Raw genomic sequence first — 57,312 nt, 5'->3', positions numbered from 1 at the left:
TGGTAGGTTCAGGCTCGGTGGTCACCAAAGATATTCCGGCCAACTGCGTTGTGGCGGGTAACCCGGCCCGTATTATTAAGATGCTGTAAGGCGGCCAGATCTGTTAACTGTTATGGTTATTTTTGGCTTATCTGTTACTTTTTTGCCTGGCCCGTGGTTCTTAAAATAGTCTGGTCATGCGTACAACCGAAACAGAGAACTTAGAAGGCACACCATGTCAGAAATTCAGCGCCTGCTCACCAATACCATCGAACATCTGAATGAAACTGAAAAGCGCGATAACCGCCCGCGCTTCAGTATCAGTTTTATCCGCAAGCATCCCGGATTGTTTATCGGCATGTATATTGGCTGGTTTGCCACAATGTGGGTAATGCTGGAATCAGAAACCCTGGCGGGCTCAGTATGGCTGCTGGTCGTGCTGTTCGCGCTGATGAACGCGTTTTTCTTCTTTGACGTCAACCCTCGCTACCGCTACAGCGATATTGACGTCCTCGACCTGCGCGTTTGCTATAACGGCGAATGGTACAACACCCGCAACGTACCTGGGGCGCTGATCGATGAAATTCTTAACTCCCCGGGCGTGGATGAAGAGCAAAAATCCTTGTTGCACAAAATGCTCAGCCGCAAAGGGGAACTGTCGTTTTATGACGTCTTCTCACTCACCCGCCAACAGCCTGCGGGTGAGCGATGACCGCTAGCGACGTTTCTTCCGTCCCTGCACCGCTTTAAAACGCGGATTAGATTTGCAAATCACATACAGCCGCCCCTTACGCTTCACAATCTGGCAATCGGGGTGGCGCTGTTTTGCACTGCGAAGTGAATTCAATACCTGCATTTCTTAAGACTCCTTCCCGCCAAAGAACTTGCCAAAACGCTGCTGGAAGCGCGCCGGGCCACCTTCATTGACGAAGACTTTCTGTTTGCCGGTGTAATGAGGATGCGAAGCAGAAGAGACTTCGATCGTCACATAGGGATAAGTCACCCCATCCAGCTCAATCTCGCGGTCGGTCTTGATCGTCGAGCCCACTTTAAAATATTCATTTACGCTGGTGTCGTGAAACACCACGGTCCGGTAAAACGGATGGATATCGCGCTGCATAAAAATCATTCCGATACGTTATAACGTAACAATAAAATAAAAGATGATTGGGCAAATTGCAAGCGGGGTTTCAACGGGAAGGTAGGCCAAAAAGAAGCGGGCACCACCTGGGTGCCCGCTGTGATTAGAGTTTAAATCCGGCGACTACACGCTCAAGCTGGGTGGATTGTTCCGCCATCGAATGCGAGGCGGAAGAGACTTCCTGAACCAGCGCGGCGTTCTGCTGCGTGGTGCTATCCAGCTGATTAATCGCCAGATTCACCTGCTCAATGCCGGTGCTCTGCTCGCGGCTGGAAGACATAATTTCAGCCATCAGCGTCGTCACGTTACGCACGCCCTGAGTCAGCTCTTCCATGGTGCTGCCAGCCTGATTAACCAGCTCAGTCCCCAGATTCACATTGCTCACCGAATTTTCGATCAGCGCTTTAATTTCCCGCGCCGATTGCGCAGAGCGCTGAGCCAGGCTGCGAACCTCAGAAGCCACAACCGCAAAACCTCTGCCCTGCTCACCGGCTCGGGCTGCCTCAACAGCGGCGTTGAGCGCCAGGATATTGGTCTGGAAAGCGATGCTGTCGATCACGCTGATAATATCCACTACTTTGCCGGAAGAAGTCTGAATAGCATTCATCGTGCTGACGACCTGCTTCACTACTTCTCCCCCTTTCACCGCCACGCTGGACGCTTCGCGCGCCAGCTCGTTGGCGTGGGCGGCGTTGTCGGCATTCTGGCGAACGGTGCTGGTCAGCTCCTCCATCGAGGCCGCCGTTTGCTCAATCGAACTGGCCTGATCTTCGGTGCGGGCGGACAGATCCTGGTTGCCTGTCGCAATCTGATGAGAGGCCGAAGAAATGGCCCGGGCGCTATCCCCCACCTGCCGCAGCATGGTTTGCAGGTAACTAATCACGCCGTTAAAACTGTCGATAATGGCGTTAAACTCCGGGCTACTGGTGGGCTCAAGGCGCTGCGTGAGGTCAGCACCACCGGCGGAAAGCCGGCTGATATTACGGTTAAGATCGCCCAGGCGACGCATCATATTGCGCACAAACAGCACCAGGATCCCGAGCAAAACGATCGCCATCGGGATCTGAACCATGCCAAGGCGCAGCAGAATTGCGTCCGTTTGTTTGGTCAGCAGCGCAGTTGGCAGGTCAACCGCCAGAATCCACGGGCTGCCTTTTACCGTCTGTAAAATAACGGTGTGCGAAGTGCCGTCGTTATCGTATTCATTCTCACCGCTCTGGCTGGCATTGAAACCGGGCAGCATTGCCTGAACCGCTTTCGCCATTGGCAGCGAGCCGCTCAGCTCAGAAAGATTTTTTAAGCCCGCCGTTTTGCCAATCTGATCCGCGTTGCCGACGACTTTCCCGTCGGCTTCGATGATCAGCACCTGGCCTTTCACCGCTTCGCTCATCTGTTTGGCCAGCTGATTAAAGAAGCCCAGCGTCACGTCGATGGTTGCCACGCCCCACGGCTGGCCCTCTTTGGTAATCGCCATGGCGCAGTTAGTCCGCGGCTGCGGGCTGGCATCATCCTGGTAAGCGTTTGCCCAGGCACATTGCCCTGCCGGAGAAGCCAGCCCGGCTTTGTACCACACCTGCTCGTAGTAGTTAGGCGCGGCATCTGAGTTCCAATAGGTATTTTCTTCAAGTTTATTGCTGCCGTTGCGGGCAAAGAAAGTGCTGAACTTATTGCGCCCCGCCTCGCGTTTTTCCGGCAGAGGCCAGATGCCGCCGCCAAACACGTTCACATCCTGGTACTGATCCACCAGCGTCGGCAATAACTTATTAATATCATCGCTTTGCATCGCAGACACGGACTGGGTAATGCTGCGCATCTGCGCCTGTACCCGGTTCATCTGCTCGGTAATATTGACCGCCACGTTATCCACTTCGAAGCGAATCAGCTGGGTTTCATTGCGCTTCAGCTGCGGCGTCACAAAAAAGTGAATCACCAGCGAAGTAACCGCAATTAACAACATGAAAAACAAACATAAAGAGGTAATAAATCGGGATTGTGTAGTTTTTAGCATGATGAAGATACCTGGGGGTAGAAAGCGAAACGCTTAGCAACCTCTTCGGCATAAAACCCATAAACTTAACTGCCGCCATAACTTAACTGCTCGTTAACTATTTCTAAATGTAATTAAGCCTCAGTGAAATCCATAAGTTACCCCTATTCATTGAAATATTTTGCAATGATTAGACTTTTCTCGTTTCCGCAAATGCTTAGAACCCCACCGGGTCATACCTTAGAAGATAACAATATTGGGCGAGGTTTTTTGATTGCGGCAAGGTAAGCGCTAACGCTACCCGACCGTATCCAGAAGGACATTGCCATGATGCTGTGCCGCTGTTGTGCCGAACTCAACCCGACCGCCTTTTCTAAGACTTTATTGACCGGAGTAAACTATGAGCACCAATCCAGGCCTGGCACTGCCGATTCTTGACCTGTCCCAGCTTAACGGCAGCGAAACTGACCGTGCAGCCTTCCTCAGCCAGCTGCGCTACGCCGCGCGAGAAATTGGCTTTTTCTACCTGATCAACCACGGCATTAGCCCTGACCTGCAGCAGGCGGTCCAGGACCAGGCCCGCAGCTTCTTTGCCCTCCCCGACGATGAAAAACAGCAGGTGGCGATGATCCATTCGCCGCATTTCCGTGGCTACAACCGCGCGGCCAGCGAACTTACCCGCGGCCAGCCCGACTGGCGCGAACAGTTTGACCTCGGTGCAGAACGCCAGGCACTGCCGCCGGATGAATACGCCCCGGCGTGGCGTCGCCTGCAGGGGCCAAACCTCTGGCCGACCGCCAGGCCAGAACTCAAACCCACGCTTTTACAGTGGCAAAGCGAAATGACCGCCGTGGCGTTAAAACTGTTGCGCACCTTTGCCGAAGCCCTGAGCCTGCCGACCGATGCCTTTGACGACCTGTACGGCAACCTGCCCAACGAACACATTAAGCTGATTCGCTATCCGGGGCAGTCTGCCACGCAGAGTAGCCAGGGCGTTGGCGCTCACAAGGACTCCGGCTTCCTGAGTTTCCTGCTGCAGGACGAGAAAAAAGGCCTGCAGGTCGAAGTCTCGCCGGATAACTGGGTCGATGCCCAGCCGCTGCCGGGCAGCTTTGTGGTCAATATTGGCGAACTGCTGGAGCTGGCCACCAACGGCTATCTGCGGGCTACCGTCCACCGCGTAGTTTCTCCTCCTCAGGATGAAGAACGCCTGTCCATCGCCTTCTTCCTGGGCGCACAGCTCAACGCCGTGGTGCCGGTTTATCAGCTCCCGGAAGCGCTGGCTCGCGAAGCCCAGGGGCCAGAAAGCGACCCGCAGAACCCGCTGCTGCGCGACGTGGGCTGGAACTATCTGAAAGGCCGCCTGCGCTCACACCCTGACGTGGCGGAACGCTATTACCCGGATGTCCTTCGTAACAGCAGTGAACTGATCGCTTAATAACACACTAAAATAACAGGAAAATAATGATGAAAAAGACCGCTTTTACATTAGCTGGCGTTGCGCTGTCACTGTCTCTGGCTTTCGCGGCACAGGCCGCAGATGCGCTGCGCGTCGCGGCAGATCCGGTCCCGCATGCGGAAATCCTCGCCTTTGTGCAAAAACTCGATCCCAGCCTCAAGCTGAAGGTCGTCGAACTGAGTAACGGGGTTAACGCCAACGAACTGCTGGCGAACGGCGACGTCGATGCCAACTATTTCCAGCATGTGCCTTATTTGCGTGACCAGGAAAAAGCGCTCGGCAAGAAATTTGTCGTTGCCGCCACGGTACATATCGAACCGCTGGGCATCTACTCTCACAAATACAAAGATCTGAAATCCGTTCCGGAAGGCGCAACCATCGCGGTGCCGAACAACGTCACCAACCTCAGCCGCGCCCTTTACCTGCTCCAGGACAAAGGCCTGATCGCCCTCAAACCGGAATTTAAAGACGCCGCCACCAATCAGGCGACGCCCAAAGACATCGCCAGCAACCCGAAGAAGCTGAAAATCCTGGAAGTTGAATCCCCGCAGATTCCCCGCTCGCTGGATGACGTAGGCCTGGGCGTGATCAACGGCAACTACGCACTGGAAGCTGGACTCAGCCCGGCCAAAGACTCTCTTGGCCTTGAAAGCGCGACCCATAACCCCTACGCCAATATTCTGGTCACCAACCCGAATCTGGAAAACGATCCGCGTATCAAACAGCTGGCAAAAGACCTCGAATCCCCTCAGGTGGCCGAGTTCATTCGCAAACAGTACAACGGCTCGGTTATTCCGGTAGAGACTAAGTCATGATCGCCCTTGAGCGGCTGAGCAAAGTGTATGCCGGAGAAGGCCGACCGGCGCTGGATGACATTAACCTTGTGGTTCCGGATGGCGCGATTTACGGCATTCTGGGCCGCAGCGGCGCCGGAAAAAGTACGCTTATTCGCTGTCTCAATCTGCTGGAGCGGCCCACCTCGGGCCGCATTATCATGAATGACCGGGACATCACTACTTTTAACCAGCGCGAGCTTCGCCAGCATCGCCAGCGCACAGGCATGGTGTTCCAGCATTTCAATCTGATTCACGCCCGCAGCGTGGAAGACAACGTCGCCGTGCCTCTGGAAATCTCCGGCACGCCGCGTGAGGCTCGCCAAAAGCGTGTCGCCGAGTTGCTGAATCTTGTGGGCCTGAGCGACAAAGCCAAAGCCTTTCCGTCCCAGCTTTCCGGCGGGCAAAAACAGCGCGTTGGCATTGCCCGGGCGCTAGCCGCCCATCCGGAAATCCTGCTCTGCGATGAGGCCACCAGCGCGCTGGATCCTGACACAACCGCCTCAATTCTGGCCCTGCTGGCGGACATCAACCGCCAGCTTGGGCTGACTGTCGTGCTGATCACCCATCAGCTGGAAGTCGTCAAAGCCATCTGCGATCACGCGGCGCTGCTGGAGCACGGCCAATTAATCGAAAGCGGCCCGCTGTCTGAACGATTAGTCGACCCGTTCTCCAGGTTACGCACTTCACTGCTGCACGACGCAGAGGCCGAACGCGAGTTCTTACGCCGCCACGGCGTGGAAGGGAGAGTCTTATGCGAAGTAGCATGAGTTGGGAAGATTTGTGGCCGCTGCTGCTGGACGGCACCCTCGACACGCTTTACATGGTGGGCCTGGCCGGGCTGTTTACCGTACTGATTGGGCTGCCGCTTGGCGTCCTGCTGTTCCTGACCCGCCGGGATGCGGTATTACCTGCGCCCCGCCTGAATCAGGTACTCGGCAGCATCATTAACGTGGGGCGCTCGTTGCCGTTTATTGTCCTGCTTATTGCGCTGATCCCGCTGACCCGCATTATCGTCGGCACCACGCTCGGCAGCACCGCGGCGGTGGTGCCCATCACCATCGGCGCCTTTCCCTTCTTCGCCCGCGTGGTCGAAAGCGCGCTGGATGAGGTAGATAAAGGCCGCATTGAAGCCATTCTGTCGATGGGCGGCAACGCCTGGCACGTGGTGAGCAAAGTGCTGCTGCCCGAGGCGCTACCTGCCATTCTGGCGGGCATCACGCTCACGATAGTCATGCTGATAGGCTTTTCGTCAATGGCCGGCGTGATCGGCGGTGGCGGTCTGGGCGACCTGGCCATTCGCTACGGCTACCAGCGCTTTAACAATCAGGTCATGGTCGGGACGGTCATCATCCTGATTGTAATGGTGCATCTGGTGCAAAGCCTCGGCGACCATTTAGTTCGCCGCCTGGCGCACCGCCGCTGATCTCCCCTGATGAACGCCCGGTGCCCTGCATCGGGCTTCTCTCTGTTTCCCCCTCTCGCTGATGATCCAATCTGGATCACAAAATCACATTGTTAACGTTAACTATTGCGATTAACATCACATTTATGAACTTCACTCCCTTCTCCCGCTTAAAAGTTAACGTTAACAATACGGTCATTCAAGCACTCAGAGACTGCACACATGGCACTGACCAAACGCAATAAACACCACTATCTGATCCTGAGCGGGCTGCTGTTTACCTTTTTCTGGACCTGGTCATCGGCATTTTCACTGATAGCCCTTTGGCTAAACCAGAAAATCGGCCTGAAAGGGGCGGAAACCGGACTGATCTTCTCCATCATCGCCTTCACTGCGCTGTGTGCCCAACCGCTGTACGGCTTTATTCAGGACAAACTGGGGCTTCGTAAATCGCTGCTGTGGGCGATAGGCGTCCTGCTTCTGATAAGCGGGCCCTGGTTTATCTTCGTCTGCACGCCCTTGCTCCAGATAAATATCGTCGCAGGTGCTATCAGCGTCGGGCTTTATGTCGGGGCAACTTTCTTCGCCGGGATTGGTGCGCTGGAATCCTACACCGAGCGCGTCAGCCGCATCGTTGGCTTTGAATACGGCAAGTCACGCATGTGGGGCTCTTTAGGTTGGGCTGGCGCCACATTTTTTGCCGGGCTGCTCTTTAATCTCAATCCACAGCTGAATTTTTGGATGGGTAGCGCCTCGGCCTGCCTGTTTCTGCTGCTGCTGTGGCGCATGCGCGATATGCAGCCCAATGCCCTCAGCGAGCTGGAATACGGCAAAGCCAGCGCCCTTACGCTGGGCGATGCCTTCGGACTGCTAAAGCTTTCTCGCTTCTGGGCGCTGGTTCTTTTCGTTTGCGGCGTCAGCGTCTACAACGTTTACGATCAGCAGTTTCCGGTGTACTTCGCCTCGCTGTTTAACGACGTACAGCGCGGCAACGAAATGTTTGGTTTTCTCAACTCCTTCCAGGTCTTTCTGGAAGCGGGCGGAATGTTTCTCGCCCCAATGCTCGTCAACCGCATCGGGGCCAAACGCGGGCTGCTGCTCAGCGGTCTGATCATGGCCATACGTATTTTTGGCTCCGGCATGGCAAGCGATCCGTTGACCATCTCCTGCATGAAGCTACTGCACGCCGTTGAGCTTCCTATCCTGCTTATTTCAATGTTTAAGTACATCACCACGCAGTTCGATCAGCGGCTCTCGGCCACGCTGTATCTGGTGGGCTTCCAGTTTATAACGTCGATTTGCGCCACCGTACTTTCTCCACTGGTGGGGCGCGGCTACGACCAGCTAGGCTTCGCGGACACCTACATGATTCTGGCCGGGCTGGTTCTGGCGCTCACGCTGATTTCCGCTTTGCTGCTCAAAGACTCAGCCCCCGGTAACCAACACCCTTCTTTAAATCTGACCACCAGGTAATGCTATGACTACCCCACTGAACAAGGCGCAAGTCGCCTTAGAAATACTGCAGACAACTCGCGGCAGCGCATTTTATCCGCTGTATCATCTGGCGCCGCCCGCGGGCTGGATGAACGATCCTAACGGCCTGATTTATCACCACGGGCTTTACCACGCCTTCTATCAGCACCATCCGTTCGATGAAAACTGGGGGCCAATGCATTGGGGGCATGCCACCAGCCAGGATATGGTTCACTGGGAACATCAGCCCATTGCGCTGGCACCAGGAGATGCATGGGATCGCGATGGCTGTTTCTCCGGCAGCGCGGTGGACGATAACGGCGTGCTTTCGCTGATTTACACCGGACATATCTGGCTGGAAGGTGCGGGCAATGACAGCGCTATACGCCAGGTGCAATGTCTCGCCACCAGCGAAGATGGGGTTCACTTTAAGAAACAGGGCGTCATTCTCACCCCGCCGCCCGGCATCATGCATTTCCGCGATCCGAAAGTATGGCAACAGGATGGCAGCTGGTGGATGGTCATTGGCGCGCGGGACGAGCACGATCGAGGCAAGATATTGCTTTATCGGGGCAATTCACTTCGTGACTGGCAGCTGGATCGTATTCTCGCAGAAGCTAACGCGGATATGGGTTATATGTGGGAATGCCCGGACTTCTTCCCGCTTGGAAACAGCCAGATCATGATGTTTTCCCCGCAGGGCATCAAGGCTAAAGGCCTGGCATATCAAAACCTGTTCCAGAGCGGCTATCTGCGAGGGCGATGGCAACCGGGGGAAGATTTCACCGTTTATCAGCCGTTTGAAGAGATGGATCACGGCCACGATTTTTACGCCCCGCAGTCCTTTGTTGCCGAAGATGGCCGCCGCATCGTGCTGGGATGGATGGACATGTGGGAATCGCCCATGCCTTCCAAACGCGAAGGCTGGGCGGGTTGCCTTACCGTGCCGCGCGAGCTGTGCATTATGCCAAACGGCAAACTTTACCAGAATCCGGTTCACGAACTGGCCACGCTCCGCGCCGGGGAGCAATTAGTGTTGCCCTGCGTGCTGGACACACAAAAGCAGATGCTGCACCCGAATGCAGAAGCCGTGGAGTTAGAGATAGCCTGGGAGGCCGGGCAAAGTACGGCTGAACGCTACGGCATTCGCCTGGGACAGGGCTGTGAGCTGTTTGTCGATGCGCTGACGCGGCGTCTGGTGCTGTCACGCTGCTATCAGGCCCCGCAGTTGGACGGCAATCGCAGCGTGCCGTTATCGGAAAACGGCGATCTGCATCTGCGGATTTTTATCGATCGCTCTTCCATTGAAGTTTTTGTTAACCAGGGCGAATACTGTCTCAGCAGCCGGCTCTACCCTCAGCCAGGGGAACGTCAACTGGAGCTTTTTGCCAGCCACGGGAAAGCGTTATGCCGGGGCGGCACCCTGTGGCAATTGAACGCTTTATAGCGAAACACGCTTGACCAGCGGACATGGCAGCCGCTGGATGCCGCCGCTGGCCAACCCGTCAATTAAATGCAGTGCCGCCTGGCGACCAATCGCGTCATGCGGCAGCTGCACCGTCGTCAGAGGCGGCAGGAACAAATCCCCGAGCCCTACCTGATTATCAAATCCAAGCACAGCCACCTGCTCAGGAATTGCCACGCCCTGGGCCAACAGCGTCTGCCAGGCCACAAAAGCGATACGGTCATTACCACACACCAGCACATCGAAATCCGCTTTGCCTTGCTGGCAATGTGCCAGAACAAGTCCGGCAAGTTCAGGATAATGGCTATCGCCCCACTGCATGTGATACTGCATCACAACCTCAACGTCGAGCCCGGCTTCACGCCAGGCCTGCTCGAACCCATGCCGGCGAGCACCGCTGGCAAGCGCTTCTTCGGGCAGCCACAGACAAAGCGGACGGCGGTATCCCCGCTCAATCAGATAGCGAGTCGCCTGATACTGCCCGTTAAAATCATCCGGAATGTAACTCGGTAAATCAGCCTCGTCGCTAATACAGTTAGCCAGCACTACCCGGTGGGTATTTAATACCGCAGGGAGCTCAACGTGCCGCAGCCCCATCGTGGTAAAAATGATGCCGTCCGGCCGCTGGGCCAGGAGCTGATTCACTGCCCGCCCGGCGTCATCAGCAGAAAGGATATTGATCAGAAAACTGTTCCAGCCTCGCTCACGCGCCGTCTGCTCAATGGCCAACAGTATTTCTACAGAATAGGGTGTGGTGGCGGTGTCCAGCGCCAGAATACCGATTGTCGATGCTTTAACGCCTTTGCTTCGAATCTTCCGGGCGGAATAGTCCGGCACATACTTCAGCTCATCAATGGCCCGCTGTACCCGCTCCCGGGTCACCGGGCTAACGTGTTCAGCCTGATTAATGACCCTGGAAACGGTCATCAGCGACACGCCCGCCAGGGTTGCTACATCTTTCAGAGAAGCCATATCCAATCATTCGCGCGAGAGAAAAATCGATAGTAGCGGTTTTTACACGCTTTTTCTCGACGAGAATGCGTTTGTCTCTTTCTCACGCACCAGCACGGTGGTCAGCGCGAAAGAAAGTCCCAGCGCCAGCGCCACCCCCAGAAGGGCAAAGATAAAGTACGGGCCGATATAAGCCGGCAAGCTAAAGATACTCGACAGGATATAGCCGTACAGCCGCACGCCGAAAAATGCGATGAAGGCCGACGCAATCGAACTGGCAACCGTGGCGGCAATAAACGCTTTCTTGTAGCGGGTTAATACGCCAAACAGCGCCGGTTCGGTAATCCCCAGCAGCGCGGAGATCCCGGCAGACAGCACCACCGAGCGATCGGCTTTCGACTTGCTCTGCCGCCAGATGGCAAACGTCGCCCCGGCGATAGCCATATTGGCCATAAACATCATCGGCATCAGCATGTCATAGCCGCGATCGGTGAAATTCTGCAGCGCAATCGGCGTCATGGCATGGTGCATCCCGGTCAGAATCGCTATCGGGCGAATGGCGCCCACCACCAGCCCGGCGAAGCTCGCGGAGATCCCGAACAGCCCTTCGATAAACCAGGCCAGCCCTTTCCCCAGATAAATCCCCAGCGGGCCAATCACCACCAGCGCCACCAGCGCGGAGATGAACAGCGTCAGCGTCGGGGTGAACACCGTTTTCAGCACGTCAGGCATGATGCTGTCCACCCAGCGGTGGATATAGCTCAGCGCCAGTACCGAGAAAATAACCGGGATCACGCTGGAGGCGTAGTTAAACACCGAAACCGGGATCGCATTCAGAAAATAGAACGCATCCACCGCGCCCGCCTGATGCGCGGCCAGCGCTTTCGCCGCTTCAATCAGCGACGGGTACATGAAGCAGGCCGCCACCGCCGCCGCGAGGTATTCGTTCGTTTTGAACATTCTGGCCGCGGAGATCGCGAGGAAAAACGGCAGAAAATAAAACACGCCGCTGGCGATGAGATCGATAACGATCACCGTATCGCTTTTGGCCGAGATCAGCTTGAGCGCCACCAGCCCGGCCAGCAGGCCTTTGATCATCCCCGCCCCGGCTATCGCCGGGACAATCGGGCCAAAAACGCCGGAAACCGTGTCCATAAACAGCGACACCAGGCTCTTACGCTCTTTCTTGCCAGTAGAGCCGGCAGGTGCCTCTTTTGCGCCGCCAAGCAGCGCAGTCAGTTGCTCATACCAGCTGTTCACCTGCGGGCCGATGATTATCTGAAACTGATCGCTTTGTGTCTGCGCGCCCAGCACGCCGGGCAGTTTTTTGATCTCCGCCTGATTCACTTTATTATCATCAATTAAATCGAAACGCAGACGCGTCATGCAGTGCCAGACTTTATGAATATTATCCGTCCCGCCGACCAGACGAATAATAGAAGCAATGACGTCACGACTCCCCATGAATAACTCCCCGGTGTTGGTTTATTGCTATGTGTTGCTGCGCCGATGGTAGAGAATCGAAAAATCAAAAACAAACCAATGAAACATGACAATCGTCACAAATAGCCAAAACAAAAGAACAACAACAGCAATTGGTACGGTTTTACCGCCTTTAAAAGTCAAATAACTGACCAATAAAAAAGAGTCAAAAAAGCGTTTACCGCCGGGGAAAAATAGGGTGATAGTAATAGCCGAACTTAATTCATTGCGCTTATATCAGCCTGACGGTGGAGCTTTCTCGTGCTACCCACAATTATCGAAAATATTGAATGTTTTATTACTAAACCGGACCGGCACAACCTGGTCACGGTGCGAGTCACCACCAACAAAGCGGTAACCGGTCTTGGCTGCGCCACCTTCCAGCAGCGGCCGCTGGCGGTAAAAACCCTGGTCGATGAATACCTCAAGCCGCTGTTAATTGGCCGGGACGCCAACCACATCGAAGACCTGTGGCAGATGATGACCGTCAACGCCTACTGGCGAAACGGCCCGATCATGAACAACGCCATCGCCGGCGTGGATATGGCGCTGTGGGACATCAAAGGCCAGCTGGCGAATATGCCGCTTTACCAGCTTTTAGGCGGCAAATCGAAGGATGCCATCGCGGTCTATAGCCACGCCGCCAGTGAAACGCTTGACGGGCTTTATCAGGAAGTGGATATGCTGCTGGCGCAAGGATACCGCTACATTCGCTGCCAGCTGGGGTTCTATGGCGGCACGCCTCAGCGTATGCACCAGACCAAAGATCCCACGCCCGGCGCGTATTACGACCAGGACGAATACATGGCTAACACGGTGGAAATGTTCCGCGCATTGCGTGAGAAATACGGCCACCGCTTCCACATCCTGCACGACGTTCACGAACGGTTATTCCCCCAGCAGGCCATTCAACTGGCGAAAGCGCTGGAGCCTTACCAGCCGTGGTTTATCGAAGATATTCTGCCGCCGCAGCAAAGCGCTTGGCTGGAGCAGGTGCGCCAGCACTCCTCCGTGCCGCTGGCGATGGGCGAACTGTTCAACAACCCGGCGGAATGGCATGACCTGATCGTGAACCGCCGCATTGATTTTATTCGCTGCCACGTTTCGCAGATCGGCGGGATCACCCCGGCGCTAAAACTGGCGGTGCTCTGCCAGGCCTTTGGCGTGCGCCTCGCCTGGCACGGGCCACCGGACATGACGCCGATTGCGGTGGCGGTGAATACGCACCTGAACATTCACCTGCATAACGCGGCGATTCAGGAGTTTATTCCCGTCAAAGAGAACACCGCCGCCGTGTTTCCTGGCGCCCCGGCGGCGGAAAAAGGCTATATGTATCCGCTGGAAAAACCGGGCATTGGCGTGGGCTTTGACCCGCGACAGGCGGAACGCTTCCCGGTGGAATATCGCCCGCACGAATGGACGCAAAGCCGCCTGCCCAACGGCGCGATCCACACGCCTTAAGACGTTTTACGGCGGGCGAGATTAGCGTGGTTGAAGGGGATAACGTAGGTGCAGGAATAGTTGATATCGACGATATCGCTGATCTCAAACACCCGTCCCCCTTCCAGAATGCCGCGATTACTGATTTGCATCGCGGGCTGGCCCTTCTTGCATTCGAGCAGCTGGGCCTGTTCTTTATTGACCGCAACGGCCTGGTAGCGGGTCAGTAAATGCGAAATACGAAACCCCTTGCTCAGGACATATTGCTGTAAAGAGCTTTCTATCGCCTTCTGGTTGAGGTCGGGGAAATCTTTAGCCGGCAGGCGCGACGTTTCAATCTGTACTTTCTGGCCATCCACCAGGCGCAGGCGGCAAAACTGCCAGATAAACTCCCTGGCGCCGAGGCCAAAAACCTGCTGTTCGTCGCGGTCGGGCAGCTTTTTATGCAGGCTAATCAGCCGAAACGTAATGCGGTCGAAAGACTTTTCGGTAATCGAGTTATACACCAGCGGACTGCTGCGGGCCTGCTCGTTAATCCAGATCCCGGATCCTTGAATAATGGAAACCACGCCAATGCTGACCAGTTTTTCCAGCGCCTGTCGGATGGTAAAGCGTGAAACCCCATATTCTTCGGCCAGCTGCCGCTCAGGCGGCAATTTGCGCGGGCCAGGTTCGCTGTGCTGATAAATTTTGCTCAGTAAATCCTGGGTCACAAAGTCTTTCTTTTTCATCGCGGGCTCCTAACCTTTGCGCTGAAACATAACATTCCTGCGCCCTGTGAACTATGCTGGCAGGTAAATTATCCCTGACATTTACCCCCTTACGCCGGAACCCACTTATGACAAGCCAAAAAAGGGTCACCCTCGTCAATGGCGTACTGATCGTGGCAGTGCTGCTGCCCATCTTGCTTAGCATTTATCTGGCCCACAACAAAGCCGAGAAAAACTTCCACAACGAGCTTGAAAATTACGCCGATCGTGGGATGGTCCGCAGCGACAAAGTTATTAGCCAGGCCAACATGGCGCTCAGGCAAATCAACGCTTTTCGCGGCCAGCACTGCTCTGCCAGCCACCTGGATGCCATGCGCCGCGTCGCTTTTGATTATCTCTACATCCAGGAAGTCGTCTATCTCGTCGGCGATCGGGCCGTATGCTCTTCCCTTGAAGCAGCACACCATGGCATTAAGCTTGGCCCACCCGATACGCAAAGCACACGGGGCTTCTTCGCCTGGTACACCGACGTCACCGATCTGGGTTTCCAGCGCCCAATGATCTACATCGGTAACCAGGATCATGTGGTGGTTATCGATCCGCAGGCCTTCATTGACGTCATTCCTCTTGGCAATACGCCGGTCAACGTTGCGCTGGTTGGCCTGGCGCGTAATCGACTGATTGCCAGTAACGCCGTGTTGCCCAACAACAGCTGGGAAAGTCAGGTAGCAAAGGGCGTGACAACTTACTCCGACGGGAAAAACGACTATGTCATTCTCCGCTCTCCGGCGTCCGGGCTGGCCCTGATAACCTGGGCGTCCAGCGCCCCGCTGCAAACGGCCTGGTATAAGCAACTGGTCATCTGGCTGCCAATAGGTATTCTCGTTAGCCTTAGCGCAGGCTGGTTCATCACTCGCCTGTTGCGCCGCCTTGAATCCCCGCAGGCGCGTATTCAGGACGCCATCAGAGGCCGGGAATTTAGCCTCGAATATCAGCCCATCGTTGATTTAAAAACCGGTGAAGGCGTAGGTGCAGAAGCGCTGCTTCGCTGGCGCTTACCGGACGGGAGTTTCATCAGCCCGGACATCTTCATTCCCATTGCTGAGCAGACCGGGCTTATTTCGCAGATCACCGAGCTGGTGATTAAAAAGACTTTCGCCGATCTCGGGGACTGGCTGCACGCCCACCCTCAGCACCATATTTCAATCAATCTCTCCCCGAGCGACGTGCTTAACGACAGGGTGCTGCTGGCCATCAGGCCGCTGCTGCTGAAGTATCAGGTCAAAGCGGAACAAATAGCGCTGGAGATTACCGAGCGAGGCTTTGCCAACCCTAAGGTGAGCGCCCCGATTGTGGCGAAATACCGCGAGGCGGGTCATCCTATCTATCTGGATGACTTTGGCACCGGCTATTCCAGCCTCAGCTACCTGCAGGATCTCGACGTCGATATCCTGAAAATAGACAAATCGTTCGTTGACGCGCTGGAGTACAAAAACGTCACGCCGTACATCATTGAAATGGCGAAAACGCTTCATCTGGCGACGCTCGCCGAAGGGATTGAAACGGCGGCGCAGGCGGCGTGGCTGCGGGAACACGGCGTCGCCTGGGGGCAGGGCTGGCTTTACAGCAAAGCCCTGCCGAAACAGGCGTTTATCGACTGGATTGCCCGCAACCGCATTGTGAACTGATCACTTCCGCAACAGCTGCTGGAGGCGCTGTTGCTGGCGTTTTTCCAGCCAGCCCTTCAGCAGGAACAGGCGCAGGCCGCCCATCACCAGCAGCGCGCCCCAAATCAGCGTTGCCCACTGGAACCAATAGTGGCCCGGCGAAGTCAGCCAGTTAATAACGGCCAGCCCGGTACACACAATCGCCCACACCAGCACGGAACGGTAGAAGCGGTACTCGCGCGCCACGCGGCGCTTAGCTTCAAGAATGCGCGTATTGAGCGCGTCCTCTGGTTCAGCGTCCGGCTCAATGCCGTCGTACAAATCCGTTACCTTGAGATCGAACGCCGCCGCAATCGCGCTCATGGTTTCCAGGCTTGCCTGGCCGCCATTTTCAATACGCTGAATAGTTCTGACGCTCAGGGAAGAGAGTTCGGCCAGCTGCTCCTGGGACCAGGCGCGGGACAAACGCAATGCTTTAATGTTGTTACTCATGGCTGGAGATCCTCAAATGATTTAACCCGCCCTGACTATGGCTCAGCCCGCGCCACTTCAACACGACAGCGACACGACATCAACCCGACAGCAACCTGACAGCCCTAATGTGCCGCTTTTCGCCGGGCAAAAGCAAAGCAGATAATCGGCAGAGGCAAAGTGAACAGCAGCAGCAGCCATACCAAAGTATAAACCGCATCCACGCCGTCGTTTTGCAGATTGGTATACAGCTTGACGGGGATCCCCTGAGGGAAATAGGCAAAAATCATCACGATGCCAAATTCACCGATGGCCCGAACCCAGGCCACGGCAAGCGCCGACGCAAGTCCCGGCGCGGACATCGGCAAAGCAAGGCGCAGGAATCGCTGCCACGGCGAGGCCCCGAGCGTGCGCCCGGCTTCAAGGATCTCTTTCGGCACCGCGGCAAACGCGGAGCGGGCGGCGGTAATAAAGTAAGGCAGTGCGCCGTAAACCTGAGCCAGCACGAAAGCTCCGGGGTTATTCACCAGCGTCAGCCCGAAGCGGGACAGCCACTCCCCCGCCAGGCTATACGGCCCCCAGGCGGAAATCAGCAAAATCCCCATCGCCAGCGGCGGCGTAAGCAGGGGAAGCAACACCAGGATCTCAACCAGCAGTCGACGCCGGCCTTTGGCCCAGGCCAGCCACCATGCCACCGGCAGCCCCAGCGCGACAACAATCATCAGCGCCAGGCCGCCCAGCCCAAGGGAAACGGCAATCGCGCCACCGTCTCCCCAGGCCAAATGAAACCCGCGCCACGGCGTGACGCCCAGCAAAGTCGCAAACGGAATCGCCAGCAGAAGTAACGCCGGGAGCGACAGCCACAGCGCCGGGCTACGCATCATTGCGCGTAAATCGCCTGGCCTTTAGGTGCCGCATAGCCATTCGCTTTAAACAGCTTCTGGCCTTCGGCGCTGCGCATAAAGTCGATAAACTTCTGCCCCTGCGGCACGCCGTTCGGCGCATTTTTCAGCACGGCAGCGTAATAGACCAGCGGCTGGGTATGCAGCACCCGATCTTTCCCGGCGCTGTCCTTGATGGTGAAGCTCACGGTGTCGTACCACTGTTTGGCTTCATCAGGGTTGCTGAGGTTTATCTCATCCGGCAGCGCGATGTACGGCAGTTTGGCGGAAATCACTTCGCTTTCGTACCCGGCGGCGGCGTCAACCTGCCCGCTCTCCAGCCGCGTCAGCAGGCCACCTTCCAGGCTAACCTGGGCAGGGTTTTGTACTTCCCCCATCACCTGCTTCGCCACGCCCGGCTGCTGGTAATATTTTTCCGCCAGCAGCAGCGTAAAGACAATATTCTGCCCTTTAGGATCGTTATACGGATCGGTACGGCCAAACTTCAGCCCCGGCGTCGCCAGCACTTTCAGCCAGCTGGCGTCTTTTCCGTTCGCGGCGGCAAACTGCGGCGCGTATTTTCCTTTCGGGCTATAGGCGATAACCATGCTGGTGCTGGCCACCGGCACGGCATCGTCAATCAGCCCGGCATCTTTCAGGATTTGCATAGGGCCAGGGGTGATGGAGACAAACACGTCGGCGGTAATTTTCTTGCTGGCAAGCAGCCGCGCCATTCCGTAAGCGCCTTGCCCCTGCCCCTGGTAATCACCGTGGTTTTCTTTCGCGAAGGCCGGGCCGAGGGACTGGTCCATGACCTTGCCCATCGAACCTGCATAGGTGACGCGAATATCGGCAGAAGCCAGCGCCGAAGCGCTGAAAAGAAGTGAGCACAGCGCCAGGGCGCCCGCGCTGCGTGCTGAAGTCAAAGCCATAGCATCCTCGTTATATATTAAAGTACACAGCGATTATCCGCGCCGCTTCGCCGCTAAACAACGAGTTTGTATGATGAATTTATCTACGGTTGAAGTTAAGGGTTACTCCCTCGGGGTTATTTCACGCCCAGCCGCTTCGCCAGTCGGTGAAGATTGGCCACGTCGACGCCAAGCTGCCGGGCGCTGGCCGCCCAGTTATTGCCGTGGCGGGCAAGCGCTTCCACGATCCTGCCGCGCTGAAACGCATCGGTCGCTTCACGCAGGCTGACTGAAGACAGCGTTGCAGGTGCGGTTTCAGGCTCGTGGACGACAACATCCAGCTGGCCAGCAAGCTGGAAATGTTGAGGCTGAAGTATAATCTCGCCCTGCTGAGCGCCCGCCCGGGCCAGCACAATCGCGCGATAAATAGCATGTTCCAGCTCGCGGATATTTCCCGGCCAGCCATACTGCGCCAAAAGCATCCGGGTTGATTCGCTCAGCCCAACCTGCTTCAGCCCCATCTTCACGCGGCTTTGCTCGCAGAAAAAGCCGGCCAGCAGCGCAATGTCCTCTCCCCGCTCGCGTAGAGGCGGAACGTGCAGCGGAAAGACGCTCAGGCGGTGAAACAGGTCGGCACGGAACTCGCCGGCCAGTACCCGCTGGCGCAGATCGCGGTTAGTCGCGGCCAATACCCGAACATCCACGCGCTGGCTGCGGTCGTCCCCCACTCGCTGTATATCGCCGTACTGCAGCACGCGCAGCAGCTTGGCCTGCAGCGCCAGCGGCAGTTCACCGATTTCATCGAGAAACAGCGTGCCGTTATCCGCCATTTCAAACTTGCCGGTGCGGTGATGAATCGCCCCGGTAAATGCGCCCTTCACATGGCCGAACAGCTCACTCTCCGCCACGCTTTCCGGCAGCGCGGCGCAGTTAAGGTAGACCAGCGGACTTGCCGCCCTGGCCGATCCGGCATGAATTGCCCGCGCCACCAGCTCTTTCCCCACGCCCGTCTCGCCGGTGATCAGCACGTTCAGATCGGAACTGGCAACGATATCAATCTCTTTTTTCAGCTGGATGATGCCCGGCGAGCGGCCAATCATCTCTCCGGCAGCCTCTCGCGCAATAGCCGGCTGCACCGTGCCTTCCGGCATTTGCTTTTCCAGCTGTTCCAGCAGCAAAGCATTGTTCAGCGCCCCGGACGCCAGCACGCCAATCAGCCTGAGTTCCTCATCGCTGAAGCCGTCAAACTGATGAGGATCCATGCCGTCCACGGTCAGCGCCCCGATAAGCGTCTGGTCGGCAAACAGCGGCAGCCCCAGGCAGGCGTGAACCTTAAGCTCTTCATGATCCGGAATCAGGCCGTCATAAGGATCGGGCAGCTCGCTGTCGGCCGGGAAACGCACCACGTCCCCCGCGCGGGCAATGGCCTCCAGCCTCGGATGAGCGTCCACGGCAAAGCGCCGCCCCAGTACGTCGATGGCAAGGCCGTCTATCGCCAGCGGATAAAAATGCCGCGACTCGTAGCGCAGCAGCGCCGTGGCATCGCCGCCGAGCAGCTTTCTCAGGGTACGGATAACGCGGGTAAAGCGATCGGAATGGCTGATGCCGCTCTGCAGTTCGATGGCAATGGCGGCGAGAGAAGACATCGACAGGCTCATAGGGAGGCTCCTGGAACGCGAGGCGTTCAGCTTACGCCTGAGTCGTCAAAATGACAAACATCAGAGTCATTATGACCAAAAACAACAATGTCATTATGACAATAAAAAAGAACAAAAAAAACAACAAACAATTAAAAATCAATAAATTACAAAACTGGCACGATACTCGCAATTACACCGTCATTGAAGCACTTAACGCTATGACATCAATGAGGTTCTCAATGGCTATTCAGGTTAAAAACAACATACAGTGGGTTGGACAACGTGACTGGGAAGTGCGTGATTTTCACGGCACGGAATATAAAACACTGCGCGGGAGCAGCTACAACAGCTACCTCATTCGCGAAGAAAAAACCGTCCTGATCGACACCGTCGACCACAAGTTCAGCCGCGAGTTTGTACAAAACCTTGAACGTGAAATCGACCTTAACACGCTCGACTACATCATTATCAACCACGCGGAAGAAGACCACGCGGGGGCGCTGACCGAGCTGATGTCACGCATCCCGCACACGCCAATCTACTGCACCGCCAACGGCATCGACTCCATTAATGGTCACCACCATCATCCGGAGTGGAACTTTAAGGTGGTGAAAACCGGCGACAGCCTGGACATCGGCAATGGCAAACAGCTGATCTTCGTTGAAACGCCAATGCTGCACTGGCCGGACAGCATGATGACCTACCTGACCGGCGACGCGGTGCTGTTCAGCAACGACGCCTTCGGCCAGCATTACTGCGACGAGCATCTGTTTAACGACGAAGTGGATCAAACCGAGCTGTTCGAACAGTGCCAGCGTTACTACGCCAACATCCTGACGCCGTTCAGCCGCCTGGTAACGCCGAAAATTACCGAAATCCTTGGCTTCAACCTGCCGGTGGAGATGATTGCCACCTCCCACGGCGTGGTCTGGCGCGACAACCCAACGCAAATCGTTGAGCTGTACCTGAAATGGGCCGCCGATTACCAGGAAGACCGCATCACGCTGTTCTACGACACCATGTCGAACAACACCCGCATGATGGCTGACGCCATTGCCCAGGGCATTCATGAAGTTGACCCGCGCGTGGCGGTGAAAATCTTCAACGTGGCGCGCAGCGATAAAAACGAAATTCTGACCAACGTTTTCCGCTCCAAAGGCGTGCTGGTCGGCACCTCTACCATGAACAACGTGATGATGCCGAAAATCGCCGGGCTGGTGGAAGAGATAACCGGGCTGCGCTTCCGCAACAAACGCGCCAGCGCCTTCGGCTCCCACGGCTGGAGCGGCGGCGCGGTCGATCGCCTTTCCACCCGCCTGCAAGACGCCGGGTTTGAAATGTCCCTCAGCCTGAAGGCCAAATGGCGCCCGGACGGCAACGCCCTGGAACTTTGCCGCGAACACGGTCGCGAAATTGCCCGCCAGTGGGCGCTCTCCCCGCTGCCGGTGGCTCAGGCTTCAATCACCGTCGCTCCGCTAGCCGAAGAAGCAAAAGCCGAATCCACCGGTGCCGACCTCGGCCCCCGCATGCAGTGCAGCGTTTGCCAGTGGATCTACGATCCGGCCCAGGGCGAACCGATGCAGGCCGTTGAGCCCGGCACGCCGTGGAGCGAAGTGCCAGACAGCTTCCTGTGCCCTGAATGTTCGCTGGGCAAAGACGTCTTCGACGAACTGGCAACGGAGGCCAAATGAACAACGGCATTGTGATAGTCGGCTCGGGCTTTGCCGCCCGCCAGCTGGTGAAAAATATCCGCAAACACAGCGCTGAGGTGCCCATCCGGCTGATTGCCGCCGACAGCGCCGACGAGTACAACAAACCGGACCTGAGCCACGTCATCAGCTTAAACCAGCAGGCCGAAGCGATGACCCGCCAGCAGGCTGGTGCGTTTGCGGAGCAGTTCAACCTGACGCTGCACGCCAATAGCTGGGTCAGCAGCCTCGACGCCAAAAACAAACGGGTCAACTGCGGCGAACGGCAATGGCACTATGACAAACTGGTGCTGGCGACCGGCTCTTCCGCTCTGTTGCCACCTGTTTGCGGCAAAGAGCTGATGACGACGCTCAACAGCCAGCAGGAGTATCAGGCCTGCGAAACCCGGCTGCGCGACGCCCGGCGGGTGATGATCCTCGGCGGCGGGCTGATCGGCAGCGAGCTGGCGATGGACTTCTGCCGCGCGGGCAAAGAGGTTGTGCTGGTGGATAACGCCAGCCACCTGATGGCGTCGCTGCTGCCGGCGGAGGTTAGCGGCCGCCTGCAGTCCCGCCTGAACCAGATGGGCGTCGAGCTGCTGTTCAACCAGCGTCTGGAAGCGGTGAGCCAGGCGGAGTCAGGGCTATGCGCCACGCTCAACAACGGACGTGAGCTGCACGTTGATGCGGTAGTCTCTGCCATTGGCCTGCGCCCGAACGTTGGGCTGGCTCAGCACGCAGGGCTTGAGGTTAATCGAGGCATTAAGGTGAACAGCCAGCTGCAAACTTCCGATCCGGATATTTACGCCCTTGGCGACTGCGCGGAAATCGACGGTAAAGTGCTGCCGTTCCTGCAGCCGATTCAGCTCAGCGCCATGACGCTGGCGAAAAACCTGCTCGGGGCGAGCGATGCACTTTCCCTTCCGGCGATGCTGGTCAAGGTGAAAACGCCGGAGATGCCGCTGCACCTGGCCGGAGAAACCCAGCGCCGCGACCTGATCTGGCAGATTAGCGCCGGTCCGCAAGGGCTGATTGCCAAAGGAATGGACGCCGCGCAGCAGCTAAGGGCGTTTATCGTCAGCGAGGATCATATGAAGCAGGCGTTTAGTTTGGTGCGGGAGCTGCAGTTAGGCTGAAGGGCAATGAGCGTAGGGAGCCATTTTTCCCCTCACCCCGACCCTCTCCCCAAAGGGGCGAGGGAGAAAAAATGACATGCAATCCAGTCTATTCCCTCTCCCTCAGGAAAAGGGTAGAAAGAAAGTTTTCGTACCTGATTTTATCCCCTCTCCCCTGTGGGGAGAGGGTTAGGGTGAGGGGCAAACCTTACAACGCCTCAACCTTCTCCAGCGCCGCCAGCAAACTTTCCGGCGTCAGCGCCACCGGCAGCGCATGAATCGACTCCCCGGCCTGTAAAGTACGGGCAACCACCTTATCCAGGTCGGCACGATGATGGATATCCACATCCAGCTGCGCCAGTTTCGTTGGCAGGTTGAAACGCTTATAGGCCTGCGTCAGCTGCGCCAGAACATCGTCCTGCCCCAGCAGTGCGCTCTGCACCAGAATCCCGTAGGCCACTTTCGTGCCGTGCAGGAAGCGGTCGGTTTGCGGCAGCGTCGTCAGGCCGTTATGGACGGCATGCGCGGCGGCAACGCGGGTGTAGCGTTCGCCCAGGCCGCCCACCATCCCGCCCCCGGCAATAATCGCCTCGACCACATCCTGAAACGCCTGACTTAACTTGCCCTGACGCCGATCTTCCAGCGCCTGCTCGCTGCGCTCCAGCAGCACATCACGGATCGCCAGCGCCGCACCAATGCCGAGGCGCACGGTCAACGGCAGATTTTCCGGCTGCGGGCTAAGCACCACCGCTTCGTACCACTTCGCCAGCGTGTCGCCGATCCCGGCCAGCAGATATTCCTGCGGCGCACGCAGGATAATTTCCGGCTCCACCAGCACCAGGTGGTTAGCATCGTTGAAAATCTCGAAGCGCAGCGCCTGCCCGGCGTCGTTGTACCACACGGACAGCGGCGTCCAGGCCGCGCAGGTTGCCGCGATAGTTGGGATCGCAACCACGGGCGCATTTAAACGTCGAGCCACCACTTTGACCGTATCCAGCAGCGCCCCGCCGCCGAGGCCAATAACCACCTGACGAGCACCGGACTCCGCCACCAGCCTCTGCACTTCGCTTTCGCTGCAGTGCCCACCAAACTGAATATGCTTCGCACCGGGTAGTGAAAAAGCCTCCGGCAGGAAAGGCCGGGCCGCCGCAAACGCACGCTCGCCGAAGATCCAGACCGCGTTATTCAGCTGATCTTCGCTGTAAAACTCAGTCAGACGGGCAAGGCAGCCGGGGTGTGAATAGTAATTCGCGGGGCCGGTAACCACGCGGATAGCGGTGCTGGTCATGATGCATTTCCTTTTCTTCGCTGGCGGGATATATTCTATGCCGATGATATGTCCAGACATCTGGACGGCTAATATCGTTTTGCTTTATCTTATGTCTTTTCGTTCATTGCCCGCAACCCAGAAGGCCGTTAAAAATTCGACAGATCAATTCATTAAACCCGGAAGCTGCCGCCGCTATGACTACGCTTAACCGCCTTGAGATGCGAGAAATCTCTATCGCCTTCGCGGGCTTTAACGCGCTGAGCCAGGTGAATTTTCGGCTGGATGGCGGTTCGGTGCATGCTTTGACCGGCGCAAACGGCGCGGGCAAATCCACGCTGATGGCGGTACTTTCCGGCGCACACGAGCGCTACCAGGGCGAAATCCTGATCGACGGTGAAACGGTGACAATCCGCAACCCGCGTGACGCCAAACTTCTGGGGATCCATCTGGTACAGCAGGAAGTGGACGTTGCCCTAGTGCCGGGGCTCAGCGTGGCGGAAAACATCATGCTCGATAAGCTGGCCGAAACGGGGCATGTCTACCGCTGGTCGAAAATTTACCGGCAGGCTCGCGAAGCGCTGGCGCAGCTTGACGTGGTGATCGACGTCAAAAAAAGCATTGAGCAATGCACCCTGGCGGAAAAACAGCAAATCCTGCTGGCGCGGGCGCTCTCTCACCGCTGCCGTTTTCTGATCCTCGACGAACCCACCGCCCCGCTGGACAGCCAGGAAAGCGAACATCTTTTCCGCGTCGTGCAGCGGCTACAAAGCGGCGGCATTGGCGTGGTGTTTATTTCCCACCGCATCCATGAGCTGAAAGCCATCTGCGACCAGATGACGGTGCTGCGCGACGGTAAGCTGGTGGACAGCGGCCCGATGGGGCATCTCAGCGGCGAAGAGATTGTCGAGAAAATGCTGGGTCATCAGCTGGACGATATTTATCCCTCTCACCGCCCGCCGGTTGAGGGAGACACGCTGCTGGCGGTGGAAGGTCTGCATGACGATGCGCTGCTGCGCGACATCTCGTTGCACCTGCGCAAAGGCGAAATTCTGGGCATTGCGGGCCTCGCCGGAGCGGGAAAAACCGAGCTTTGCAAAGCGCTGTTCGGCGCCACCCGCAGTACGCTTGAGCGCGGCGAATTAAAAGGCAAGGCCTGGCGCCCGACCGACCCGGCGGATTCCGTCACGCGCGGCGTTGTGCTGGTGCCGGAGGAGCGCCGCAAAGAAGGCATTTTTATCGACGAGTCGGTCACTATGAATCTCTCCGTCAGCGCCGACAGCCAGTTTACCCGCTGGGGACTGTTCGACTTCCGCCAGGCAAAGCGCTGGGCAGAGGAGACCATTCAACAGTTGGGTATTCGCACCAGCGGCCCGGCGCAAACGCTGCGCCGCCTGTCCGGCGGCAATCAGCAAAAAGTGGCCATCGGCAAATGGCTGCGCAACGAAGCCGACGTGCTGATTTTTGATGAGCCAACCAAAGGCGTGGACATCAAAGCCAAAACCGACCTCTTCGTGCTGATTGACCAGCTGGCCCGCCGTGGCAAAGGGGTGATTTACGCCTCCGGCGAATTTGCCGAGCTGGTCGGGCTGTGCGATCGCATCTGCGTGCTGTGGGACGGGCGCATCGTCGCTGAACTGGACGGCCACCAGGCTACCGAAGAAACCTTATTACTCTACTCCACCGGAGGAACCCCCGCGTGAGCAAAGCATTATCCCTTAAGGCCAGCGCGTCAGGCCGCCAGCAGTTCTTTGATTTTCTCTACAAATGGGGGATGTTGCTCACCGTGGTGGCCCTGGTGGCGCTGTTCGGCATCGCGTCCGACAGTTTCCTTGAGCCGAACAACATCATCAATATTCTGCGCTCCATCGCCATCGTGACGGTGATCGCCATCGGCGTGTCAATCTCGCTCACCGTGGGCGGGTTTGATTTGTCCGTCGGCTCGACCGCCTCGCTGGCAAACGCGCTGGTGATTTCGCTGTTCGTCTGGCACGGCTTCGGCACCACCGAGGCGATTCTTATCACCCTGGTGCTGTGCACGCTGGTCGGGCTGTTCAACGCCTTCCTGATCGTGGTGCTGAAAATTCCCGACATGCTTGCCACGCTGGCCAGCCTGTTTGTGATTCAGGGCGTGGCGATGACCTACAGCTACGGTGGCTCGATCACCGAAAACATGGTGCTGCCGAGCGGCGACATGGCGGAAGGGACGATTCCCGCCGCCTTTGGCCTGCTCGGGCAGGTGCCGACCATCGTTATCATCATGCTGGTGGTCACGCTGGTTGCCCAGCTCGCGCTCTCTCTGACCAAACATGGCCGCCGGATGTATGCCATCGGCGGTAACCCGGAAGCGGCTCGCCTGTCCGGCATTCGCACTACCCGTTACCGCGTGGTGGCCTACGTGCTGGCCTCGCTGCTGGCAGGTTTAGGCGGCATTCTGCTGGCTTCCCGCATCGGCTCTTCGCAGGTTAACGCAGGGGGTGGCTACCTGATGGATGCCGTGGCCGCCGCCTGGATTGGTTTCTCTCTGGCAGGCTCGGGTAAACCTAACGCGCTCGGCACGCTGGTGGGCGCGATCATTCTGGGCGTACTGCAAAACGGGCTGGTGATGCTCTCCGTCCCCTACTACGCAATGGACATTATTAAAGGCCTGGTGCTGGCTGCCGCGCTGGCGATTACTTACATACAACGACGCTAAAACAATACTTCACACAGGGTAACGACCATGAAAAAACTGACAACTTCACTGCTGGCGCTTAGCCTGCTTGCCGCTCTGCCGGGCCACGCCGCTACGCCAGCGCCGGTGCCGGAAAAAATCGCCGCCCACGATGGCCCAATCCGCATCGCCGTGATCCGCAACCTGGGCTCCGACGACAACACCACGCAGTTTGTCGCCGGCGCGGTTCAGCAGGCCAAAAAGCTGGGCTTTAAGGTCAGCACGTTTCTGAGCAACGGCGACGACGCCCGCTTCCAGGACTTTGTGAACCAGGCAATCAGCCAGAAGTATGACGGGATTATTCTTTCTCAGGGTCGCGATCCTTACTCCACCGAACTGGTGAAAAAAGCCGTGGCCGCAGGCATTGCCGTGTCGGTCTTTGATACCGCCGTAAACGGCACCATACCCGGCGTGACCGTCACCCAGCAGGACGACGCCTCGTTGACCAGCCTCTCCTTCGGCCAGTTGGTCAAAGATTTCAACGGCAAAGCCAATATCATCAAGCTGTGGGTGGCCGGTTTCCCACCGATGGAACGCCGCCAGGCCGCCTACCAGGAACTGCTGAAAGCCAATCCGGGCATTAAAGAGCTGGAGTCCATCGGCGCGGTTTCTTCCGACGTGCAGGGCGACACCGCCAACAAAGTGGGCGCGGTGCTGGCGAAGTACCCGAAAGGCAAAATCGACGCCATCTGGGGCACCTGGGATGCCTTCAGCCAGGGCGCCTATAAAGCGCTGCAGGAAAACGGCCGTACCGAAATTAAGCTCTATAGCATCGACGTTTCCAACCAGGACATTCAGCTGATGCGCGAAGCCAACAGCCCGTGGAAAGTCAGCGTGGCGGTCGATCCTAAGCTTATCGGTGCCACCAACGTGCGCCTGGTGGCCTACAAGATCGCCGGGGAACAAACGCCTGGGACCTACGATTTTAAAGCGGCGGCCATTCCTCAGGCGCTGCTGGCCAGCCAGCCGGGTCCGGTCAACGTCGCTTCGCTGGGCAAAATCATTCCGGGCTGGGGCCAGACCGACGACTTTATCGCGCCGTGGTTCGCCACGCTCGAAGCGAAAAATAAATAAGGAGTCGCGCCATGGCACTGCCACAACCCGAATACAGCCGCAACATGCGGCTGATCGGCCATAGCGATCAGGGAGGAAAACCGGACGGCGTGCAGCTAATGGTGCACCGGGGCTATGCGTATATCGGCCATATGGTGTCGCAGGGCTTTTCGATTGTTGACGTCCGCGACCCTAAAAATCCGAAAGCGGCGGGCTTCGTGCCCGCGCCGCCGGGCACCTGGAATATTCACCTGCAGGCGCACGACGACCTGCTGTTGGTGATTAACGCCCGGGATCTGTTTGCCGACGTGCGCTTCGCCGATGAGAAGGTGTACTACACCAAATCGGTTGGCGAAACGGTTCGCGACGTGCAGGACAAAGGCTGGAGCGCCGGATTACGCATTTTTGATATCTCCACGCCGGATAAACCCAGGGAAATCAGCTTCCTGTCACTGAGCGGCATCGGCATCCACCGCTGCTGGTATGTGGGCGGCCGCTGGGCCTATGTTTCCGCACTGATCGACGGGTTTAGCGATTATATCTTCCTGACTGTCGACCTCACCGACCCGCAAAATCCGCAGGTGGCAGGCAACTGGTGGCTGCCGGGCATGAACACCGCCGCAGGCGAGCAGCCGAGCTGGCCGGAAGGCAAACGCTATGCGTTACACCACGCAATTATCAGCGGCGACACGGCGTATGCCAGCTGGCGCGACGGCGGCCTGACGCTACTGGACGTTTCCAACCGCGCTCAACCGCAGCTCATCAGCCACCGCAACTGGAGCCCGCCGTTTGGCGGCGGCACCCATACGGCGCTGCCGCTGCCGAATCGCGATCTGTTGGTAGTACTCGACGAAGCGGTACTGGACAATCAGGAGGACGGCGAGAAGCTGATTTGGCTGTTCGATATTCGCGACCCGTCGAACCCGGCCAGCATCTCCACGTTCCCGCAGCCGGATGAGATTGATTATGTGGCGAAAGGCGCGCATTTCGGCCCGCATAATCTGCACGAAAACCGCCCAGGTAGCTTTATCAGCGATACGCTAATTTTCGCGACGTATCAGAACGCTGGCGTGCGAGCCTACGATATTTCCAACCCGTACCGCCCGATAGAAACAGGTGCGCTGGTACCTGCCGCCCCGGAAAAGATGATGGATACTCGCCCTGGACGCCCGCAGGTGATCCAGTCCTGTGATGTCTTTGTCGACGCTCAAGGGATTGTGTACAGCACGGATTATAACGGCGGGTTGTCGGTTATTGAGTATTTGGGGTAGTTTGCCTCAAAGAGGCAATTTCTTTGCCATTGATAATTTTTATGCAGATATGGATGAAATTTCGTTCACTTCCAGTCCTGTTTTATATGTGACCACCGAACCGGTGAACGTGTCAGGGGGCATTACGCCATGCCCCCTGACAACCCCCGACGATCGCTCTCTTTCGCTGTTCCCGACAGCTCAATCCCGCCTGTTTGTGTCATACCCGGGGGCGATGAGAGCCGGGGACAAATCTCCCCTCACCCCAGCCCTCTCCCCAAAGGGGCGAGGGAGAAAACAAAATCTACGGGAAACATTGTTTATTCCCTCTCCCTTCCAGGGAGAGGGTTAGGGTGAGGGTAAAAGAAGCAGAGACGTTGTGGCTGAGAGCGTCGGGAACGCATCTCAGCCGATCCAGGACTGGGAGATAAAACGGAGGTCTGCCGCTCACGCGGTCGATTCATTTGGCCGGGAGTCCGGGTTCTCAGGGGAATGACGGTGATTCCCCTGAGACATTCACTGGCTCTGTGATGACATATGAAACAGGGCGGAAGTGAACGGAACCTTTCGCCGGGTCTGCATAGAAGAGATTAACGGTTGAAAGAAACCTCCCCGGTAAGGAAAAAACTCACCCCTTTTGCCGAACCCTCGCAATAAACTCATCCACCGAATTCACCTGCCCGGCTATCAGAATCAAAAACTTGCCCAGCTCAATCGCGTGGCTGACGCAGGCCAGGCGCGCCGCTTCATCCTCGATACTTTCCAGATCGGCGACGTGAGACAACCCCACGGAACGGCGAATCAACTCAGTGCCGCAGAAGCCCACCGCATCAACCCACACGTTTTGCAGATAATGTTCAACGTAGCCTTCCGCTGCCAGCGCCGCGTCACGTGTTTTAGCGCGGGCAAGCGCCGTAAATCGCTCTGAGAAGCTCAGCCACAGTTCCTGAATATCTTTCAGGCGCTGTTCGCGCTGGCTGGCGGCATCCCGTGGGCCAAAATGCCCCGGCAGCGCGCAGTAGTTCAGCAGCAGATTGCCGATGGCGGTCCCAAGATCAAACCCAACCGGACCCACGTAGCCAAATTCAGCGTCGATCGCTTTCAGGCTACCTTCCGCGACGAAAATCGAGCCGCTGTGGATATCGCCGTGCAGCAGCGCCTCGGCGCTTGAAAAGAATTTATGCTTCAGCAAAGCCACGGCCAGTTTCAGATCGCTGTCGCTTCGCAGCGCGGCAACCTGTTGTTCCAGCGCGGCCGGGTAGTTATTTCGCTCGTGGATCTGATACGGATCGTTAAAGAACAGATCTTCGGTGATTTCGCACATTTCCGGGTTGATAAAGCGAGCAACCAGCGCTTTCTTATCATGCGGATGGAGATAAAAATCTGACGTGTGAAACAGCGCTTTTGCCAGATATTCCCCAAGCTGACTGGCCGCCTGAGGATAGTAAACGCCCTTCACCAGCTCGCCGCGCCAGATGCGATGGCTGGACAGGTCTTCCATCACCATCACCGCCAACTCTGGATCGTAATGCACCACGTTGACCGTGTGCTCCGGGCTGTGCTGGTAGTGTTCCACCAGGGTTTGTGCCTCAAGGCGAGCGCGATCCAACGTCAGCGGCCAGGACTCGCCCACGCAGCGCACGTACGGCAGCGCCTGCTTCACGATAGTTCGGCTGACGCCTTGAGTATCAAAGATTTTAAACACCAGATTGAGGTTGCCGTCGCCCACTTCCTGCGCTTCCACTAGCTCAGACGGCGTTTGCAGCCCACCAAACTGTTGAGCATAGGCCACTGCGTCAGCGGCGGTAAAAGTGCGGTAATGCGACATGGCGATCCTCTCAGAAAATAAAGTTAATTAAGACGTTTGGACGTCTATACATCTGGATGTCATGTTGGCACAATATACCGCAACAACGCAACATGGAATTAACACGAATGCATAATTTAAAAACGACCAGCCTTGAAGTGCGTGATAACCAGCTTTGGATCCTTGACCAGCAGGCCTTGCCGCAGCAGAAAAACTGGCTCCCGGCCCATACCGTGTCGCAGCTGGTCACCCATATTCACGCCCTCAGCGTACGCGGCGCGCCGCTCATCGGCCTTTCCGCCAGCCTGCTGCTGGCACTGCTGGCGGAGCAAGGGCAGAGAAAAGCTCAGCTCGCTGAAGCCCTGGAAACCCTGCGGGCGTCCCGCCCGACGGCGGTAAACCTGATGAATAACCTCGACCGCATGAAGCAGGCGCTGACTCAGGAAAATGTTGTGGCTGCGCTCGAAGAAGAAGCCCTGCGGCTGGTGGCAGAAGATAAAGTGCTGTGCGATAACATCGCCCAGGCGGGCGCGGCGCTGGTCAAGCCCGGCAGCCGCCTGCTGACCCACTGCAATACCGGCGGCCTGGCAACCGCAGGCGTCGGCACCGCGCTGGGCGTTATTCAGCGGGCATATAGTGAAGGCCACGTTGCCAGCGTTTGGGTGGATGAAACCCGCCCGCTGCTGCAAGGCGGCAGGTTGACGGCGTGGGAACTGGGTGAGTTGGGCATTCCTTACCAGCTGATTTGCGATTCAATGGCCGCCAGCCTGATGGCGAAAAAGCAGGTGGACGCCATCTGGGTGGGTGCGGACCGCATCGCTGCGAACGGCGATGTGGCCAATAAGATCGGGACTTACAGCCTGGCCGTGCTGGCGCATTATCACGGCGTGCCGTTCTATGTTGCCGCCCCGCACACCACGCTCGACAGAAACTGCCCGAACGGCGAAGCCATTCCGATTGAGCAGCGGGCAGCCGGGGAAGTGACCGGCGTGGCGGGCAGCTTTGGCAGCGTGCAGTGGGCGCCAGACAACGCAAGCGTGTATAACCCGGCGTTTGATGTCACCCCGGCAGAACTCATTAGCGGCTGGATTCTGGATACGGGCGTGGTGACGCCGGAGCAGGTTCGGGATGGCGTATTTTTGCCGAAGAAATAATGCCCCTCATCCTGACCTTCTCCCCAAAGGGGAGAAGGAATAGAACGCACTACAGATTCACAATTTTCCCCCTCTCCTTTGCCAGGAGAGGGTCAATCACAGCCTACGGCAAGCGTGGATAAGCATCCGCAATCGCATCGCCGGTAAAGTGCGCGACCCAGCCTTCCGGGTTATCAAAAATACGAATCGCGGTGAAATGCGGCTCGGACCCCATATCAAACCAGTGCGGTGTCCCGGCCGGGACGGAAATCAGGTCGTTCTTCTCGCAGAGGATCTGATACACCTTGTTGTCCAGGTGCAGGCAGAACAGCCCCGCGCCTTCGACGAAGAAACGCACTTCATCTTCGCCGTGGGTATGTTCGGACAGGAATTTGGTCCGCAGCACGTCTTTCTGCGGGTTATCCGCACGCAGGCTGATCACATCCCAGCTCTGATAGCCCTTCTCCGCCACCAGCTTGTCGATAGCATGCTGGTAAGCGTGAATCACCGTTTCCGGCGTTGGGTCGTTCCCTAAATCCTGGTTCGCTTCCCAGCGTTCAAAACGCACGTCTTTGGCGTTGAGCTGCTCGCGAATCTCTTGCGCGTCCGTGCTGTGCCATACCGGCTCCTTTGCTTCGGTATCGGTAAAAATGGTCAATGCGCTCATGAAGAAAACGACTCCAGATTAATGTGGTCGAAACGGTTTACCTGGCGATGGCGGCTGACGTCATCCGCCTCGCCGCGAATAAGCTGCACGGTTTGCCAGCCGGCTTCCCGTGCGGCGTCCAGCTCCTGGTGAATATCTGATAAGAACAGCAGCGCCTCAGGTGCCACGCCTATCTCCGCAGCAATATTGCGGTAGGACTGCGCTTCACGCTTGGCCCCAACGTGGGTATCAAAATAGCCGCTGAACAACTCAGTAATATTACCGGCGTCGCTGTAGCCAAAAAGCAGCTTCTGCGCCGCCACCGAGCCGGATGAATAGACATACAGAGCAATGCCCTGCTGTTTCCAGGCCTTCAGCGCGGGCAGAACATCATCATAGAGATGGCCGGTGAAGTCTCCATTCACGTAGCCATCCCGCCAGATAAGGCCCTGCAGCGCCTTTAGCGCGGTAGATTTACGATCTACATCCATGAAGCTAAACAACGTCTCAATCAGCCGTTCAATATCCGCCTGCGGTTCATTAATTTCCGCCCGCAGGTCGTCGAGTATTGGGGCTATTTCATTTTGCTGCTCGCGAACAAAACCCGCGAGGCGTTCGCGGGCGTAAGGGAACAGGATGTTGTGCACAAAGCGAATGTCGCTGGTGGTGCCTTCAATGTCGGTAACAATGGCGCGAATCATCATCTCTCCAGCCGTTAGCGCTGCGTTATGTTGGCAACTAAGGTCATTATTATTTAGACGTCTAAGCGTCTTGATTGCTAAATCTTAACATCGTGTTATAGTCCCGGCAACACAGGGAAACAGACGCATCACGCTAAGGTCGAAGAATAATGAGCCACTCCCCTTTGATTCCAGAAAGCAAACTGCCGGCGCTTGGCACCACCATTTTCACGCAAATGAGCGCCCTCGCGCAGCAGCACAACGCCATTAATCTCTCCCAGGGCTTCCCGGATTTCGACGGCCCGCGCTACCTGCAGGAACGCCTTGCGTTTCACGTCAGCCAGGGCGCGAACCAGTATGCACCGATGACCGGCGTTCCGGCCCTGCGCGAAGCCATCGCCGAGAAAACCGAAGCCCTGTACGGCCACAGGCCGGATGCCAATACAGATATTACGGTCACGGCCGGCGCCACCGAAGCGCTTTATGCCGCCATCACCGCGCTGGTTCGCCCGGGCGATGAAGTCATTTGCTTTGACCCAAGCTATGACAGCTATGCGCCGGCCGTGACGCTTTCCGGCGGCATTCTGAAACGTATTGCGCTTCAGCCGCCGCACTTTCGCGTCGACTGGCAAGAATTTACTGCCCTGCTGAGCGACAAAACTCGCCTCGTCATTCTTAACACGCCGCACAATCCGTCCGCTACCGTCTGGCGCAAAAGTGATTTTGCCGCGCTGTGGCAGGCCATTGCGCAGCAGGCAATCTACGTGCTAAGCGACGAAGTGTACGAGCATATCTGCTTCGATGCAGAAGGCCACGCCAGCGTGCTGGCTCACCCGCAGCTGCGCGAACGTGCTATCTCTGTGTCCTCTTTTGGCAAAACGTTCCATATGACGGGCTGGAAAGTGGGCTACTGCGTGGCACCGGCGGCCATCAGCGCCGAGCTGCGTAAAGTTCATCAGTATCTGACGTTCGCGGTGAATACCCCGGCGCAGCTTGCGATTGCCGATATGCTGCGTGCTGAACCAGAGCATTATCGCGACCTGCCGGAATTTTACCGCGCGCGCCGCGACCGCTTTGTTGAAGCGCTGGCGGACAGCCGGTTCGAAATTCTGCCCTGCGAAGGGACTTACTTCCTGCTGGCCGACTACAGCGCGATTTCCGATCTCGACGACGTGAGTTTCTGCCAGTGTCTGACCAAAGAAGTGGGCGTGGCGGCGATCCCGCTGTCGGTGTTCTGCGCGGATGCTTTCCCGCATAAGCTGATTCGCCTGTGCTTTGCCAAGCAGGAAGCGACGCTGGACGCCGCGGCAGAAAGGTTACGTCAGGTATAAAGCGGCATTCCCCGTCGCCGGACGGGGAAAATTACAGGCTGAGGATCTCTTTGACGAACGGAATAGTGAGCTTGCGCTGGGCGGTAATCGAGGCGTGATCGAGCTGATCGAGCGTCATAAACAGGGTACGCATTTCGCGATCGAGGCGTTTTAACAGAAAGCGCCCCACGTCTTCCGGCAGCTCAAATCCCCTTAGCCTGGAACGCAGCTGCAGCGCCTGCAGCTTGTCGTCATCGGAAAGCGGCTGCAGCTTGTAGATTTGCCCCCAGTCCAGGCGGGAAGCCAGGTCGGGCAGCTGCAAATTTAGCTGGCGAGGCGGCCGGTCGCCGGTGATCAGCAGGCGCGTTTTCCCGGACTCCAGAATACGATTATAAAGGTTGAAGATCGCCATTTCCCACGGCTCATCCCCGGCCACGCATTCGATATTGTCGATACAAACCAGCGACAGCTGCTCCATCCCGTCAAGCACTTCCGGTACAAACCAGGTGCGCTTATCCAGCGGCACGTAGCCCACGGCTTCACCGCGCTGGGAAAGCTCTGCGCAGGCCGCATGCAGCAAATGGCTGCGCCCGCCGCCTTCACGCGACCAGAAATAGATATACCCGCTGTGATCCTGACGGAGTACCGCCTGCAGGGCGGCTAATAAAGAAGGGTTGTCACCCGGCCAGAAACTCGCAAAGGTTTCATCGTCGGGAAGATAGAGTGGCAGTGAGAGCTGTGCCGGCGTATTCAGAAGTACCTCAACCATAACAGGCAGAAAATCGAAACGAGTCTAACACAGAATGGCTGAGGTTTAGAACCGGGCGAGGATCCGCCCGGCGAGGAAACGATCAGGCCTGCGCGTCGTTGTCTTTCGCGTCAAGCACGACTTCTTCCGGGCGCAGTATGCTGATAAGTTTGAAAATAAGGCTCAGCCCCACGCCGACGATGGTCGCCAGCGCCATGCCTTTCAGCTCTGCCGCACCGATGTGCACCTTCGCCCCGCTCACCCCGATGATCAGGATCACGGAGGTCAGGATCAGGTTTTGCGCTTTGCTGTAATCCACTTTGGATTCGATCAGCACGCGAATACCGGAAGCGCCGATCACCCCGTACAGCAGCAGAGAAACACCGCCCATCACCGGCACCGGGATGATTTGAATCGCCGCCGCCAGCTTGCCGACGCAGGAAAGCAGAATGGCGATAATTGCCGCGCCGCCGATAACCCAGGTCGAGTACACGCGGGTGATCGCCATAACGCCGATGTTCTCACCGTAGGTGGTGTTTGGCGTGGAGCCGAAGAAACCGGAGAACACGGTAGAAATGCCGTTGGCAAACATTGAACGGTGCAGACCCGGGTCGCGAATCAGATCTTTTTTCACGATATTCGCGGTGACCACAAGGTGGCCGACGTGTTCGGCAATAACCACCAGCGCCGCAGGCAGAATGGTAAAGATGGCGAACCATTCAAAGCGAGGCGTATAGAAGGTTGGCAGCGCGAACCAGTGCGCTTCGCGAATTGGCGTCACGTCTACCACGCCCATGGCGAAGGAGAGCGCGTAACCCGCCAGCACGCCGATGAGAATCGGGATAATGGCCATAAAACCACGGAACAGCACGGAACCAAACACCGTCACCGCCAGCGTCACCAGCGAGATAATAATGGTGGTGGAATCCGGGGATGTGCCTTCCGCAGGCAACAGTCCGGCCATGTTAGCCGCCACGCCCGCCAGCTCAAGGCCGATAACCGCCACAATCGCGCCCATCGCCGCCGGAGGGAACATCACGTCCAGCCAGCCGGTGCCGGCTTTTTTCACAATCAGCGCCACGATGCAGAACAGCACGCCGCACATAATAAATCCGCCGAGCGCCACTTCATACCCCAGCGGCAACAGCAGCAATACCGGAGAGATAAACGCGAAGCTGGACCCCAGATACGCCGGGATTTTGCCTTTACAGATGAACAGATAAAGCAAGGTGCCAATGCCGTTGAACAGCAGCACCGTGGCCGGGTTGATGTGGAACAGAATCGGCACCAGCACGGTTGCGCCGAACATGGCGAACAGATGCTGCAGGCTCAACGGAATCGTTTGCAGTAAGGGCGGGCGTTCACTTACCCCAATGGCGCGGCGGGTCATGTTGTTTTCCTCTAAGTGTTATTTTTAACGAACGGTGTTTGCTTCAATCAAAAAAAAGCCGACTTTCAAAGTCGGCTGATGAATCTTATTTTGTTCCGAATATCTTATCGCCCGCATCACCGAGGCCAGGAATAATGTACCCATGCTCGTTGAGGCCCTGATCGATAGAAGCGGTATACAGCTCCACATCCGGGTGCACTTTTTCCAGCGCGGCGATGCCTTCCGGTGCGGCAACCAGCACCAGTACCTTAATGCTGGTACAGCCCGCCTTTTTCAGCAGGTCGATGGTGGCAATCATAGAGCCGCCGGTCGCCAGCATCGGGTCAACCACCAGCGCCATACGTTCTTCTATATTAGAAACCAGCTTCTGGAAGTAAGGCACCGGCTGCAGGGTTTCTTCATCGCGGTAAACGCCGACGACGCTGATACGCGCGCTTGGTACATTTTCCAGAACGCCTTCCATCATGCCAAGACCGGCACGCAGAATCGGCACCACGGTAATTTTCTTGCCTTTGATCTGGTCGACTTCCACCGGGCCGTTCCAGCCTTCGATGGTGACTTTCTCGGTTTCCAGGTCCGCAGTGGCTTCATAGGTAAGCAGGCTGCCTACTTCAGAGGCGAGTTCACGAAAGCGCTTGGTGCTGATGTCTTGCTCGCGCATCAGGCCCAGCTTGTGTTTGACGAGTGGGTGTTTCACTTCCACGATCTTCATACTCTTTCTCCCCCGAGATAGTTGGCTACCACAAAAAAAATCGCCGGATTATACCGCTTTTTTGCCGCTGCGCTACAGCTAATGGGATGATCGAGATCAACCGGACTGGATTGAGTCTATCTCAGGAATTCTTTTCTTGCCGATGATAAGAGGCTCGCAAACGTTTGCCTGCACTGTTAGAATTGCCGCGTTTTTTATCTACTCTAGATAATTCGGATTGCAGGACAAAAAGACTTTACGTCTTTTTGAACAGCGCTTGCGCTGGCCCCGACGGGGTGAGGCCATAAGGCCGAATCACGCGGCAAGCCCGTGAGTCCTTAGGAGCATAGCTAACTATGTGACTAAGGTGAGCGGGCGCAGTCAACGCACCTGCAGCCTGAAGTATGACGAGTATTCATACCACCCGTGGGGAACGAGCAGTGACCGATAAAACCTCTCTCAGCTATAAAGATGCCGGTGTAGATATTGATGCTGGTAACGCTCTGGTCGACAGAATTAAAGGCGTAGTGAAAAAGACCCGCCGCCCGGAAGTGATGGGTGGACTGGGCGGTTTCGGTGCGCTGTGCGCGTTGCCTCAGAAATATCGCGAACCGGTTCTGGTTTCCGGCACCGACGGTGTGGGCACCAAGCTGCGTCTGGCTATGGATTTAAAGCGCCACGACGCAATCGGCATTGACCTGGTCGCCATGTGCGTGAATGACCTGGTGGTTCAGGGCGCCGAACCGCTGTTCTTCCTCGACTACTACGCCACCGGCAAGCTGGACGTGGATACCGCCGCCAGCGTTATTACCGGTATCGCCGAAGGCTGCCTGCAGTCAGGCTGCTCGCTGGTTGGCGGTGAAACCGCTGAAATGCCGGGCATGTACCACGGCGAAGACTACGACGTGGCCGGGTTCTGCGTGGGCGTGGTTGAGAAGTCTGAAATCATCGACGGGTCTAAAGTTGCCGATGGCGATGTGCTGATTGCGCTGGGTTCAAGCGGCCCGCACTCCAATGGCTACTCTCTGGTGCGCAAAGTGCTGGAAGTGAGCGGCGCCGACCCGCTGACCACCGAACTGGAAGGTAAACCGCTGGCGGATCACCTGCTCGAGCCAACCCGCATTTACGTAAAAAACATCCTTGAGCTGATTGAAAACGTGGATGTTCACGCCATCGCCCACCTGACCGGCGGCGGCTTCTGGGAAAACATTCCGCGCGTGCTGCCGGACAATACCCAGGCCGTTATCACCGAATCGTCCTGGCAGTGGCCAGCGGTCTTCAACTGGCTGCAGCAGGCCGGCAACATCAGCCGCCACGAAATGTACCGCACCTTTAACTGCGGCGTGGGCATGGTCATTGCGCTGCCGGCAGCGGAAGCGGATAAAGCCGTTGCGCTGATGCAGGCCAAAGGTGAAAAGGCGTGGAAAATCGGTATCATCAAGGCATCTGATTCCGAAGAGCGCGTGGTTATTGAGTAATGAAACACATTGTGGTGCTGATTTCCGGTAACGGAAGCAATCTGCAGGCGATCATTGACGCCTGCCAGCAGAAGAAGATTAACGGCACCATCAGCGCGGTGTTCAGCAATAAGGCCGACGCGTTCGGCCTTGAGCGCGCCCAAGAGGCCGGGATCCCGACCCACGCGCTGGCGGCAAGCGAGTTTGCCAGCCGCGAGGCGTTCGATCGCCAGCTGATGCAGGAGATTGACGCCTACGCGCCGGACGTCGTGGTGCTGGCGGGTTATATGCGTATTCTCAGCCCGGCCTTTGTGGCGCGCTACAGCGGTCGTTTACTCAACATTCACCCTTCCCTGCTGCCAAAATATCCCGGTCTGCATACCCACCGCCAGGTGCTGGAAAACGGCGACGAAGAGCACGGCACCTCCGTGCATTTTGTTACTGACGAACTGGACGGCGGCCCGGTTATTTTGCAGGCCAAAGTACCGGTATTTGAAGGGGATGATGAGGACGAAATCACCGCCCGCGTTCAGCATCAGGAACACGCGATTTACCCGCTGGTCGTCAGCTGGTTCCTCGACGATCGCCTAAAAATGCGCCAGAACGCCGCCTGGCTTGATGGCGTGCAGCTGCCCCCGCAGGGCCACGCTGCTGAATAATTAAACTTAAAAGGGCTTCGGCCCTTTTTTTGTGTCTGTCTCTCATAAAGTTGTCATGGTCAGATGAGAGAGTTTCATCTGCATAGTTGGACATTCTCCGCTAAAGCTCGCCATAATAACTGACGTGACGGTGACGGCATTGCCACGTCCACGAAAACGGAGTGTGAGGACTAATGGGTCAGGATAAGCTGTATATCGAAAAAGAACTGAGCTGGTTGTCTTTTAACGAACGCGTTCTGCAGGAAGCGGCGGACAAGCTCAACCCGTTGATTGAAAGGATGCGTTTTCTCGGCATCTATTCCAATAACCTCGATGAATTCTATAAAGTGCGTTTCGCCGAACTGAAACGCCGCATTTTAATCAGTGAAGAGCAGGGTTCCCCTTCCAACCAGCGCCACCTGTTGAATAAGATCCAGGCCCGCGTGCTGAAGGCCGATCAGGAATTTGACAGCCTGTATAACGAGCTGTTGCTGGAGATGGCGCGGAACCAAATCTTCCTGATTAACGAACGTCAGCTTTCCGAAAATCAGCAAAGCTGGCTGCGTAGCTACTTCAAACATCAGCTTCGCCCACACATCACGCCGATTTTGATCAACCGCGATACCGATCTGGTGCAGTTCCTGAAGGACGATTACACCTATCTGGCGGTGGAAATCATTCGCGGGGACAGCATTCGCTACGCGCTACTGGAGATCCCGTCGGATAAAGTGCCGCGTTTTGTGAACCTGCCGCCGGAAGCGCCGCGTCGCCGCAAACCAATGATCCTGCTGGATAACATCCTGCGCTACTGCCTGGATGAGATCTTCAAAGGGTTCTTCGATTACGACACGCTCAACGCCTATTCGATGAAGATGACGCGTGACGCCGAGTACGACCTGGTTACCGAAATGGAATCCAGCCTGCTGGAACTGATGTCCTCCAGCCTGAAACAGCGTCTGACCGCCGAGCCGGTGCGCTTTGTTTATCAGCGCGATATGCCGGATGCGATGGTGGAGATGCTGCGCGACAAGCTGACCATTTCCAACTACGACTCGATCATTCCCGGCGGGCGCTACCACAACTTTAAAGACTTTATTGGCTTCCCGAACGTCGGGAAAGCTAACCTGGTGAACAAGCCGCTGCCGCGCCTGCGCCATATCTGGTTCGATAAATTCCGTAACGGGTTCGACGCCATCCGCGAGCGTGACGTCCTGCTTTACTACCCGTACCACACCTTCGAACACGTTCTTGAGCTGCTGCGCCAGGCCTCCTTCGATCCAAGCGTGCTGGCGATTAAAATCAATATCTACCGCGTGGCGAAAGACTCACGCATTATTGACGCCATGATCCACGCCGCCCATAACGGCAAAAAAGTCACCGTGGTGGTCGAGCTGCAGGCGCGTTTTGACGAAGAAGCGAATATCCACTGGGCGAAGCGCCTTACCGAGGCGGGCGTGCACGTTATCTTCTCCGCGCCGGGGCTGAAAATTCACGCCAAGCTGTTCCTTATTTCCCGCATGGAAGGCGAAGAGATTGTGCGTTATGCGCATATCGGGACCGGTAACTTTAACGAGAAAACTGCCCGTCTTTATACGGACTATTCCCTCTTAACCGCCGACGCGCGTATCACCAACGAAGTGCGCCGCGTGTTTAACTTTATCGAAAATCCGTACCGCCCGGTGACCTTCGACTATCTGCTGGTGTCGCCGCAGAACTCGCGTCGTCTGCTTTATGATATGGTCGACCGCGAAATCAAGAATGCTCAGAACGGGCAGCCGGCCGGGATCACGCTGAAGCTGAACAACCTGGTGGACAAAGGCCTGGTGGACAGACTTTATGCGGCCTCCAGCGCGGGCGTGAAGGTGAACCTGCTGGTGCGCGGGATGTGTTCGCTGATTCCAGAACTCGACGGGATCAGCGATAATATCCGGGTGCTGAGTATCGTTGACCGCTACCTTGAGCATGACCGGGTCTATATTTTTGAAAACGGCGGCGATAAAAAAGTCTTCCTTTCCTCAGCCGACTGGATGACCCGTAATATCGACTACCGTATTGAAGTGGCCGTCCCGGTCCTCGATCCGCGCCTGAAGCAGCGTATGCTCGATATCATTGATATCCAGCTGAACGACACGGTGAAAGCGCGCATCATCGACAAAGAACTGAGTAATCGCTATGTGCCGCGCGGCAACCGCCGGAAAGTGCGTTCGCAACTGGCGATCTACGATTATATTAAATCTCTGGAACAACCTGACTAACGCTCTCAGGCGAAGATAAAATTATGCCGATATCAAACCATGCTCCACGGCCGCAGGAGTTCGCTGCGGTCGACCTCGGCTCTAACAGCTTCCACATGGTCATTGCCCGTGTGGTAGATGGCGCCATGCAAATCATTGGCCGCCTGAAGCAGCGCGTGCACCTCGCGGACGGCCTCGGGCCAGATAACAAATTAAGCGAGGAGGCCATGGAGCGTGGGCTCTCCTGCCTGGCGCTGTTTGCCGAACGCCTGCAGGGATTTGCAGCAGACAACGTGTGCATTGTGGGCACCCACTCGCTTCGCGAGGCCACCAATGCCGCTGAGTTTCTGAAACGTGCGGAGAAAGTGATCCCCTACCCGATCGAAATCATTCCCGGGAACGAAGAGGCCCGCCTGATTTTTATGGGCGTGGAACACACTCAGCCGGAGAAAGGCCGCAAGCTGGTGATCGATATCGGCGGGGGCTCCACCGAGCTGGTGATCGGCGAGGATTTTGAGCCAATGCTGGTGGAGAGTCGCCGTATGGGCTGCGTCAGCTTTGCGCAAAACTTCTTCCCCGGCGGCGTCATCAGCCCGGAAAGCTTCAAGCGCGCCCGCATGGCGGCCATCCAAAAACTGGAAACCCTGGCCTGGCAATATCGCCTGCAGGGCTGGAAAGTCGCACTGGGCGCTTCTGGCTCCATCAAAGCGGCGCATGAAGTGTTGATTGAAATGGGCGAAAAAGACGGGATGATCACCCCGGAGCGCCTTGAAATGCTGCAGCAGGAAGTACTGAAGTTTAAAACCTTCGACGCCCTGAGCCTGCCGGGCCTGTCCGAAGAGCGTAAAGCGGTATTCGTGCCCGGGCTGGCGATTCTTTGCGGCGTGTTTGATGCACTCGCCATCCGCGAGTTACGCCTTTCAGACGGCGCACTACGCGAAGGCGTGCTGTACGAAATGGAAGGCCGCTTCCGCCATCAGGATATTCGTATTCGCACCGCGCAAAGCCTGGCGGAGCAGTATCACATCGACAGCGATCAGGCCCGTCGGGTGCTGGAAACCGTTGAACTGCTTTACCAGCAGTGGGAAAAACAGAACCACAAGCTGGCTAACCCGCAAATGGCCGCACTGCTGAAATGGGCCGCGATGCTGCACGAAGTCGGACTGAGCATCAACCACAGCGGGATGCATCGCCACTCGGCCTATATTCTGCAAAACAGCAACCTGCCCGGCTTCAACCAGGAACAACAGATGCTGATGGCTTCCCTGGTGCGCTACCACCGCAAGGCCATCAAGCTGGACGATCTGCCGCGCTTCACGCTGTTTAAAAAGAAACAATTTCTGCCGCTGATTCAGCTGATTCGTCTGGCCACGCTGCTGAACAACCAGCGTCAGGCGACAACCACGCCGCCGACGCTGGTGCTGGAAACCGATGATAACCACTGGACGCTGCGCTTCCCGCATGACTGGTTCACCCAGAACACGCTGGTGCAGCTGGATTTGGAGCGTGAACAGCAGTATTGGGAAAGCATGACCGGGTGGAAGCTGACCATCGAGGAAGAGGCCGAAGCGGCCCTCTCCGCCTGATTTACTCCGTCAGCCCCTTTGCATCTCCCTGTGCAGAGGGGCTTTGTTCTTCAGCAAGGCTCTCCAGCGGTTCAGGGCGACCAATCAAATATCCCTGAACATAATCCATGCCCATCGCCCGCACTGCATCTTTTAGCGCCTGCGTTTCCACATATTCCGCCACAACCTGCATCTTCTTCATTCTTGCCAGCTGGCATATCGAGCTCACAACCTGATAATCCAGGCTGCTGGTTAAAATATTGCGGATAAAACTGCCGTCAATTTTAAGGATGTCGGCGCTCAACTCTTTGAGGCGCGCATAGCTGGCATAGCCGGTGCCAAAGTCGTCGATTGCTACCCGGCACCCCATGCGCTGCAGCATCTTCAGCGTCAAATTAGCCTGTTCAAGGTTGGTTAAAGAGTGGCTTTCTGTCACTTCAAAAACCAGCTGCCACGGCTCAATACGGTACTTCGTCAGCAAATGCTGAACATCACCCGGAAGCTGGGCCTGACACACCGAAGCGGGCGTCAGGTTAATGGCGAGCCTGCAGCCCGGCAAACTGTCGCGGTGCTTATCCATAAACTGCAGGGCGGCATTCAGCACCCAGCGGTCAATGCGGGATGAAAGCCCAAACTCATGGGCGACGGGCAAAAAGAGATCCGGTGACAGCAGTTCGCCTTTATCGCCACGCATCCGCAGCAGCACCTCGTAGTAGGCGTCACCCCGTAACCCTTCGATACGCTGCGCCATCAGTACAAACAGATCCTGATCGAGCGCGTGCTGCAGGCGATTCATCATTTCAACTTTACGTTTAACCGCATTCTGAATGTGATTGGAGCCTTTTTGCTGCAGGCTTTCGGGCCGCTGCGTGGAGAGCGATACCCCGGCCATGGTGCTTAACTCGCCGAGCAATAAGTAGAGATGGGACACCGGGTGGCGCACAAAGCAATAGCTGATGCCGATTTGCGGCTGCAGCGGCATCCCGTCCCACATAAAGCGGAACCGTCGGGCATGGGCGTACAGAGACTCAATTTTAGCCTGATGAGATTCATAATTGAGGCGCAGGGCGAGATCGTGCCCTGAAAGGTTGTACACCCTCTCGCCGGGCGACAGCTGGCCGCGCAAATATTCCGCCAGCTGCTGCTTGTATTGAATGCGCAGCAAAACGCCGTAGTTTCGCCCCAACAGCTCCAGCTCGGGAATCGACAAAAATCCCAGCGCGGACCAGGGCGTATTCCCCAGGTCACGAGATAACGCGCGTAGATTTGGCATCTGCATCATCGGATCGATAAACGCCACGCGGCGCGCTTTATAGTGCAAGAAGCGCTGTCGGGTGGTCACCGCCGCCATTAAATAGATGGTGATGGAGAACACCGCATAGCAGGACGACGCAATGGCCAAATGCAGCTGAAAGCCCATATCCGGCGGCAGGTAATTATGGAACCCGCCGCAGAGGATAATCAGTACCACGGTCCAGGCGTTGGTAATAAACAGGAAGCCGAAACGCATCGCCCCCCACAGCATAACGGGCAGGATAAGCGTCAGCGTGTAATCAGTATTAAAAATGGTTTTGCTTTGGCTAATCGGGTACAGCAGCAGCCAAATAAGCAGGCCAACGAGCGCTGCCCAGAGCAACATTTCACTTCGCGTCACGCCCTTCTGCCGCTGCCCGCGCATACGGGACCAGAAGCTTTTGATAAAGCGCGGGTGCTCTATCATGCGCAAAATAAAATAGAAGAACGGCAGCCCGGTTAATCCCCCCACCAGCACGGCCTGAAAATTAATTAATGTCCTGGCGCTCCACGGCGTAGCGGACAGAATAGAAAAGCTGCGATCGTACCAGCCTAAAAATAACGCCATCTCGTAGAACATCAGAAATAGCGCGGCGTTAACCAGCACCAGCCAAAACATACGTTGAGCGGTAAGCTGAATCAGGCCGAAGGTCACCGCGCTGCGTCGCGACACAAAATAGCGGTAGCAGCCCGAACTGACCGTAATCGGCACGATAAAGTGCAGGACGGCCAGCAACGAAATCCACACGCCCTCTGAGGGCAGATAGCGAATCAGCAAAGCCAGAATGATGCCCGGAATAGCCGCGCGTCCGAACAGTACGATGCATGCGGTTAGCAGCGGGAGCGACATGTACAGCAGGAAAACTCGCCCGCCATCCAATACGGTTTGCGCGTTAAACGTTGCCACCAGCGGCAGCAGCAGGCTGGGGAGAATTAGGGGCAGTGCCCACCATTTACTTTTTGATTTTTTATACCAACTAGCCGATTGCATACATCTTCGCCAAAATCCCTGTTCCTCTTCGGGTATCTCCCGGATATCCTTTCCGGTTAGTTACGGCCCATCTTCCGTCACTACGGGGGGCAAATTTTAGTTCGCTAACATTAAGAATAATTGATGCACATCAGTATCAGTTCAATGAATCACCGCTGAGGTAAAATTCAGACTGAATATGATTCATATTCGTTCACAACAAATTCACCCCATGAATAAAATGCCCATGACTCATTCATTCAGGTCGTTTTTACATGATGAATAATTGACCTGAGTGGCTCAGTGTGACTAAATAGCCCCGTCGCCCGCAATGCCGGGCCAATCTCAAGGACCCCTGCGTGACACAGGTTACGACTATGCAAAGACGAAACCGTTTTAATAATCGCATGACCCGCATTATTCTGCTCATCAGTTTTCTGTTCTTTTTTGGTCGCTTTATTTATTCCTCTATCGGGGCCTGGTATCACCATCAGGATAAAAAAGCAGAGGCCCAACAAAGCAGCCAGCAGGTGGATAGCGCTAACCGCTAGTCCGTCGGTTCCCGCCCGCACTCTCTTTCAGTTCCTTACCACTTGTTCAAAAATGCTCAAGTGCCGCGTTGCCATGTCTTCATACCTTGACCCAAAGTTAACTTGAGGTTGTAAAGTCACGCCATCAAAAACAGCTGAATAGGCACAGTATGGAACAGATTGATGTCGGCTTTACCCACGTCGCATTTATGGTGAAGGATCTGGATAAAAGCGTCGATTTCTACCTCCGCTATACCGCGATGAAGGTGATACACCAGCGCGAACCCAACCTGCCGGACGCACGCAAGGTGGCCTGGCTGAGCGATCGTACCCGGCCTTTTGCACTGGTTCTGGTGCAGGCAGACAACAACACCGACACGCCGCTGGGAAATTTTGGTCACCTGGGCGTGGCCTGCGCAACCAAAGAAGAAATTGATCGCAAGACGGAAATGGCGAGAGCCGAAGGCGTGCTGCGCAGAGAACCAGAACAGCTCGGCGATCCGGTGGGTTACTTCGTGTTCTTTGCCGACCCGGACGGCAATACGCTTGAACTTTCCTATGGTCAGCGGGTTGGCATTGAATCAATGTAACGCCCGAAGGGCGGCAAAAAACCGCCCTTTTCCCCCTTTCTGACGCTTCGCACTTCTGCCCGGTATTCCCTCTTTCTGTTTAAGCATTTTATGTTCTAAGCATAGCTATTTATATTCCTATGGGCTTTAGCGGCGACGATTTACTCTCTGCTCAATTCAACGGTTAATTGCGGGCAGCGATAAGTTAAATGAGTGGCAGAGCGTCGGTCTATTTACATGAAGAACAGCGGGAATTTGTCAAAAAACTGCGGCGTTCGTGGCTGTGGCGCACGGAGCTGCCGACCTGGCTGCTGATTATCACGATTTATGGCGGATGGTTTGCCACCGTGGCGTGGTGGAAAACGATTGGCCTCTTCCCGGCAACGCTGCTGCTCATTTGGTTAGCCACCTGGTATATGTCGCTGCAGCATGAACTTCTGCACGGCCACCCGACGCGCTTTCCACGTCTGAACCAGCTGTTCGGGCTGATGCCTTTTTCTATCTGGTACCCGTACGGCACTTATCGCGACCTGCATCTGAAACATCACCAGGATGAAGATCTGACCGTGCCGGAAACTGACCCCGAAAGTTACTACTTCACCCGCCGACGCTGGCAGCATTTTAGCGGCGTTCAGCGCCTGCTGGTGCGCCTGCGAAATACCTTCCCCGGCAGGCTGATGCTGACGCCGGCGCTGACCATGCGCTGGACGGTGGTCAATATCTGGGAAACTTTCCGCAGCGGCAATCGCCCGGCGATGGTGATGTGGACGGTACATCTTCTGCTGCTTGTCCCGGTGCTCGGCTGGCTGGTAAAGCATGATTTCTCGGTGGTTTACTACCTGTTAGTCGTCACCTGGCCGATGCTGGCGATGACCAAAGTACGCTCTTTCTTCGAACATCGCGCGGCGGAAGATCCTGAAGCGAGAACCGTCATTAACGAAGCGGGCATGTTCTGGCGCCTGCTGTTCTTAAACCTGAACTATCACTCCGTGCACCACGACCTCCCTGGGATTCCGTGGTACGGCTTGCCGACCGTTTATCGTGCCTATAAAGAGGAATACCTGAAGCGGAATCAGGGCTTCTTTGTGAACGGCTACGGCGAGCTAATGCGTGAGCATCTGATTAAACCTATTCAGGTGGAAATCAACCCGTTCTTCCCGGACGGGCGACTGGCGCAGGACGCAGTGCCGCAGGAGAAAGCCCATGAGTAAGCTTATCTCTCTGCCAATGTACGACGTACATCACCCGGATACCGAAGCGCTGTTAGCCGCTTTGCGACATCTGCTGAGCGAAGAAGGGCTGGACGGCGACAGTTTGCTTTATAGCGAACCTGAAGATCGTCTGAGCCACTGGCAAGACTCGCGGCTGCTGCTCAGCCAGACCTGCGGCTATCCGCTGCGCGCCCTGCTGCCGAATGTGCAGGTCGTCGGTACGTTTCATTATCAGGCCGCTGGCTGCGAAGGATTTCACTACAGCAGCCAGCTGATGGTTCGTGAAGCCGACGCGGGAAAATCACTGGTAGATTTCCGGGGCAAACGCGTCGTCTGCAACAGCGACGACTCCCAGTCCGGCTATCACGGCCTGCGCAGCCTGGTCGCCCCTCACCAAAAAGACGGAAAGTTCTTCTCTGACATCGCCTTTAGCGGCAGCCACCGCCAGTCGCTGGCGGAGGTGCAGGCCGGCACGAGCGATATTGCCGCCATTGATGCAGTCACTCTCGCGCTGGTTGCTCGTCACGAGCCGGCACGCGTATCAGGCCTGGTTTCTATCGGCACAACCGCTCTGGCGCCGGGTTTACCGATGATTACCTCAGCGCAAACTTCAGCCGTGGAGCTGGCGCAGCTGCGCCGCGCGTTGAAACGGCTGGTGAGCGAAGCTGAGTGGCGAGACGTCAGGGAAGCGTTGCTGATACAAGATTTTAGCGCGACCGATCGGGATGATTATCAGCTTATTAGCGATGCGGCGAAGATAGCTGCGGCTAGTGGTTTGATGACGCTTTAGGTTACTGCCTTTTACCCTCACCCCGGCCCTCTCCCTGAGGGAGAGGGAGTATTCGTTATTCCCTGCATTTCTGGTCCCCTCTCCCAAAAGGAGAAGGTGTATTCGTTATTCCCTGCATTTCTAGTCCCCTCTCCCCAGTGGGGAGAGGGTTAGGGTGAGGGGCGAACCTGTCACTCACGCGTAAACTGATTCCTCACCGGCGGTAACCCCAGCTTCTCCCGCAGCGTACCAGGCCGGTAAGCCTGCTGCATCACCCCGCTCTGTTTCAAAATCGGCGCCACCCGATCGACAAAATTATCGAAATCCACCGGCAGGAACGGGAACATCAGGTTATAGCCGTCCACGGCCCCGGCATGAAACGCCTCGCTCAGCGTGTCGGCAACCTCCTGCGCGGTGCCAATCACCAGCCAGCTGTCGGAACTTTGAAGCAATAATCTGCCCAGCTGTAGCACCGTCAGGGCGGGATCGTAACCCTTGATGATCTGCAGCGCGGTTCTCAACCCGTCAAAACCCTGCTCCTCCGGCAAAGGCGGCAGCGGCGCGTTGGCATCATATTCCCCCATATCCATTCGCAGATAGGTACTGAGAAGATCCAGCGCCATCTGGTCGTTCATCAGCGTCTGGATCAGCGCCCGGCGCTGCTCCTTTTCCTCCGGCGTGTTCACCACCACCGGCAGCACGCCGCCGAGGATTTTAAAGTGTTCCGGCTCGCGCCCATTTTCACGCAGGCGTTTATTCATATCCTCGCGATAGGCCAGCCCTTTCTCGATGTTGCTCATAAACACAAAGTGAATATCGGCCTGTGCCGCCGCCAGCGCTTTGCCAGACTCTGAGGAACCAGCCTGCACCACAATCGGGTGTCCCTGCGGCGGGCGCGGCACGTTCAGCGGGCCGCGCACCTTAAAGAATTCGCCTGCGTGGTTGAGCGGGTGTACACGCTCCGGATCGGCAAAATAGCCGCTTTGCTTATCGATCAGCACGGCTTCATCTTCCCAGGAATCCCACAGTTTTCTGACCACTGCGATAAACTCGGCGGCGCGCTCGTAGCGCCTGCCGTGCTCCGGCAGAGTATCCAGCCCGTAGTTGGCCGCTTCTTCCGGCAGCCAGGATGTGACGACGTTCCAGCTCGCTCGTCCCCCGCTCAAATGGTCAAGTGAGGCAAAGTAGCGCGCCAGGTTGTAAGGCTCGGTGTAGGACGTTGACGCCGTCGCCATCAGGCCGATGTTTTCGGTCACTGCCGACAGCGCAGCCAACAGGGTGACAGGCTCGAGCCGAGGGTTAGCATAATGCGGCACGCCGCTCGGCACCGTGTCCCAAATAGCGACATGGTCGGCGATAAAAATGTTATCCAGCGCGGCGGCTTCGGCCCTGCGCGCCAGGTCCGCGTAATACTTCAGGGTAAAAATCTCTTTGCCCGGCGCGTCCGGGTGGCGCCAGGAAAAGCGATAGTCACCCTGCGGGTTGAAGAAGAACAGGTTAAAAATGGCGGTAGCTTGCGGCATGGCGGAATACTCGTTGTGAAATGGCCCTCCCTGGCCGGGGACTCGTTATTTAGCAGCCAGTTTTTCTTTTACCCACTGGGCAGCAACTTTAGCCGGATCTTTATGATCGACGTCCACCAACTTGTTCAACTGGATCAAATCTTTGGTGGTCAATTTGGCGGAGATGTCGTTGAGTACTTCCTCCACTTTCGGCGAAACAGCGCCTTTGTGCACCAGCGGGACCAGGTTCTGAGCCGGCTGCTCGTGTTTGTCATCCTCCAGCACCACCCACTTCTCTTTCAGCAGATCGCCCTGGGTCGAGACCAGCGTCGCTACGTCGATTTTGCCGGAGTTCAGCGCCAGACGGCTCAGCGGGCCACCAATATCCAGCGACTTAAAGGATTTGAATTTGATGCCGTACACGCGTTCCAGCCCCGGCAGACCAAGGGCACGGGTTGCCACTTCCGGCGGGCCACCAACCACCAGCTCAGGGGCAACTTTCGCCAGGTCTGACAGCGTTTTCAGATTATATTTTTTGGCCGTCTCTTCCCGCACGCCCCATGCGGTAATGGAGGCCGCCGAGGAGGGTTTTAGCAGCGCCAGATCCGCCGGTAGCGCCTGCTGCAGTTCGGCAGAGACTTCCTGTTCGGTCGTCGCTTTACTGCCGCCGTGGTAATAGTTCAGCAGCGCGCCGAGATACTCCGGCACCACGTCCAGCTCCCCAGATTTCAGCGCCGGAATGATAATTTCACGGTTGCCGAGGTTGAGGCGAGTTTTCACCTCAATGCCCTGCTGCTTTAATGCGCTGGCGTAGATATTGGCCAGGATCGTTTGTTCCGAATAGTTTGCGCCGCCAATCGTGACGGTTTCCGCGTGCGCCGCAAACCCCACGCTTGCCAGTCCTGCAGCCAGGAAAGTTAGTTGGAATCTTTTGCCCGCCGAAGTCAGCCAGTTTTTCATCGTCATCACCCTTATCTCTTTTATGTTGTGTTGTGCGCGGGCGTTAACCCGCGGTTGGTATTGCAAAATTGAGCCAGCGCTTAGCCACCTGCGACATCAGCAGCTCGCAGCCAACCGCCAGCAGAGAAATCACCACCGAGCCGGCGATCACCTGCGGATAATCGCGCTGCCCCAGGCCGTCGATCAGGAAGCGTCCGAGGCCATCCAGCCCGGCGTAGGCCGCTACCACCGCCGTCGCGATAAGCTGCAGCAGCGAGGTACGGATCCCGGCAAAAATCAGCGGCATTGCCAGCGGAATACGAACGTTGATCAGGCTTTGTAGCGGCGTCATGCCCATTGCTTTGGCCGCGTCGCACAGCGTTTGATCGGCGTGGCTGATGCCGACGTAGGTGTTGGTCAGCATCGGCGGAATAGCCAGCGCGACGAGGGCGATAAACACCGGCACATCGTTAAAACCCAGCAGCATGATGCACAGCAGGATTATCCCCAGCGAAGGAAACGCCTGGCCGATGTTGAACAGGTTAATGGCGAAAAACGCCCCACGCCGCCAGTAGCCAAGCAAAATGCCGAGCGGCTGGGCGATGAGTGCCCCTAGCAGCAGGCTTATCAGCACGTAATACAGATGTTCGCCAAAGCGGTGCCAGATACCGAGATCGCCGCCCCAGTGGTCGGCCTGCAAAAACCAAAGCCAGGTTTGATGTACGATATCCATCAGCGCGTCCACCTCATCAGGCTGTAGCCGAGACGCGCGATCAGCAGGTCAAGCCCCAGCGACAGCACCAGGCTCAGCGCCAGGCTGACCAGAATCGGCGTTAAAAAGTTTTGGTTGAAGCCGAGGATCATGAGCTGCCCCAGCCCGCCCTGGCCTATCAGCGCGGTGACGATCGCTAAGCCCACCAGCGTCACGGAAGCGATGCGCAGCCCGGCAAACAGCGCGGGCAGAATCAGAAACAGCTCCACGTCAATAAAGCGGCCAAAGCGCGTGTAGCCCAACGCCCGGCCAGACTCCAGCACGTCGGCCGGCAGTTTTTGCATGCCCGCCAGTACGTTACGCAGCAGGATCAGCAGCGAATAAAGCGTCAGGCCAATCACCGCCGTGGTGACAGACAGCCCGGTCCACGGCAGCAGCAGAATAAACAGCGCCAGCGACGGAATGGTAAACAGCACCCCGCTCAGGGAAATCAGCGGGCCGGACAGCGCGGGCCAGACGATGGACAGTAAAAGCATTCCAGCGGTCAGCAACGTGCCCATCGCCAGCGACAGCAGCACCATCTGCAAATGCTGCAGCATCAGCTCGCCTATCAGGTCGAGATTGTCGGCCACCCATTGCCAGTCAATCATTGCGGTGCAGCTCCAGATGCCGGTTAAGTGCATCGCTCAGCATGCCGCTGTCCACGACTCCGGCGTAGTGCCCTTCGGCAGTGACGCGCACCAGCACGCCCTGCGGGACGTCCAGCAGGGCGCTGTAAACGTGGCGCAACGACTCACTTTCTTTGGCAATACGCACCGGCAGCTGTTGACCGTTTTCACGCCAGTGCCGGGGCCGCCCTTCGGCATCCAGCACCAGCGCCTGCGGGCTGACACCGGAAAGCGGTGGCTCACCATGCGTCACAACCGGCACATCCCGACGCGGCAGATCGCCCACGCGCATCATGCCCAGCCGCTTGAGGTTGGGTTCGGGGCCAATAAAGTCACGCACAAATTCGCTGACGGGCCAGGAGAGAATGTTGTCCGGGGTATCAAACTGCTCGAGGTGCCCGCCTTCGCGAAAAATGGCCATGCGGTCGCCGAGGCGAATCGCCTCGTTGATGTCGTGGGTCACCAGAATAATGGTTTTATGCAGCCGGGCCTGCAGCGCCAGAAGTTCACCCTGCAGCCTGTCTCGCACGACGGGATCGATAGCAGCAAAGGGTTCGTCCATCAGCAAAATCGGCGGATCGGCCGCAAGAGCACGGGCGATAGAAACCCGGCTTTGCTGCCCGCCGGAAAGCTGGTGGGGATAGCGCTTCAGCACCAGCGGATTAAGGGACATCAGCGCCACCAGCTCGTCAATGCGGCGGGAAATGGCTCGCTTATCCCAGCCTAAAAGACGCGGCACGGTGGCGATGTTTTCCGCGACGGTGCGATGCGGAAACAGCGCGGGGCTTTGCATCACAAAGCCAATCTTGCGGCGAACCTGAATGATGTCGGCACCGGAGAGCGGCTGCCCCTGAATATAAACCTCACCGCTGTCCGGAATATCCAGGCGGTTGATCATTCGCAGCGTAGTGGTTTTCCCGCAGCCGCTGGGGCCAACAAAAGTGCAGAACTCCCCTTCGTGGATGGTCATATTCAGCGAGTTGATCGCGTGCTGTACATTGCCCGGATAGATCTTATTGATGTTTTCGAGTTGAATCATGATGCTTCAGCACTTCCTCATTACCGCGCAATCTTGCCCTTCGGACTTATACGTTTCAGCACACGCCAGGGCAGTATTGCAGAGGAAAAAGGGTTCACAAATTCAACATGATGCTAAGCGTTACCGGAAAATAACTATCAGCAATCATCGGGTTATTTCTTATAAAAACAACAAATAAGGTAGCTATTTAAAAGCCATTTCTCGCGCTACTATCGTTAAGTACGCGCCAAAACGCGCCTGATAATTCCTCCTACAGAAAGCTTATCCGATGAACCAAATACACTTTATTGAAGGCCCGGTTGGTGCGGGTAAATCGACCTACGCTAAAGCGCTGGCTAAAAGCGACGGCTTTACCCATATCGCGCTGGACGAGTGGTTCGTGCGGCTCTACAGCCCCGACCGCCCGGCCGGGAATTTTGTGCCCTGGTACGTGGAGCGTAAAGACCGGCTGATCGAGCTTATTCTGAGCTATGCCCGCACCGTGCTTGCCACCAACAGCATTGCGCTTGAGCTGGGGTTGATTCAGCAGGGGCCAAGGTTAGCTCTGCTTCGCCAGCTGCAGGAAGAAGGTATTCCATTTTGCGTGCATGTCCTTGATGCGCCTAAAAGCGTTCGCCGCGAGCGCGTGCAGCGCCGCAATACCGAGCAAGGCGAAACGTTCTCGATGGTGGTGCCGGACGAGATCTTTGAAATCGCCAGCCGCCTCTGGGAAGCGCCCGATGAGTTTGAACAGGAAGCGTTTGAGTTTGTTTTCCCGGCGACCAACAGCCGCTAACTGACCCACAGGGAGAATGCCGCTATGCCGCAGATTTATGCCCGCCCATTAACCGTGGGAGACACGATCGCCGTGTTTTCTCCCTCATCGGCGGCCACCGCCTTTGCGCCAAAGCGCTACCAAAGGGCAAAAGCGTTTATTGAATCGCAGGGGTTCTATCTGCAGGCAGGCAGCCTGACGGGCAAAAAGGATTTCTGGCGTTCAGGCTCCATTCGCGAGCGGGCGGATGAGTTTAATGCCCTTTTACACGACCCGAACGTGCGCTGCATTATCTCGGCCATCGGCGGCCTAAACAGCAACTCTCTGCTGCCTTACATCGACTACGCGCAGCTGATGAAAGACCCCAAAATCATCATCGGCTATTCGGACGTGACGGCGCTGCTGGTGGGGATCTATCAACGGATTGGGCTGATTACCTTTTATGGCCCGGCGGTGGTGGCGTCTTTGGGTGAATTCCCTCCGCTGGTCGACCGCACGTTTGGCCATTTCCTCAAGATACTCAGCAGGCAGCAGGCGCTGCCTTACACGCTGAGCCAGCCCGCAGAATGGACCGAGGAGATGCTCGACTGGGAAACGCAGTCCAGGGCCAAAAATCTGACGGCAGGTAGCTGGCATTTCGAGGGAGCGGGCAACGTGGAAGGCCGGGTCATTGGCGGCAACCTGAATACGCTTTACGGCATCTGGGGCAGCGAATACATGCCTGACATCAACCGCGGCGATATTCTGTTTATCGAGGATAGCCTGCTCAATGCGGCGGAGCTGGAGCGAGAGTTTTCCCATCTTTTGCTGTGCGGCGTGTTCGACCGCATCGCCGCCATTGTGCTCGGCAGACACGAGCTGTTTGACGCCCTGGGCAGCGGAAAAACGCCGCTGCACATCCTGAGGGAAGTGCTGAACGGCCGCGAGATCCCCATCGTCTCTGATTTTGACTGCTGCCACACGCACCCGATGCTGACGCTCCCGCTCGGCGTACGGATGCGCATCGACTTTGACACTCAGACCATGTCACTGACCAGCCAGTGGCTGGAAGCCGATCAGTAATCGAAAGCCAGCATGCCCGAGCGCCAGACGCTGGTTGTGCGGATCAGCGCCTTATCGCGCAGGAAGTTAATCAGCGTGGCGATCACTTTGTCATGGCGCAGCTCGGGACGGGTGACGATGAACAAATGGCGGCGCAGCGGCTGGGGCAAATCCAGAATACGCATATTCTCCGGCACCGGCAGCACCGACAGCCACGGCATAATGGAAAACCCCAGGCCCTGATTAACCAGCCCGACAATCCCGCTGTCGCTGGCCAGCTTATGCACCACCTCGTTACGCAGGCCCATTTCGCGACAGCGCTCGACGGCGGGACTTAGCGTGTTGGCGTTCGGCTGAATAAACGGCAGGTTTTCCAGCTGCTGCCAGTTAAAAGGCTGCTGTAACCGGAAGCTGCGCGGCAGCATCAGCACGTAAGGGTCGCTGATGTAAGGCACGCCGTGGAGTGAGTCCGGATAGCCCTGAATCGTAATGCCGATGTCCGCCCGCCCGGATATGACCGCATCGTTGAGATGGTGGTATTCGGTCGCGCTGTCGTCAATGTCCAGATGGATATCGGGCAGAATGTTGGCCAGTGCTTCAAAGTAAGGCGGCAGCAGGTTCGCGGTCGCGCTGCGGAAGCAGGCCACCCGCACGCGCCCGGCGAGCTGCGGTGCTTCCGCCGCCGTCTGCTCAATGCCGTCCAGCAGCTGCATGATTTTTTTCGCATCTTTAAGAATCTGCGTGCAGGCGGCAGTGGGAGTGCAGCCGCTGCGGGACCGGTGCAGCAGGCGAACATTCAGGTGTAGTTCCAGCTCGGCAATAGCATGGCTAATGCGCGACTGCGTACAGCCCAATGCTGCGGCAGCGGCGCTGAAACCATTGCTTTCCACTACAGCAATTAGCATTTCCAGCTGATTAAGCTTAATTCCGGCCATTTTTTCAGTCAGTTGTAGGATTAATCACGCTTCGACGAATCGAATTTCTTCATAGATCGGGAAAACATATCACGCTTTTCGGTTGCCGCCTACCGGCCTTCCTTCCCATCATAAAGCCAGCCAGTACGGCGTATAAAAGCCAAAGCACAAGACCTGAAACCTGCACTTTTAAGGAAAACCTGAGCATGCCCGGCATCATCCATTACGGAACTTTCGTTCTCTCTTTCATCCTGCTGTTAATTATTCCCGGCCCCGGGAACCTGATCCTGATCACCAGCGCCAGTAAAGGTGGCGCGCGCAGCGGCTATCTCTGCCTGATGGGGATTTTGCTGGGCGACCAGGTGCTGCTGTGGCTTGCGATTGCGGGCGTGGCGGCGCTGCTCGAATCCTCGCCTCACGTTTTCATGGTCATTAAATGGTTGGGTGCAGCCTACCTATTGTGGATGGGCGCCCAGCTGTTGATGAAGAACCGAACCGGTGCCCCACCGCCGCCGACAGCCCATAAAAGAACGCCTTTTCTGCAGGGCATGTTCATCACCCTGATGAACCCCAAACCCATTCTATTTTACGTGATGTTTCTGCCGCTGTTTATCGACCCGGCCCGCAGCCTGGGCATCCCAACGTTCGCTATCCTCGCGGGCACCGCCGCCGCGCTGACCTTTATCTACTGCACAATCATGATTTTCCTGACCACCTCCCTTGCAGAGAAGGTCCGCACCCGTCCCGGCATGGTATTCCTGCTGGAGAAAATCGTTGGGCTATGCCTGGCCGCGTTTGCCATTAAGCTGGCGTTTTTTAGCTGAGATTTATGGTTAAGCAAAAATAGCGGGGCGGCTTAACGCCCCGCATGGCGGTTATTCAAAACGCCGTAATTCTCGAGGTAAGTGGCTAAAGAGCTCATAGCCGTCGTCGGTGATCAGCAACATATCTTCCAGCATGATCGCCCCAACGCCGATGCCGTAGTAAGGCGTTTCCACGCTAAAAACCATGCCCGGTTCAAAGGTTTCGGTTGCCGCTGCGCTAATGAAAGGTGCCTCTTCCAGGCCTAAGAACAGCCCATCGCCATGCCCCAAATGGCCGCGGTTATAATGCGGCAAGCC

General features: G+C 56.8%; 54 protein-coding genes (2 of these 54 only partly in view). 29 read left to right on the top strand and 25 right to left on the bottom strand.

What is annotated here, in order from left to right; genetic code table 11:
- A protein-coding gene (maa, locus tag F3J29_RS00815; protein WP_166862266.1) for a maltose O-acetyltransferase crosses the window boundary here: on the top strand, positions 1-89 show its 3' end. It extends 463 nt beyond the left edge of the window; 89 of the gene's 552 nt are visible here — the last part of the coding sequence; the start codon falls outside the window, past its left edge; the stop codon is at positions 87-89.
- A 125-nt stretch (positions 90-214) separates the two neighbouring features.
- Positions 215-691, top strand: a complete 477-nt coding sequence (locus F3J29_RS00810; RefSeq protein WP_166862264.1) for a YlaC family protein — start codon at positions 215-217, stop codon at positions 689-691.
- 3 nt (positions 692-694) lie between these two features.
- On the opposite strand, the gene ykgO is transcribed toward F3J29_RS00810, so the two are convergent.
- The 3 genes from ykgO to F3J29_RS00795 form a co-directional block, all read right to left on the bottom strand.
- Positions 695-835 carry a type B 50S ribosomal protein L36 gene (ykgO, locus tag F3J29_RS00805; RefSeq protein ID WP_003859006.1) on the bottom strand — a complete coding sequence of 47 codons (141 nt, stop codon included), beginning with the start codon at positions 833-835 and terminating at the stop codon, positions 695-697.
- A gap of 3 nt (positions 836-838) precedes the next feature.
- Positions 839-1,099 carry a type B 50S ribosomal protein L31 gene (locus F3J29_RS00800; RefSeq protein WP_008460319.1) on the bottom strand — a complete coding sequence of 87 codons (261 nt, stop codon included), beginning with the start codon at positions 1,097-1,099 and terminating at the stop codon, positions 839-841.
- A gap of 124 nt (positions 1,100-1,223) precedes the next feature.
- Entirely contained in the window at positions 1,224-3,128 is a 1,905-nt protein-coding gene (locus F3J29_RS00795) for a methyl-accepting chemotaxis protein (protein ID WP_166862262.1), read from the bottom strand.
- A 379-nt stretch (positions 3,129-3,507) separates the two neighbouring features.
- On the opposite strand from F3J29_RS00795, the gene F3J29_RS00790 reads away from it, so the two are divergent.
- The 6 genes from F3J29_RS00790 (at position 3,508) to F3J29_RS00765 (ending at position 9,724) form a co-directional block, all read left to right on the top strand.
- On the top strand, positions 3,508-4,545 hold the full coding sequence (locus F3J29_RS00790; RefSeq protein ID WP_166862260.1) for an isopenicillin N synthase family dioxygenase: 1,038 nt from the start codon (positions 3,508-3,510) through the stop codon (positions 4,543-4,545).
- A 29-nt stretch (positions 4,546-4,574) separates the two neighbouring features.
- A complete protein-coding gene (locus tag F3J29_RS00785; RefSeq protein ID WP_166864841.1) occupies positions 4,575-5,381 on the top strand; it encodes a MetQ/NlpA family ABC transporter substrate-binding protein in 807 nt (268 codons plus the stop codon).
- Positions 5,378-6,169 (top strand): methionine ABC transporter ATP-binding protein, encoded by a 792-nt coding sequence (locus F3J29_RS00780; protein WP_166862258.1) that lies wholly within the window; start codon positions 5,378-5,380, stop codon positions 6,167-6,169. Before F3J29_RS00785 ends, F3J29_RS00780 begins: the two co-directional genes overlap by 4 nt.
- Positions 6,166-6,825 carry a methionine ABC transporter permease gene (locus F3J29_RS00775; RefSeq protein ID WP_166864839.1) on the top strand — a complete coding sequence of 220 codons (660 nt, stop codon included), beginning with the start codon at positions 6,166-6,168 and terminating at the stop codon, positions 6,823-6,825. Before F3J29_RS00780 ends, F3J29_RS00775 begins: the two co-directional genes overlap by 4 nt.
- A gap of 201 nt (positions 6,826-7,026) precedes the next feature.
- Complete coding sequence (locus F3J29_RS00770) at positions 7,027-8,277, top strand: oligosaccharide MFS transporter (RefSeq protein ID WP_166862255.1); 1,251 nt, start codon at positions 7,027-7,029, stop codon at positions 8,275-8,277.
- 4 nt (positions 8,278-8,281) lie between these two features.
- Positions 8,282-9,724, top strand: a complete 1,443-nt coding sequence (locus F3J29_RS00765) for a glycoside hydrolase family 32 protein (RefSeq protein WP_166862253.1) — start codon at positions 8,282-8,284, stop codon at positions 9,722-9,724.
- On the opposite strand, the gene F3J29_RS00760 is transcribed toward F3J29_RS00765, so the two are convergent.
- Positions 9,719-10,714, bottom strand: a complete 996-nt coding sequence (locus tag F3J29_RS00760; protein ID WP_166862251.1) for a LacI family DNA-binding transcriptional regulator — start codon at positions 10,712-10,714, stop codon at positions 9,719-9,721. The genes F3J29_RS00765 and F3J29_RS00760 overlap by 6 nt on opposite strands.
- Before the next feature lie 42 nt (positions 10,715-10,756).
- Positions 10,757-12,157, bottom strand: coding sequence for a PTS transporter subunit EIIC (locus tag F3J29_RS00755; protein ID WP_166862249.1), 1,401 nt, complete (start codon positions 12,155-12,157; stop codon positions 10,757-10,759).
- A gap of 279 nt (positions 12,158-12,436) precedes the next feature.
- Between F3J29_RS00755 and F3J29_RS00750 the strand changes: the two genes are divergently transcribed.
- Positions 12,437-13,636: an enolase C-terminal domain-like protein gene (locus F3J29_RS00750; RefSeq protein WP_166862248.1), complete on the top strand. Its 1,200-nt coding sequence runs from the start codon at positions 12,437-12,439 to the stop codon at positions 13,634-13,636.
- Here the strand turns inward: F3J29_RS00750 and F3J29_RS00745 are convergent.
- Positions 13,633-14,346, bottom strand: a complete 714-nt coding sequence (locus F3J29_RS00745) for a GntR family transcriptional regulator (protein WP_166862246.1) — start codon at positions 14,344-14,346, stop codon at positions 13,633-13,635. The two genes, F3J29_RS00750 and F3J29_RS00745, sit on opposite strands and share 4 nt — an antisense overlap.
- A gap of 107 nt (positions 14,347-14,453) precedes the next feature.
- On the opposite strand from F3J29_RS00745, the gene pdeB reads away from it, so the two are divergent.
- Positions 14,454-16,013, top strand: a complete 1,560-nt coding sequence (gene pdeB / locus F3J29_RS00740) for a cyclic di-3',5'-guanosine monophosphate phosphodiesterase PdeB (RefSeq protein ID WP_166862244.1) — start codon at positions 14,454-14,456, stop codon at positions 16,011-16,013.
- Here pdeB and F3J29_RS00735 read toward each other — a convergent pair whose 3' ends face one another.
- The 4 genes from F3J29_RS00735 to norR all read right to left on the bottom strand — a co-directional run bounded on the left by F3J29_RS00735 (position 16,014) and on the right by norR (position 19,913).
- Positions 16,014-16,484 carry a 2TM domain-containing protein gene (locus F3J29_RS00735; protein ID WP_166862242.1) on the bottom strand — a complete coding sequence of 157 codons (471 nt, stop codon included), beginning with the start codon at positions 16,482-16,484 and terminating at the stop codon, positions 16,014-16,016.
- 104 nt (positions 16,485-16,588) lie between these two features.
- The gene (locus F3J29_RS00730; protein ID WP_166862240.1) at positions 16,589-17,347 is read right to left on the bottom strand and encodes a molybdate ABC transporter permease subunit; all 759 of its coding nucleotides are present in this window, start codon (positions 17,345-17,347) and stop codon (positions 16,589-16,591) included.
- Positions 17,344-18,276, bottom strand: a complete 933-nt coding sequence (locus F3J29_RS00725; RefSeq protein WP_286175103.1) for an extracellular solute-binding protein — start codon at positions 18,274-18,276, stop codon at positions 17,344-17,346. Before F3J29_RS00725 ends, F3J29_RS00730 begins: the two co-directional genes overlap by 4 nt.
- 116 nt (positions 18,277-18,392) lie before the next feature.
- Positions 18,393-19,913: a nitric oxide reductase transcriptional regulator NorR gene (gene norR, locus F3J29_RS00720; protein WP_166862238.1), complete on the bottom strand. Its 1,521-nt coding sequence runs from the start codon at positions 19,911-19,913 to the stop codon at positions 18,393-18,395.
- Between the two features lie 221 nt (positions 19,914-20,134).
- Here norR and norV point away from each other — a divergent pair, with 221 nt between their 5' ends.
- Both norV and norW read left to right on the top strand, forming a co-directional pair.
- Entirely contained in the window at positions 20,135-21,586 is a 1,452-nt protein-coding gene (gene norV, locus F3J29_RS00715) for an anaerobic nitric oxide reductase flavorubredoxin (protein WP_008460343.1), read from the top strand.
- Positions 21,583-22,719 (top strand): NADH:flavorubredoxin reductase NorW, encoded by a 1,137-nt coding sequence (norW, locus tag F3J29_RS00710; RefSeq protein ID WP_166862236.1) that lies wholly within the window; start codon positions 21,583-21,585, stop codon positions 22,717-22,719. Before norV ends, norW begins: the two co-directional genes overlap by 4 nt.
- 187 nt (positions 22,720-22,906) lie before the next feature.
- Here norW and F3J29_RS00705 read toward each other — a convergent pair whose 3' ends face one another.
- Positions 22,907-23,986 carry an oxidoreductase gene (locus tag F3J29_RS00705; RefSeq protein ID WP_166862234.1) on the bottom strand — a complete coding sequence of 360 codons (1,080 nt, stop codon included), beginning with the start codon at positions 23,984-23,986 and terminating at the stop codon, positions 22,907-22,909.
- Between the two features lie 176 nt (positions 23,987-24,162).
- On the opposite strand from F3J29_RS00705, the gene F3J29_RS00700 reads away from it, so the two are divergent.
- From F3J29_RS00700 to F3J29_RS00685, 4 genes are read left to right on the top strand one after another with little or no spacing between them, the layout of a single operon-like run.
- A complete protein-coding gene (locus F3J29_RS00700; RefSeq protein ID WP_166862232.1) occupies positions 24,163-25,668 on the top strand; it encodes a sugar ABC transporter ATP-binding protein in 1,506 nt (501 codons plus the stop codon).
- Positions 25,665-26,660 (top strand): ABC transporter permease, encoded by a 996-nt coding sequence (locus tag F3J29_RS00695; protein ID WP_166862230.1) that lies wholly within the window; start codon positions 25,665-25,667, stop codon positions 26,658-26,660. The genes F3J29_RS00700 and F3J29_RS00695 overlap by 4 nt, the downstream gene beginning before the upstream one ends.
- A gap of 27 nt (positions 26,661-26,687) precedes the next feature.
- Positions 26,688-27,752, top strand: a complete 1,065-nt coding sequence (locus tag F3J29_RS00690; RefSeq protein ID WP_166862228.1) for a sugar ABC transporter substrate-binding protein — start codon at positions 26,688-26,690, stop codon at positions 27,750-27,752.
- Positions 27,753-27,763: 11 nt separating this feature from the next.
- Positions 27,764-29,002, top strand: a complete 1,239-nt coding sequence (locus tag F3J29_RS00685; protein WP_166862226.1) for an LVIVD repeat-containing protein — start codon at positions 27,764-27,766, stop codon at positions 29,000-29,002.
- Positions 29,003-29,609: 607 nt separating this feature from the next.
- Here the strand turns inward: F3J29_RS00685 and mtnK are convergent.
- Positions 29,610-30,809, bottom strand: coding sequence for an S-methyl-5-thioribose kinase (gene mtnK, locus F3J29_RS00680; protein ID WP_166862224.1), 1,200 nt, complete (start codon positions 30,807-30,809; stop codon positions 29,610-29,612).
- 107 nt (positions 30,810-30,916) lie between these two features.
- Here mtnK and mtnA point away from each other — a divergent pair, with 107 nt between their 5' ends.
- Complete coding sequence (gene mtnA / locus F3J29_RS00675) at positions 30,917-31,942, top strand: S-methyl-5-thioribose-1-phosphate isomerase (RefSeq protein WP_166862222.1); 1,026 nt, start codon at positions 30,917-30,919, stop codon at positions 31,940-31,942.
- Positions 31,943-32,045: 103 nt separating this feature from the next.
- On the opposite strand, the gene F3J29_RS00670 is transcribed toward mtnA, so the two are convergent.
- Both F3J29_RS00670 and mtnC read right to left on the bottom strand, forming a co-directional pair.
- Complete coding sequence (locus F3J29_RS00670) at positions 32,046-32,588, bottom strand: 1,2-dihydroxy-3-keto-5-methylthiopentene dioxygenase (protein ID WP_166862220.1); 543 nt, start codon at positions 32,586-32,588, stop codon at positions 32,046-32,048.
- The gene (gene mtnC / locus F3J29_RS00665) at positions 32,585-33,268 is read right to left on the bottom strand and encodes an acireductone synthase (protein WP_166864833.1); all 684 of its coding nucleotides are present in this window, start codon (positions 33,266-33,268) and stop codon (positions 32,585-32,587) included. The genes F3J29_RS00670 and mtnC overlap by 4 nt, the downstream gene beginning before the upstream one ends.
- Positions 33,269-33,417: 149 nt before the next feature.
- Between mtnC and F3J29_RS00660 the strand changes: the two genes are divergently transcribed.
- Positions 33,418-34,578, top strand: a complete 1,161-nt coding sequence (locus F3J29_RS00660; RefSeq protein WP_166862218.1) for a pyridoxal phosphate-dependent aminotransferase — start codon at positions 33,418-33,420, stop codon at positions 34,576-34,578.
- A 31-nt stretch (positions 34,579-34,609) separates the two neighbouring features.
- Here the strand turns inward: F3J29_RS00660 and F3J29_RS00655 are convergent, their stop codons facing one another.
- From F3J29_RS00655 to upp, 3 genes are all read right to left on the bottom strand, one after another.
- A complete protein-coding gene (locus F3J29_RS00655) occupies positions 34,610-35,311 on the bottom strand; it encodes a DnaA inactivator Hda (protein WP_213715630.1) in 702 nt (233 codons plus the stop codon).
- A gap of 97 nt (positions 35,312-35,408) precedes the next feature.
- Positions 35,409-36,695, bottom strand: coding sequence for a uracil permease (uraA, locus tag F3J29_RS00650; RefSeq protein WP_166862215.1), 1,287 nt, complete (start codon positions 36,693-36,695; stop codon positions 35,409-35,411).
- Positions 36,696-36,780: 85 nt separating this feature from the next.
- Complete coding sequence (upp, locus tag F3J29_RS00645; protein ID WP_061278688.1) at positions 36,781-37,407, bottom strand: uracil phosphoribosyltransferase; 627 nt, start codon at positions 37,405-37,407, stop codon at positions 36,781-36,783.
- Between the two features lie 419 nt (positions 37,408-37,826).
- Between upp and purM the strand changes: the two genes are divergently transcribed.
- The 4 genes from purM (at position 37,827) to ppx (ending at position 43,301) form a co-directional block, all read left to right on the top strand.
- Positions 37,827-38,864 carry a phosphoribosylformylglycinamidine cyclo-ligase gene (purM, locus tag F3J29_RS00640; RefSeq protein WP_166862213.1) on the top strand — a complete coding sequence of 346 codons (1,038 nt, stop codon included), beginning with the start codon at positions 37,827-37,829 and terminating at the stop codon, positions 38,862-38,864.
- Positions 38,864-39,502: a phosphoribosylglycinamide formyltransferase gene (purN, locus tag F3J29_RS00635; RefSeq protein ID WP_166862211.1), complete on the top strand. Its 639-nt coding sequence runs from the start codon at positions 38,864-38,866 to the stop codon at positions 39,500-39,502. The genes purM and purN overlap by 1 nt, the downstream gene beginning before the upstream one ends.
- A 173-nt stretch (positions 39,503-39,675) precedes the next feature.
- The gene (gene ppk1, locus F3J29_RS00630; protein ID WP_166862209.1) at positions 39,676-41,736 is read left to right on the top strand and encodes a polyphosphate kinase 1; all 2,061 of its coding nucleotides are present in this window, start codon (positions 39,676-39,678) and stop codon (positions 41,734-41,736) included.
- Between the two features lie 23 nt (positions 41,737-41,759).
- Entirely contained in the window at positions 41,760-43,301 is a 1,542-nt protein-coding gene (gene ppx, locus F3J29_RS00625) for an exopolyphosphatase (protein WP_166862207.1), read from the top strand.
- 1 nt (position 43,302) lies between these two features.
- Here ppx and F3J29_RS00620 read toward each other — a convergent pair whose 3' ends face one another.
- The gene (locus tag F3J29_RS00620) at positions 43,303-45,564 is read right to left on the bottom strand and encodes a sensor domain-containing phosphodiesterase (protein WP_166862205.1); all 2,262 of its coding nucleotides are present in this window, start codon (positions 45,562-45,564) and stop codon (positions 43,303-43,305) included.
- A gap of 356 nt (positions 45,565-45,920) precedes the next feature.
- Between F3J29_RS00620 and F3J29_RS00615 the strand changes: the two genes are divergently transcribed.
- From F3J29_RS00615 to F3J29_RS00600, 4 genes are all read left to right on the top strand, one after another.
- Complete coding sequence (locus F3J29_RS00615) at positions 45,921-46,094, top strand: YfgG family protein (protein WP_205246619.1); 174 nt, start codon at positions 45,921-45,923, stop codon at positions 46,092-46,094.
- A gap of 149 nt (positions 46,095-46,243) precedes the next feature.
- A complete protein-coding gene (locus tag F3J29_RS00610) occupies positions 46,244-46,663 on the top strand; it encodes a VOC family protein (RefSeq protein ID WP_008459377.1) in 420 nt (139 codons plus the stop codon).
- 188 nt (positions 46,664-46,851) lie between these two features.
- Complete coding sequence (locus F3J29_RS00605) at positions 46,852-47,853, top strand: fatty acid desaturase (RefSeq protein ID WP_166862201.1); 1,002 nt, start codon at positions 46,852-46,854, stop codon at positions 47,851-47,853.
- Entirely contained in the window at positions 47,846-48,643 is a 798-nt protein-coding gene (locus F3J29_RS00600; RefSeq protein ID WP_166862199.1) for a phosphate/phosphite/phosphonate ABC transporter substrate-binding protein, read from the top strand. Before F3J29_RS00605 ends, F3J29_RS00600 begins: the two co-directional genes overlap by 8 nt.
- Before the next feature lie 170 nt (positions 48,644-48,813).
- Here the strand turns inward: F3J29_RS00600 and F3J29_RS00595 are convergent, their stop codons facing one another.
- The 5 genes from F3J29_RS00595 to F3J29_RS00575 are packed head-to-tail and all read right to left on the bottom strand — an operon-like array spanning position 48,814 to position 53,482.
- Complete coding sequence (locus F3J29_RS00595; protein WP_166862197.1) at positions 48,814-50,145, bottom strand: NtaA/DmoA family FMN-dependent monooxygenase; 1,332 nt, start codon at positions 50,143-50,145, stop codon at positions 48,814-48,816.
- Between the two features lie 45 nt (positions 50,146-50,190).
- A complete protein-coding gene (locus tag F3J29_RS00590; protein WP_166862194.1) occupies positions 50,191-51,090 on the bottom strand; it encodes an ABC transporter substrate-binding protein in 900 nt (299 codons plus the stop codon).
- Positions 51,091-51,127: 37 nt separating this feature from the next.
- The gene (locus tag F3J29_RS00585; RefSeq protein WP_166862192.1) at positions 51,128-51,796 is read right to left on the bottom strand and encodes an ABC transporter permease; all 669 of its coding nucleotides are present in this window, start codon (positions 51,794-51,796) and stop codon (positions 51,128-51,130) included.
- A complete protein-coding gene (locus F3J29_RS00580) occupies positions 51,796-52,425 on the bottom strand; it encodes an ABC transporter permease (protein ID WP_166862191.1) in 630 nt (209 codons plus the stop codon). The genes F3J29_RS00585 and F3J29_RS00580 overlap by 1 nt, the downstream gene beginning before the upstream one ends.
- Positions 52,418-53,482 carry an ABC transporter ATP-binding protein gene (locus F3J29_RS00575; RefSeq protein WP_166862189.1) on the bottom strand — a complete coding sequence of 355 codons (1,065 nt, stop codon included), beginning with the start codon at positions 53,480-53,482 and terminating at the stop codon, positions 52,418-52,420. Before F3J29_RS00575 ends, F3J29_RS00580 begins: the two co-directional genes overlap by 8 nt.
- 268 nt (positions 53,483-53,750) lie before the next feature.
- Between F3J29_RS00575 and F3J29_RS00570 the strand changes: the two genes are divergently transcribed.
- The gene (locus tag F3J29_RS00570) at positions 53,751-54,257 is read left to right on the top strand and encodes a P-loop nucleotide/nucleoside kinase family protein (RefSeq protein WP_166862187.1); all 507 of its coding nucleotides are present in this window, start codon (positions 53,751-53,753) and stop codon (positions 54,255-54,257) included.
- A 24-nt stretch (positions 54,258-54,281) separates the two neighbouring features.
- Positions 54,282-55,298, top strand: coding sequence for a S66 family peptidase (locus F3J29_RS00565; protein ID WP_166862185.1), 1,017 nt, complete (start codon positions 54,282-54,284; stop codon positions 55,296-55,298).
- Here the strand turns inward: F3J29_RS00565 and F3J29_RS00560 are convergent.
- Positions 55,292-56,212 (bottom strand): LysR family transcriptional regulator, encoded by a 921-nt coding sequence (locus F3J29_RS00560; protein WP_166862183.1) that lies wholly within the window; start codon positions 56,210-56,212, stop codon positions 55,292-55,294. The genes F3J29_RS00565 and F3J29_RS00560 overlap by 7 nt on opposite strands.
- A 185-nt stretch (positions 56,213-56,397) precedes the next feature.
- Here F3J29_RS00560 and F3J29_RS00555 point away from each other — a divergent pair, with 185 nt between their 5' ends.
- Positions 56,398-57,015, top strand: coding sequence for a LysE family transporter (locus tag F3J29_RS00555; protein ID WP_166862181.1), 618 nt, complete (start codon positions 56,398-56,400; stop codon positions 57,013-57,015).
- A 51-nt stretch (positions 57,016-57,066) separates the two neighbouring features.
- On the opposite strand, the gene F3J29_RS00550 is transcribed toward F3J29_RS00555, so the two are convergent.
- A protein-coding gene (locus F3J29_RS00550) for a M24 family metallopeptidase (protein WP_166862179.1) crosses the window boundary here: on the bottom strand, positions 57,067-57,312 show its 3' portion. 960 nt of this gene lie beyond the right edge of the window; the window shows 246 of its 1,206 coding nt (coding positions 961-1,206); its start codon lies off the right edge, out of view; the stop codon is at positions 57,067-57,069.

Source organism: Enterobacter sp. Cy-643 (assembly GCF_011752815.1).
In the GTDB taxonomy this organism is placed as follows: Bacteria; Pseudomonadota; Gammaproteobacteria; order Enterobacterales; family Enterobacteriaceae; genus Cedecea.
The sequence above is the reverse complement of the archived record's forward strand: the minus strand, read 5'-3'. Positions and strand labels throughout refer to the sequence as shown.

Coding starts and splice junctions, on each gene's coding strand:
- F3J29_RS00595 (WP_166862197.1), bottom strand. CDS start 50,145: ATGCCGCAAGCTACCGCCATTTTTAACCTGTTCTTCTTCAACCCGCAG.
- F3J29_RS00810 (WP_166862264.1), top strand. CDS start 215: ATGTCAGAAATTCAGCGCCTGCTCACCAATACCATCGAACATCTGAAT.
- F3J29_RS00600 (WP_166862199.1), top strand. CDS start 47,846: ATGAGTAAGCTTATCTCTCTGCCAATGTACGACGTACATCACCCGGAT.
- F3J29_RS00745 (WP_166862246.1), bottom strand. CDS start 14,346: ATGAAAAAGAAAGACTTTGTGACCCAGGATTTACTGAGCAAAATTTAT.
- F3J29_RS00780 (WP_166862258.1), top strand. CDS start 5,378: ATGATCGCCCTTGAGCGGCTGAGCAAAGTGTATGCCGGAGAAGGCCGA.
- F3J29_RS00765 (WP_166862253.1), top strand. CDS start 8,282: ATGACTACCCCACTGAACAAGGCGCAAGTCGCCTTAGAAATACTGCAG.
- ykgO (WP_003859006.1), bottom strand. CDS start 835: ATGCAGGTATTGAATTCACTTCGCAGTGCAAAACAGCGCCACCCCGAT.
- F3J29_RS00685 (WP_166862226.1), top strand. CDS start 27,764: ATGGCACTGCCACAACCCGAATACAGCCGCAACATGCGGCTGATCGGC.
- F3J29_RS00730 (WP_166862240.1), bottom strand. CDS start 17,347: ATGATGCGTAGCCCGGCGCTGTGGCTGTCGCTCCCGGCGTTACTTCTG.
- F3J29_RS00620 (WP_166862205.1), bottom strand. CDS start 45,564: ATGCAATCGGCTAGTTGGTATAAAAAATCAAAAAGTAAATGGTGGGCA.
- norW (WP_166862236.1), top strand. CDS start 21,583: ATGAACAACGGCATTGTGATAGTCGGCTCGGGCTTTGCCGCCCGCCAG.
- F3J29_RS00760 (WP_166862251.1), bottom strand. CDS start 10,714: ATGGCTTCTCTGAAAGATGTAGCAACCCTGGCGGGCGTGTCGCTGATG.
- F3J29_RS00795 (WP_166862262.1), bottom strand. CDS start 3,128: ATGCTAAAAACTACACAATCCCGATTTATTACCTCTTTATGTTTGTTT.
- F3J29_RS00555 (WP_166862181.1), top strand. CDS start 56,398: ATGCCCGGCATCATCCATTACGGAACTTTCGTTCTCTCTTTCATCCTG.
- F3J29_RS00800 (WP_008460319.1), bottom strand. CDS start 1,099: ATGCAGCGCGATATCCATCCGTTTTACCGGACCGTGGTGTTTCACGAC.
- F3J29_RS00610 (WP_008459377.1), top strand. CDS start 46,244: ATGGAACAGATTGATGTCGGCTTTACCCACGTCGCATTTATGGTGAAG.
- norV (WP_008460343.1), top strand. CDS start 20,135: ATGGCTATTCAGGTTAAAAACAACATACAGTGGGTTGGACAACGTGAC.
- norR (WP_166862238.1), bottom strand. CDS start 19,913: ATGAGCCTGTCGATGTCTTCTCTCGCCGCCATTGCCATCGAACTGCAG.
- F3J29_RS00690 (WP_166862228.1), top strand. CDS start 26,688: ATGAAAAAACTGACAACTTCACTGCTGGCGCTTAGCCTGCTTGCCGCT.
- F3J29_RS00615 (WP_205246619.1), top strand. CDS start 45,921: ATGCAAAGACGAAACCGTTTTAATAATCGCATGACCCGCATTATTCTG.
- F3J29_RS00700 (WP_166862232.1), top strand. CDS start 24,163: ATGACTACGCTTAACCGCCTTGAGATGCGAGAAATCTCTATCGCCTTC.
- F3J29_RS00590 (WP_166862194.1), bottom strand. CDS start 51,090: ATGACGATGAAAAACTGGCTGACTTCGGCGGGCAAAAGATTCCAACTA.
- mtnA (WP_166862222.1), top strand. CDS start 30,917: ATGCATAATTTAAAAACGACCAGCCTTGAAGTGCGTGATAACCAGCTT.
- F3J29_RS00565 (WP_166862185.1), top strand. CDS start 54,282: ATGCCGCAGATTTATGCCCGCCCATTAACCGTGGGAGACACGATCGCC.
- pdeB (WP_166862244.1), top strand. CDS start 14,454: ATGACAAGCCAAAAAAGGGTCACCCTCGTCAATGGCGTACTGATCGTG.
- F3J29_RS00725 (WP_286175103.1), bottom strand. CDS start 18,276: ATGGCTTTGACTTCAGCACGCAGCGCGGGCGCCCTGGCGCTGTGCTCA.
- uraA (WP_166862215.1), bottom strand. CDS start 36,695: ATGACCCGCCGCGCCATTGGGGTAAGTGAACGCCCGCCCTTACTGCAA.
- mtnK (WP_166862224.1), bottom strand. CDS start 30,809: ATGTCGCATTACCGCACTTTTACCGCCGCTGACGCAGTGGCCTATGCT.
- F3J29_RS00775 (WP_166864839.1), top strand. CDS start 6,166: ATGAGTTGGGAAGATTTGTGGCCGCTGCTGCTGGACGGCACCCTCGAC.
- F3J29_RS00755 (WP_166862249.1), bottom strand. CDS start 12,157: ATGGGGAGTCGTGACGTCATTGCTTCTATTATTCGTCTGGTCGGCGGG.
- mtnC (WP_166864833.1), bottom strand. CDS start 33,268: ATGATTCGCGCCATTGTTACCGACATTGAAGGCACCACCAGCGACATT.
- F3J29_RS00670 (WP_166862220.1), bottom strand. CDS start 32,588: ATGAGCGCATTGACCATTTTTACCGATACCGAAGCAAAGGAGCCGGTA.
- F3J29_RS00790 (WP_166862260.1), top strand. CDS start 3,508: ATGAGCACCAATCCAGGCCTGGCACTGCCGATTCTTGACCTGTCCCAG.
- F3J29_RS00580 (WP_166862191.1), bottom strand. CDS start 52,425: ATGATTGACTGGCAATGGGTGGCCGACAATCTCGACCTGATAGGCGAG.
- F3J29_RS00705 (WP_166862234.1), bottom strand. CDS start 23,986: ATGACCAGCACCGCTATCCGCGTGGTTACCGGCCCCGCGAATTACTAT.
- F3J29_RS00785 (WP_166864841.1), top strand. CDS start 4,575: ATGAAAAAGACCGCTTTTACATTAGCTGGCGTTGCGCTGTCACTGTCT.
- upp (WP_061278688.1), bottom strand. CDS start 37,407: ATGAAGATCGTGGAAGTGAAACACCCACTCGTCAAACACAAGCTGGGC.
- F3J29_RS00605 (WP_166862201.1), top strand. CDS start 46,852: ATGAGTGGCAGAGCGTCGGTCTATTTACATGAAGAACAGCGGGAATTT.
- F3J29_RS00735 (WP_166862242.1), bottom strand. CDS start 16,484: ATGAGTAACAACATTAAAGCATTGCGTTTGTCCCGCGCCTGGTCCCAG.
- F3J29_RS00660 (WP_166862218.1), top strand. CDS start 33,418: ATGAGCCACTCCCCTTTGATTCCAGAAAGCAAACTGCCGGCGCTTGGC.
- F3J29_RS00585 (WP_166862192.1), bottom strand. CDS start 51,796: ATGGATATCGTACATCAAACCTGGCTTTGGTTTTTGCAGGCCGACCAC.
- F3J29_RS00575 (WP_166862189.1), bottom strand. CDS start 53,482: ATGATTCAACTCGAAAACATCAATAAGATCTATCCGGGCAATGTACAG.
- F3J29_RS00570 (WP_166862187.1), top strand. CDS start 53,751: ATGAACCAAATACACTTTATTGAAGGCCCGGTTGGTGCGGGTAAATCG.
- ppx (WP_166862207.1), top strand. CDS start 41,760: ATGCCGATATCAAACCATGCTCCACGGCCGCAGGAGTTCGCTGCGGTC.
- purN (WP_166862211.1), top strand. CDS start 38,864: ATGAAACACATTGTGGTGCTGATTTCCGGTAACGGAAGCAATCTGCAG.
- F3J29_RS00560 (WP_166862183.1), bottom strand. CDS start 56,212: ATGGCCGGAATTAAGCTTAATCAGCTGGAAATGCTAATTGCTGTAGTG.
- F3J29_RS00770 (WP_166862255.1), top strand. CDS start 7,027: ATGGCACTGACCAAACGCAATAAACACCACTATCTGATCCTGAGCGGG.
- ppk1 (WP_166862209.1), top strand. CDS start 39,676: ATGGGTCAGGATAAGCTGTATATCGAAAAAGAACTGAGCTGGTTGTCT.